This is a genomic window from Colwellia psychrerythraea 34H (assembly GCF_000012325.1).
GTDB classification, from domain to species: domain Bacteria; phylum Pseudomonadota; class Gammaproteobacteria; order Enterobacterales; family Alteromonadaceae; genus Colwellia; species Colwellia psychrerythraea_A.
In genome coordinates this window covers 115,344-173,014 of record NC_003910.7, presented here as the reverse complement: position 1 = coordinate 173,014, position 57,671 = coordinate 115,344, and the positions used below count along the sequence as shown (strand labels likewise).

General features: G+C 38.4%; 51 protein-coding genes (1 of these 51 only partly in view). 23 read left to right on the top strand and 28 right to left on the bottom strand.

Annotated elements, in window-relative coordinates; translation table 11 throughout:
* The 5 genes from CPS_RS00740 to ftsY all read right to left on the bottom strand — a co-directional run.
* A protein-coding gene (locus CPS_RS00740) for a TonB-dependent receptor plug domain-containing protein (protein WP_011041037.1) crosses the window boundary here: on the bottom strand, window positions 1-990 show its start. Its footprint begins 1,464 nt before the window's first position; the window shows 990 of its 2,454 coding nt (coding positions 1-990); its start codon is at window positions 988-990; the stop codon falls past the left edge of the window.
* 261 nt (window positions 991-1,251) lie between these two features.
* The gene (rpoH, locus tag CPS_RS00735) at window positions 1,252-2,109 is read right to left on the bottom strand and encodes an RNA polymerase sigma factor RpoH (RefSeq protein WP_011041036.1); all 858 of its coding nucleotides are present in this window, start codon (window positions 2,107-2,109) and stop codon (window positions 1,252-1,254) included.
* Between the two features lie 334 nt (window positions 2,110-2,443).
* Window positions 2,444-3,418, bottom strand: a complete 975-nt coding sequence (gene ftsX / locus CPS_RS00730) for a permease-like cell division protein FtsX (protein WP_011041035.1) — start codon at window positions 3,416-3,418, stop codon at window positions 2,444-2,446.
* A complete protein-coding gene (ftsE, locus tag CPS_RS00725; RefSeq protein ID WP_011041034.1) occupies window positions 3,402-4,109 on the bottom strand; it encodes a cell division ATP-binding protein FtsE in 708 nt (235 codons plus the stop codon). The genes ftsX and ftsE overlap by 17 nt, the downstream gene beginning before the upstream one ends.
* Window positions 4,110-4,409: 300 nt before the next feature.
* Window positions 4,410-5,855 carry a signal recognition particle-docking protein FtsY gene (ftsY, locus tag CPS_RS00720; RefSeq protein ID WP_011041032.1) on the bottom strand — a complete coding sequence of 482 codons (1,446 nt, stop codon included), beginning with the start codon at window positions 5,853-5,855 and terminating at the stop codon, window positions 4,410-4,412.
* A 137-nt stretch (window positions 5,856-5,992) separates the two neighbouring features.
* Between ftsY and rsmD the strand changes: the two genes are divergently transcribed.
* Window positions 5,993-6,631 (top strand): 16S rRNA (guanine(966)-N(2))-methyltransferase RsmD, encoded by a 639-nt coding sequence (rsmD, locus tag CPS_RS00715; RefSeq protein WP_011041031.1) that lies wholly within the window; start codon window positions 5,993-5,995, stop codon window positions 6,629-6,631.
* A gap of 32 nt (window positions 6,632-6,663) precedes the next feature.
* Window positions 6,664-7,212, top strand: a complete 549-nt coding sequence (locus tag CPS_RS00710) for a methylated-DNA--[protein]-cysteine S-methyltransferase (protein WP_011041030.1) — start codon at window positions 6,664-6,666, stop codon at window positions 7,210-7,212.
* A gap of 88 nt (window positions 7,213-7,300) precedes the next feature.
* Here the strand turns inward: CPS_RS00710 and CPS_RS00705 are convergent, their stop codons facing one another.
* The 4 genes from CPS_RS00705 to CPS_RS00690 all read right to left on the bottom strand — a co-directional run bounded on the left by CPS_RS00705 (window position 7,301) and on the right by CPS_RS00690 (window position 12,729).
* Entirely contained in the window at window positions 7,301-8,881 is a 1,581-nt protein-coding gene (locus CPS_RS00705; RefSeq protein ID WP_011041029.1) for a serine hydrolase, read from the bottom strand.
* Window positions 8,882-8,959: 78 nt separating this feature from the next.
* Window positions 8,960-9,595 (bottom strand): YjaG family protein, encoded by a 636-nt coding sequence (locus CPS_RS00700; protein ID WP_011041028.1) that lies wholly within the window; start codon window positions 9,593-9,595, stop codon window positions 8,960-8,962.
* Window positions 9,596-9,966: 371 nt separating this feature from the next.
* Window positions 9,967-11,787: a hypothetical protein gene (locus CPS_RS00695; RefSeq protein WP_011041027.1), complete on the bottom strand. Its 1,821-nt coding sequence runs from the start codon at window positions 11,785-11,787 to the stop codon at window positions 9,967-9,969.
* Between the two features lie 162 nt (window positions 11,788-11,949).
* Window positions 11,950-12,729 (bottom strand): SapC family protein, encoded by a 780-nt coding sequence (locus CPS_RS00690; protein WP_011041026.1) that lies wholly within the window; start codon window positions 12,727-12,729, stop codon window positions 11,950-11,952.
* Window positions 12,730-12,900: 171 nt separating this feature from the next.
* Here CPS_RS00690 and CPS_RS00685 point away from each other — a divergent pair, with 171 nt between their 5' ends.
* From CPS_RS00685 to CPS_RS00670, 4 genes are all read left to right on the top strand, one after another.
* Window positions 12,901-13,197: a hypothetical protein gene (locus CPS_RS00685; protein ID WP_011041025.1), complete on the top strand. Its 297-nt coding sequence runs from the start codon at window positions 12,901-12,903 to the stop codon at window positions 13,195-13,197.
* A 136-nt stretch (window positions 13,198-13,333) separates the two neighbouring features.
* Window positions 13,334-14,599 carry a leucine-rich repeat-containing protein kinase family protein gene (locus tag CPS_RS00680; RefSeq protein ID WP_041737206.1) on the top strand — a complete coding sequence of 422 codons (1,266 nt, stop codon included), beginning with the start codon at window positions 13,334-13,336 and terminating at the stop codon, window positions 14,597-14,599.
* Between the two features lie 52 nt (window positions 14,600-14,651).
* Entirely contained in the window at window positions 14,652-15,257 is a 606-nt protein-coding gene (locus tag CPS_RS00675; RefSeq protein WP_011041023.1) for a DUF1294 domain-containing protein, read from the top strand.
* Between the two features lie 554 nt (window positions 15,258-15,811).
* Window positions 15,812-17,818, top strand: coding sequence for an alpha/beta fold hydrolase (locus CPS_RS00670; protein WP_011041022.1), 2,007 nt, complete (start codon window positions 15,812-15,814; stop codon window positions 17,816-17,818).
* A gap of 247 nt (window positions 17,819-18,065) precedes the next feature.
* Here CPS_RS00670 and CPS_RS00665 read toward each other — a convergent pair whose 3' ends face one another.
* Together CPS_RS00665 and CPS_RS00660 are read right to left on the bottom strand one after the other, a co-directional pair.
* Complete coding sequence (locus CPS_RS00665; RefSeq protein ID WP_011041021.1) at window positions 18,066-18,914, bottom strand: hypothetical protein; 849 nt, start codon at window positions 18,912-18,914, stop codon at window positions 18,066-18,068.
* A gap of 116 nt (window positions 18,915-19,030) precedes the next feature.
* The gene (locus tag CPS_RS00660; RefSeq protein WP_011041020.1) at window positions 19,031-20,215 is read right to left on the bottom strand and encodes an NAD(P)/FAD-dependent oxidoreductase; all 1,185 of its coding nucleotides are present in this window, start codon (window positions 20,213-20,215) and stop codon (window positions 19,031-19,033) included.
* A 288-nt stretch (window positions 20,216-20,503) separates the two neighbouring features.
* On the opposite strand from CPS_RS00660, the gene CPS_RS00655 reads away from it, so the two are divergent.
* Together CPS_RS00655 and CPS_RS00650 are read left to right on the top strand one after the other, a co-directional pair.
* Window positions 20,504-22,024: a DUF4397 domain-containing protein gene (locus tag CPS_RS00655; RefSeq protein ID WP_011041019.1), complete on the top strand. Its 1,521-nt coding sequence runs from the start codon at window positions 20,504-20,506 to the stop codon at window positions 22,022-22,024.
* Window positions 22,025-22,029: 5 nt separating this feature from the next.
* Window positions 22,030-22,368, top strand: coding sequence for a winged helix-turn-helix domain-containing protein (locus CPS_RS00650; protein ID WP_011041018.1), 339 nt, complete (start codon window positions 22,030-22,032; stop codon window positions 22,366-22,368).
* A gap of 96 nt (window positions 22,369-22,464) precedes the next feature.
* Here CPS_RS00650 and ftnA read toward each other — a convergent pair whose 3' ends face one another.
* The 4 genes from ftnA to CPS_RS00630 form a co-directional block, all read right to left on the bottom strand.
* The gene (gene ftnA / locus CPS_RS00645; protein WP_011041017.1) at window positions 22,465-22,992 is read right to left on the bottom strand and encodes a non-heme ferritin; all 528 of its coding nucleotides are present in this window, start codon (window positions 22,990-22,992) and stop codon (window positions 22,465-22,467) included.
* Between the two features lie 214 nt (window positions 22,993-23,206).
* Window positions 23,207-23,659 (bottom strand): peroxiredoxin, encoded by a 453-nt coding sequence (locus tag CPS_RS00640; RefSeq protein ID WP_420794792.1) that lies wholly within the window; start codon window positions 23,657-23,659, stop codon window positions 23,207-23,209.
* Between the two features lie 119 nt (window positions 23,660-23,778).
* Window positions 23,779-25,731, bottom strand: a complete 1,953-nt coding sequence (locus CPS_RS00635) for a methyl-accepting chemotaxis protein (RefSeq protein ID WP_011041014.1) — start codon at window positions 25,729-25,731, stop codon at window positions 23,779-23,781.
* 103 nt (window positions 25,732-25,834) lie between these two features.
* Window positions 25,835-26,617: a class I SAM-dependent methyltransferase gene (locus tag CPS_RS00630; RefSeq protein ID WP_420794791.1), complete on the bottom strand. Its 783-nt coding sequence runs from the start codon at window positions 26,615-26,617 to the stop codon at window positions 25,835-25,837.
* Between the two features lie 311 nt (window positions 26,618-26,928).
* On the opposite strand from CPS_RS00630, the gene CPS_RS00625 reads away from it, so the two are divergent.
* From CPS_RS00625 to CPS_RS00615, 3 genes are all read left to right on the top strand, one after another.
* Window positions 26,929-27,627, top strand: a complete 699-nt coding sequence (locus tag CPS_RS00625; RefSeq protein ID WP_011041012.1) for a single-stranded DNA-binding protein — start codon at window positions 26,929-26,931, stop codon at window positions 27,625-27,627.
* 54 nt (window positions 27,628-27,681) lie between these two features.
* A complete protein-coding gene (locus CPS_RS00620) occupies window positions 27,682-29,841 on the top strand; it encodes a hypothetical protein (RefSeq protein WP_011041011.1) in 2,160 nt (719 codons plus the stop codon).
* Between the two features lie 159 nt (window positions 29,842-30,000).
* Entirely contained in the window at window positions 30,001-30,753 is a 753-nt protein-coding gene (locus CPS_RS00615) for a TVP38/TMEM64 family protein (RefSeq protein WP_011041010.1), read from the top strand.
* Between the two features lie 41 nt (window positions 30,754-30,794).
* Here CPS_RS00615 and CPS_RS00610 read toward each other — a convergent pair whose 3' ends face one another.
* Window positions 30,795-31,268, bottom strand: a complete 474-nt coding sequence (locus CPS_RS00610) for an NYN domain-containing protein (protein ID WP_011041009.1) — start codon at window positions 31,266-31,268, stop codon at window positions 30,795-30,797.
* 345 nt (window positions 31,269-31,613) lie between these two features.
* On the opposite strand from CPS_RS00610, the gene plsB reads away from it, so the two are divergent.
* Entirely contained in the window at window positions 31,614-34,049 is a 2,436-nt protein-coding gene (plsB, locus tag CPS_RS00605) for a glycerol-3-phosphate 1-O-acyltransferase PlsB (RefSeq protein ID WP_011041008.1), read from the top strand.
* Between the two features lie 373 nt (window positions 34,050-34,422).
* A complete protein-coding gene (locus CPS_RS00600) occupies window positions 34,423-35,199 on the top strand; it encodes a hypothetical protein (RefSeq protein WP_011041007.1) in 777 nt (258 codons plus the stop codon).
* A 58-nt stretch (window positions 35,200-35,257) separates the two neighbouring features.
* Here the strand turns inward: CPS_RS00600 and CPS_RS00595 are convergent, their stop codons facing one another.
* The 3 genes from CPS_RS00595 to CPS_RS00585 all read right to left on the bottom strand — a co-directional run bounded on the left by CPS_RS00595 (window position 35,258) and on the right by CPS_RS00585 (window position 38,276).
* Window positions 35,258-36,538 (bottom strand): TRAP transporter large permease, encoded by a 1,281-nt coding sequence (locus CPS_RS00595; RefSeq protein WP_011041006.1) that lies wholly within the window; start codon window positions 36,536-36,538, stop codon window positions 35,258-35,260.
* On the bottom strand, window positions 36,538-37,059 hold the full coding sequence (locus tag CPS_RS00590; protein WP_011041005.1) for a TRAP transporter small permease subunit: 522 nt from the start codon (window positions 37,057-37,059) through the stop codon (window positions 36,538-36,540). Before CPS_RS00590 ends, CPS_RS00595 begins: the two co-directional genes overlap by 1 nt.
* A gap of 128 nt (window positions 37,060-37,187) precedes the next feature.
* The gene (locus tag CPS_RS00585) at window positions 37,188-38,276 is read right to left on the bottom strand and encodes a TRAP transporter substrate-binding protein (RefSeq protein WP_011041004.1); all 1,089 of its coding nucleotides are present in this window, start codon (window positions 38,274-38,276) and stop codon (window positions 37,188-37,190) included.
* 271 nt (window positions 38,277-38,547) lie between these two features.
* On the opposite strand from CPS_RS00585, the gene CPS_RS00580 reads away from it, so the two are divergent.
* Together CPS_RS00580 and CPS_RS00575 are read left to right on the top strand one after the other, a co-directional pair.
* On the top strand, window positions 38,548-39,687 hold the full coding sequence (locus tag CPS_RS00580) for an FIST signal transduction protein (RefSeq protein WP_011041003.1): 1,140 nt from the start codon (window positions 38,548-38,550) through the stop codon (window positions 39,685-39,687).
* A gap of 13 nt (window positions 39,688-39,700) precedes the next feature.
* Entirely contained in the window at window positions 39,701-41,512 is a 1,812-nt protein-coding gene (locus CPS_RS00575; protein WP_049757702.1) for a putative bifunctional diguanylate cyclase/phosphodiesterase, read from the top strand.
* A gap of 12 nt (window positions 41,513-41,524) precedes the next feature.
* Here CPS_RS00575 and ubiA read toward each other — a convergent pair whose 3' ends face one another.
* On the bottom strand, window positions 41,525-42,388 hold the full coding sequence (ubiA, locus tag CPS_RS00570) for a 4-hydroxybenzoate octaprenyltransferase (protein WP_011041001.1): 864 nt from the start codon (window positions 42,386-42,388) through the stop codon (window positions 41,525-41,527).
* A 37-nt stretch (window positions 42,389-42,425) separates the two neighbouring features.
* Window positions 42,426-43,046, bottom strand: coding sequence for a chorismate--pyruvate lyase family protein (locus CPS_RS00565; RefSeq protein WP_041736524.1), 621 nt, complete (start codon window positions 43,044-43,046; stop codon window positions 42,426-42,428).
* 185 nt (window positions 43,047-43,231) lie between these two features.
* Here CPS_RS00565 and CPS_RS00560 point away from each other — a divergent pair, with 185 nt between their 5' ends.
* Entirely contained in the window at window positions 43,232-43,621 is a 390-nt protein-coding gene (locus CPS_RS00560) for a flagellar basal body-associated protein FliL (RefSeq protein ID WP_011040999.1), read from the top strand.
* Between the two features lie 24 nt (window positions 43,622-43,645).
* Here the strand turns inward: CPS_RS00560 and glpG are convergent, their stop codons facing one another.
* The 4 genes from glpG to CPS_RS00540 all read right to left on the bottom strand — a co-directional run bounded on the left by glpG (window position 43,646) and on the right by CPS_RS00540 (window position 47,313).
* Window positions 43,646-44,557: a rhomboid family intramembrane serine protease GlpG gene (gene glpG, locus CPS_RS00555; RefSeq protein ID WP_138140214.1), complete on the bottom strand. Its 912-nt coding sequence runs from the start codon at window positions 44,555-44,557 to the stop codon at window positions 43,646-43,648.
* Between the two features lie 6 nt (window positions 44,558-44,563).
* Window positions 44,564-44,890, bottom strand: coding sequence for a thiosulfate sulfurtransferase GlpE (gene glpE / locus CPS_RS00550; protein ID WP_011040997.1), 327 nt, complete (start codon window positions 44,888-44,890; stop codon window positions 44,564-44,566).
* A 157-nt stretch (window positions 44,891-45,047) separates the two neighbouring features.
* Window positions 45,048-46,073, bottom strand: coding sequence for an L-threonine 3-dehydrogenase (gene tdh, locus CPS_RS00545; RefSeq protein ID WP_011040996.1), 1,026 nt, complete (start codon window positions 46,071-46,073; stop codon window positions 45,048-45,050).
* A 31-nt stretch (window positions 46,074-46,104) separates the two neighbouring features.
* Entirely contained in the window at window positions 46,105-47,313 is a 1,209-nt protein-coding gene (locus CPS_RS00540) for a glycine C-acetyltransferase (RefSeq protein ID WP_011040995.1), read from the bottom strand.
* 178 nt (window positions 47,314-47,491) lie between these two features.
* Here CPS_RS00540 and CPS_RS00535 point away from each other — a divergent pair, with 178 nt between their 5' ends.
* The 4 genes from CPS_RS00535 (at window position 47,492) to CPS_RS00520 (ending at window position 50,472) form a co-directional block, all read left to right on the top strand.
* Complete coding sequence (locus tag CPS_RS00535; protein WP_011040994.1) at window positions 47,492-47,920, top strand: Lrp/AsnC family transcriptional regulator; 429 nt, start codon at window positions 47,492-47,494, stop codon at window positions 47,918-47,920.
* 85 nt (window positions 47,921-48,005) lie between these two features.
* The gene (gene waaA, locus CPS_RS00530) at window positions 48,006-49,376 is read left to right on the top strand and encodes a lipid IV(A) 3-deoxy-D-manno-octulosonic acid transferase (RefSeq protein ID WP_337998951.1); all 1,371 of its coding nucleotides are present in this window, start codon (window positions 48,006-48,008) and stop codon (window positions 49,374-49,376) included.
* Window positions 49,373-50,149 (top strand): 3-deoxy-D-manno-octulosonic acid kinase, encoded by a 777-nt coding sequence (locus CPS_RS00525; RefSeq protein WP_011040992.1) that lies wholly within the window; start codon window positions 49,373-49,375, stop codon window positions 50,147-50,149. The genes waaA and CPS_RS00525 overlap by 4 nt, the downstream gene beginning before the upstream one ends.
* Before the next feature lie 2 nt (window positions 50,150-50,151).
* Entirely contained in the window at window positions 50,152-50,472 is a 321-nt protein-coding gene (locus tag CPS_RS00520; protein WP_011040991.1) for a hypothetical protein, read from the top strand.
* A 156-nt stretch (window positions 50,473-50,628) separates the two neighbouring features.
* Here the strand turns inward: CPS_RS00520 and CPS_RS00515 are convergent, their stop codons facing one another.
* From CPS_RS00515 to rph, 3 genes are all read right to left on the bottom strand, one after another.
* The gene (locus CPS_RS00515; protein ID WP_238383575.1) at window positions 50,629-51,993 is read right to left on the bottom strand and encodes an alpha/beta hydrolase; all 1,365 of its coding nucleotides are present in this window, start codon (window positions 51,991-51,993) and stop codon (window positions 50,629-50,631) included.
* A gap of 577 nt (window positions 51,994-52,570) precedes the next feature.
* Window positions 52,571-53,236, bottom strand: coding sequence for an orotate phosphoribosyltransferase (pyrE, locus tag CPS_RS00510; RefSeq protein ID WP_011040988.1), 666 nt, complete (start codon window positions 53,234-53,236; stop codon window positions 52,571-52,573).
* A gap of 28 nt (window positions 53,237-53,264) precedes the next feature.
* Complete coding sequence (rph, locus tag CPS_RS00505; RefSeq protein WP_011040987.1) at window positions 53,265-53,978, bottom strand: ribonuclease PH; 714 nt, start codon at window positions 53,976-53,978, stop codon at window positions 53,265-53,267.
* A 389-nt stretch (window positions 53,979-54,367) separates the two neighbouring features.
* Here rph and CPS_RS00500 point away from each other — a divergent pair, with 389 nt between their 5' ends.
* Genes CPS_RS00500 through CPS_RS00490 form a run of 3 tightly spaced genes read left to right on the top strand, consistent with a single transcriptional unit; the run spans window position 54,368 to window position 57,412 of the window.
* On the top strand, window positions 54,368-54,907 hold the full coding sequence (locus tag CPS_RS00500; RefSeq protein WP_011040986.1) for a thioredoxin family protein: 540 nt from the start codon (window positions 54,368-54,370) through the stop codon (window positions 54,905-54,907).
* 52 nt (window positions 54,908-54,959) lie between these two features.
* The gene (locus tag CPS_RS00495) at window positions 54,960-55,694 is read left to right on the top strand and encodes a gluconate 2-dehydrogenase subunit 3 family protein (RefSeq protein WP_011040985.1); all 735 of its coding nucleotides are present in this window, start codon (window positions 54,960-54,962) and stop codon (window positions 55,692-55,694) included.
* Window positions 55,691-57,412, top strand: coding sequence for a GMC family oxidoreductase (locus CPS_RS00490; RefSeq protein WP_011040984.1), 1,722 nt, complete (start codon window positions 55,691-55,693; stop codon window positions 57,410-57,412). The genes CPS_RS00495 and CPS_RS00490 overlap by 4 nt, the downstream gene beginning before the upstream one ends.
* Window positions 57,413-57,671 lie beyond the last annotated feature (259 nt).

Below are 57,671 nucleotides of genomic sequence, written 5' to 3'. Positions count from 1 at the left end.
TTTGAATTGATCGGTATAGTTATCATCTAACAAACTTGTATCTAAGTCGATTGAAGCTGGTTGCGGTGCCATTTGTTGATTTGACTCACGGCGGGTATACATAAATTCAACGCTTAATTCGGTATCATCCGCTATTTCAGAGTTAAAGTTAGTGAATAAGCTTAATAATTCATTGGGTGTTTGTGCATAACTATCGTCGGTATAATCGTAAGACTCTTCACGTGGAACAAAGCCACCTTCACCATCTGGTACCATTCCGCCTAAAGAACCTCCTGGTACAAATGAAGATTCACCTGCAGGGACAAAATCACGGTCCGATTGGATAATTTCACCACGGTTTGAATATTGGGCGCCAACAACTAAGTTACCACCAGCAAAGTCACGACCATGTAAAAGACTAAAACCCCCACTTTCGCCATCACCTTTGTCGGTAATACTGCCATCAGCAGTTATTTCAGTGCCTTGAAAGTCTTTCTTAGTGATGATGTTAACAACACCAGCAATGGCATCTGAGCCATAAACTGCTGAAGCACCGTCTTTCAAGATTTCAATGGTCTGAATCATTGAAACAGGGATAGTATTTAAATCTACTGAAGAGTCAGCACCAGTACCTGATGCAACCATACGTCGACCATTTAATAGCACTAACGTACGTTGCACTCCCATACCACGTAAGTTAACAGTTGCCGAACCACCTGAACCGTTATTAGACGTTGAACCTAAGCTCATACCTGCAGCAGCGGGTTGCATTGATAATATTTCTTGTACTGAGGTGAAACCACTCTTGGTGATAAAGTCTGAAGATATTACCGTTACTGGGCTGGCGCTTTCAATATCGGTTCTGTTAATGCGAGAGCCTGTTACGGCAATACGCTCTACTTCTTCAGCGCCTTCTTCGGCAACTGCTTGTACTGAGGTCACTGATGTTGCGGCAAGGGCAATCATCACTGCTCGATTTACTATATTCTTTCTGGCTGTTCTTAGGCTCATTACTTCTACCTTTTTATCGTTAGTTTGTTGGTAACTGATGTTTATCAATTGCCATCAATACTGCTGGATTTAATAGAAGAAGTTCGTTTTCAAGTGTTGTAACTTAGTTAAACCTGTAACGATGTGGTTACTTTTGCATACAAACATGTGACCAACTGTAAGTGAATTGGCTGTTTTATCGTCAGATGAGGTGAATGATTTTGCAGACATAAAAAAACCGACATAAAGTCGGTTTATTTAAACAATATATATTACTGAACGTTAATCAAAAACCATGGTGTTTTTAAGTTTAGATAAAGCATTTTTTTCTAACTGCCTTACACGTTCGGCTGATATTTGGTATTTATTAGCTAGCTCTTGTAACGTTGTTTTATCTTCGGTTAACCAGCGCGTCTTTATAATATCTTGACTACGTTCATCAAGCGTTACTAATGCTGTTGATAAACGTTTATTCGCATGGTTGTCCCAATTATCATTTTCAACTTCAACCGCTAAATCTGATTGTTTGTCTTGAAGGTATTGAGCAGGTGAAAAGCTACTGGATCCAAGATTATCATCATCATCTTTTGATAATTCAAATGCTTGATCATGGCTACTCATACGAGATTCCATTTCCATAACATCTTTCGTTGTTACACCAAGGTTTTCCGCTACCGTATTTACTTCTTCAGTGCTGAACCAGCCTAAACGTTTTTTATTTTTACGTAGATTAAAAAATAACTTACGCTGCGCTTTGGTGGTAGCAACTTTTACAATGCGCCAATTTTTAAGCACAAATTCATGAATTTCTGCTTTGATCCAATGCACAGCAAAAGAAACTAAACGTACGCCTACTTCAGGATTAAAACGTTTAACGGCTTTCATTAAACCCACGTTGCCTTCTTGCACTAAATCGGCATGTGGTAAACCATAACCAGAATAGCCTTTAGCAACATGAATAACAAAACGTAAGTGCGACATAATTAGCTCTTGCGCCGCTTGTAAATCATTTTCATTGTAGAGGCGAGTAGCCAAATCATGCTCTTTCTCCGCAGTTAGCATAGGAATGCTGTACGCAGATTGCATGTATGCTTCGATACTACCACTCTTTGGTAAGGTAAGTTGCATTGCTTCACTCATAAAAAACCCTCTCCTTCTCTCTTTAATTCGCCCGCGATAATAACATATATCGACACTATTTGCGATAGCGGGGACATGAACATTAGCTTAATAGATAGGGTGGCACAAGGCGATCTTTCAAATTTATTGTGAATTAAATGTGACGATTTGTAAGCTTAAGGAATTATCAAGAATAAACAGTTGGTTATACATGTTAAATTTCGAGAAGAAAGTTCAGGAATATTGTGTAATTTCACAGTTAAGTACACCAATAAAGCTAACTATTCCCTTAAAAATGGTTGTAAAACCAAGTGATATTATTCTGTACTCTCTTTTAGATGAGTCTTAAATGGCTTTAATCTGCATTAGGTTCTATCGCTTTAATATGCTGGCTTACCGAGATATAACTTCCAACTAAGGCAAGCACAATGGCAAAGCCAATCAACATTAGTGCTTCACTGCCGGATAATCCCTGCAATTGAAAGTTACTTTGATAAAGCTCACTTAAGTCACTAATAGCATAACCTAAATACCAAGCCAGAAGAGTCACAGCGATACAAGAAAGTATGCCGCCAAAAATACCGTACCAAATACCTGAATACAAAAACGGTCTCTGGATAAAGCTATCTGTCGCGCCAACCAATTTCATAATAGCGATAGCATCTTTTTCATTTAAAATAGCTAATCGAATGGTATTGCCCACAATAAGTACCACAGATAAACATAATAACAAGGCTACACCGAGTACAATATCTTCAAGTAAACGGGCCATCGCTTCTAATCGCGTTAACCATTCTAAATCAAGTTTTCCTTGTTCAACTTCTCGTTCTTTGCTCAATTTTGCCAACAAAGCATTAGCCGCTTGTGCTTGGCTAGCTCTTTGCGTTGGTGTTACCAATAACGTTGCTGGCAATGGGTTTTTATCAAGATATTCAAGTGACTGACCAAAACCAGATAAAATTTTAAATTCTTTCAATGCTTGTTTAGCTGAGATGTAGCGCACCTCTGCTACATCGTTATAAAGACTAATGCGCTTTATTAAATTTTGTGCACTCTTCTCACTGGTTGATAATTTTAAAAATAAAGTGATTTGCGAGGCACTATCCCACTGCTCACTTACTTGTTCGGCGTTTTTAACAAAAAGATGCAAGGTTGCCGGCAATGCTAGACTGATGCCTAAAACAAAAATTGTCATCGCTGTGGTAAAAGGCGTTCGCCATAGATTACCTAAACTACCTACCGCTTGCTGAAAATGTCGAATAGGTAGCGTTAAAAGCCGAGCCAATAAACTTGAACGCGCTTTTAAACCGCTACTATGAATATTGCTCATCAGACGTCCCCTGTGCTTGTAGGCCATCAACAATACCATCATTAATCATGGTGCCCTCTTTCAACGTCAGTGTTCGGTATTTCATACGCGCAATTAAACCTAGATCATGAGTAGCAATAAGTACGGTTACACCAGCGGCATTAAATTCTTCAAATAAACGAATAATATCTAACGATAATTTGGGATCTAAATTTCCTGTAGGCTCATCGGCAAGGAGAATAGGCGGCTTATTAACAATCGCACGAGCAATACCAACACGTTGTTGTTCACCACCAGAGAGCATATGAGGATAACACTTCAACTTAGCGCTTAAATGCACTTTGTCTAATGCAGTCGCCACACGCTTTTTAATTTCACTGTGACTAACACCCTCAATAATTAGCGGTAAGGCAACATTATCAAAAACAGTACGATCTTTAAGTAAGTTATGACTTTGAAAGATCATCCCGATACCACGGCGTACATAAGGCACTTGCTTATATTGAATATCGGAAAGTTCGGTGTGATTTACTTGGATACTACCAGAGCTGGGTTTTTCCATTAATGAGATTAATTTTAATAAGGTACTTTTACCTGCTCCTGAATGGCCAGTTAAAAATGCCATTTCACCGCTTTCTAGGCTAAAACTCACTTGTTTTAATGCTAGAAAACCGCCTGGATAGGTTTTATTTACCTTATTGAAATTAATCATATTACTTTAATACTTTGTACGAATAAGTGGGCTAACTTAGCACAATTAGCCTGTGATACCAATCGGACTAATTGATTGTCCACTTAGTAGGGGGTTAAAAGGCTAGAGGCAAGACATTGGTTGAAGAAAATGGTTATTTAGAAGAATACTGTCCTGTGCTCAGAACGACTGAGTTATTAATGATTACGGCGCATCTTTTATTAAGGCAAAACCATTAATAAAAAGATGCTGCAACAAGTAGGGCTTACAAAAAACGTCCCAAACGAGACGCTTAGAAGCGGAGTAAAAATTTATTCATAGCTACTTACTAAAAAGCGCGTCAATGAAATCATCACTATTAAAAGGTCTTAAATCATCGATACCTTCACCGACACCTAAATATCGAATAGGAATACTATGCTTATCTGCAACAGCAAAAATAACACCACCTTTAGCGGTACCATCTAATTTAGTAATAGTTAAACCTGTTAAACCAACCGCTTCGTCGAACAATTTGGTCTGACTTAAAGCATTTTGACCTGTCCCAGCATCAAGCGTTAGCATCACCTCATGAGGCGCATTAACATCTAACTTTTTCATTACCCGCACAACTTTTTTCAATTCTTCCATCAAGTGAGCTTTGTTTTGCAAACGTCCAGCAGTATCCGCAATGATAATATCAACTTTACGTGCTTTTGCCGCACTGATTGCATCAAAAATAACCGAAGCACTATCAGCACCGGTATGCTGAGCAATAACAGGAATATTATTGCGCTCACCCCACACTTGTAATTGCTCTACAGCCGCGGCTCTAAAAGTATCGCCCGCCGCTAGCATTACTGATTTACCTTGCGCTTGAAATTGCTTAGCTAGTTTACCAATAGTTGTGGTTTTACCGACACCGTTAACACCGACCATCAAGATAACAAAAGGTCCATCGTCTTCAGGGATAACTAACGGCTGACTAACATCTTCAATAACTTTCTTTAATTCTATTTTAAGCAAGTCATACAAAGCAGACGCGTCTTTTAACTGCTTGCGATTAGCACTTTGTGTTAATGACTCTATAATTTTCATTGTAGTTTCAACACCAACATCCGCTAAGAGCAAATGAGTTTCTAACTCTTCAAATAAGTCATCGTCAATTTGTTTGCCGCGAAACAAATCAATTAAGCCGCCACCTAAATTTTGTCTGGTTTTACTTAAGCCTTGTTTTAAGCGGGCAAAGAAACCAAGCTTACTTTCAGCTTTTTCATCAACAATTTCTTCAACTTTAGGTTCAGAGTCTGCAGCTGTATCGGCTTGTGTTTTCGATACATCTTCAAGGGTTTCCTCTACAGCCTCAACATCATCAATTGATTCAACCTGCTGCTCAACAGCTTCCATTTCAGCTAATAATTTAGCTTCAGGTAGCTCTTCACTAGTCAATTCTGTTTCAACAACCTGAGCATTTTCTTCGCTTACTGAATCTTCCGTTACGGAGTCAACAGTTACCGCTGCAATCGCTACTGCTTCTGTAGTCTCAGCTGCAGAGTCCTCGAGCACATTAACATCATCGTTAACAACGTCGGCAGTAGCTTCTTGCTCTACTGCGTGTTCTGTTATTGATTTTTCTGCTTCATTGACAACTGACTCAACCATTTTCTCATCAAGTTGTTCAACCGATTCAGCGACAGAGAGAGCTTCATTGTTATTTTCTTCAGTGCTCGGTTGCTTTTCTTTTTTGCCAAAGCCTAACCAAGACAACATACCTTTTTTCTTCGACACGTTTTGCTACCTAAATATATTTCAGTATGAATTTGTTTGGTCGTTATACCAAACAAAGATAAATATGTTTGGTATAACGACCAAACAAGGATAAAATTGGCGCTATATTAGCACTTAATAGCAAAATTGTCAGTGATATGAATCAAGCAAAAAAACAACTAAGTAAAAAGCTCCTTTCTGGGAGAGGACAGGGTAAGTCTGCCGGTAAAATCCGTATTATTGCCGGTAAATACAAAGGTAGAAAATTACCGGTATTAATGGCAGAGGGATTACGCCCAACAACCGATAGAGTTAAAGAGACTGTCTTTAATTGGCTCATGCCCTATATTGCTCAAGCCAATTGCTTAGACTGTTTTGCTGGCTCTGGTAGTTTAGGTTTTGAAGCGTTATCTCGTGGTGCCGATGAAGTAACCTTGGTGGAATTAAATAGAGCCGCAGCGAACCAATTACTTGAGAATAAAGACTTACTCAAGGCTGATAACATTAATGTTATTAATGATAATGCGCTTGTTTTTCTTAAAAAAGATCCTCTTAAAGTAGGGTTAACCGCAAAGTCAGACAAACCCTTTGATTTAGTTTTTCTCGATCCTCCTTTTAGAAAACAATTGGTCGAACAAACCGCACAATTACTAAATCACTTTGGTTTGGCCGATCAGGCACTCATTTATGTAGAGATGGAAGCAGATAGCACACAAGTTATCCCAGCTAACTGGCAATTAATTAAAGAGAAAATTTCTGGCCAAGTTGTTTATCAACTGTATCAATATCAGGGATAATTTCATGCTGTGCATTTTAGGAGACCATTAATATGTTTATTGATTATCTCGACACGCCATTGGGCTTGTTTGAATTTATGGCAACCGAGCAAGGTATTTGCCAAGCCATATTTTGTGGTGACCAAAGTTATGATGATAAAAAAGGTGAACGCAAAGCCAATGACATCACTGCTCTTTGTAAACAGCAATTAATAGAATACTTTGCCGGCCAGCGTCAGACTTTTACCGTACCATTAGACCCTCAAGGTACTGAATTTCAACAATCCGTATGGGGTTGTTTAGCAAAGATTCCATTTGGTACTGTGAAATCCTACGGCGAAATAGCCAAGATGCTCGATAAACCAAAAGCCTCACAGGCTGTTGGTGGCGCTAATGGTAGAAATCCCATTACGTTGATTGTACCTTGTCATCGCGTTATTGGTGGTGATGGTTCATTAACAGGTTATGCTGGTGGTATTGAGCGTAAATTATGGTTATTAAATCATGAAGGAGTTGAGGTAAAGCAAACCAATAACAATGCCAATTTAGATATCAAGAATGTTATTAATAAGCGACAAGAAAAAACACAATTCCTACGCTAAGGCTTTGCGAATTATCTACACAACGCCAACATTGAAAACAAAAAAGGAGTACCTATAGGTACTCCTTTTTATCTATCAAAATTAGCAATTAGTTTTTCGGCACTAATTTTAAGTCATGAAAATCAAAACTAAAGTCAGTCGCCCGTGATACTGCTTTCATGGTGGCGTAATTAATTCCACCATCTTCATTTAAATTAAAGTTAACAAATGCATCAGCCTTAAGCGTTTTATCATGCCAGCGAACAATAAAGGTATTATGTTGGTAGTGCTCTAAGGTGCCCTTTAATTCTGGGGTGTTACCAAATTGCATATGTAGCTTATTATTTTTAAATGTTATATGAATTTCGCCATACCAATCATCAACATAAGTCTGCGCATATTCACGTAATACTAATGAATGTGCTGAGTTTTTATGAACTGAATCTGCCGCTTTTGCTAGGCGCTTTTGTTCTTTAGCAGTCTTCGTTGTCTGTTTTGTATGATAATAAGCAATCCAATCTTTTTTAGGTAATTCAAGGTACTCATTTAAAATTTGATGATAAATTGCATTAACAGCGAAGCTCGACTGTTGATTAGTTAGAATCACCATAGCAAGCTCTTCTTCTGGCACCAATACCACTTTAGAGACCATACCTAAAATACCACCACCGTGATGAAGTAGCTTCACCCCATGATAATCTTTCATAAACCAGCCTAAGCCATAAGCAGCAAAGTGCGTTTTATCTTGTTGAGTTGCTTCTGCTGTAACGGGCAATATAGTACGCGCTTGCCACATAAAGCGACTTTGTTCAGCTGAAAATAGACGAGGTGACTTTTCATCCTGTTTGATAGCATAAGCACCTTTATTTAACTGAGTCTGTAACCACAAGCTCATATCATTAGCGCTAGATGCTACTGAAGCTGCTGCACCAAATCTTTCTATAAAGTTGCCACCTACAACATTTAATTTTCCTTTAAGTGGCACATGCGCTCTGGCAACATTTTTATTACTTTCATCAATCAGTGAAAAAGCTGCACGAGTATTTTTCATACCAAGCGGAGTAAAAATACTCGCTTGCACCACCTCATTCCAAGTTTGTCCCGTAATACGAGCAATCACCTCTCCACCAACAATATAGAGCAAATTATCGTAAGAAAATTCACTACGAAAGCTTGAGGCTTCAGGTAAATATTTTATCCCTTTAATAACATCAGCATTAGTTAACGTAGTATGTGGCCAAATCATTAGATCACCTGCACCTTTACCTAAGCCAGAATTATGAGCTAATAAGTCGGTAATGGTAAATTCACGGGTAACATAGGCATCAGGCATTTGAAATTCAGGAATAATATCAATAACCTTCGTTTGCCAAGTCAACTTGCCTTCATCCACTAGGTTGGCCAACAAAGCAGCGGTCATTGCTTTAGTATTTGAAGCAATACCAAATAGTGTGTCAGAGGTAACTTGAGCTGATTTACCATGCTCAACAACACCAAAACCTTTACTCATTACCACTTTATTATCTTTGATGATGGCTACCGCTACGCCGGGCACTTGAAACGTACTCATGGCTTTAGTGATAGCCTGTTCAATCTTAATGTTTTTATCAACAACATTGCTTGCATGCACTGGAGTAACTACAGACAAGATCAAGGTGACGGCAAACAATGCACAACTGAATAACTTCATATTCGCTTCCTGTATTAAGGGGATTATTTTATTTGAGCGTTAGGCTAGGCTTTGGATTCATTTAGCGACTATCAACGACTAAATAATCTCTATGCCTAAATTAGATAAACCTTCAGATAGGCTCATCTGCTTAGCTAGCTTACAAGTACGCTTATCGGCCGCAGCAAATTTAAGGAAATCGAACAGCTCATTTTGCGTGTCCTTTTCCCATTGCATGAGTGGATGTTCATCCATTTGCTCGGTAGTGATCGTGAGTTCTTCATCGGCGGACTCTTCAACTTCTTCAAGTAAAAGCAGCTCGACATAATAACTGACACTGTTATGGGATAGGCGACTGATGCTTTGGATATCGTCAATATCAATTTCCGATGTTTTTTGTTTCTTCGATGGCTTAACTTGCATTAATTGCCACAAAGCCGAAAACGCCATACACGCATCAAGAGCAGGAAATACACCAAAGGAATCAAAGGCTTCAGGATCTGGGGTTTCAGCTTCTAATTTGAGTAATTGCGCCTCGCTATTAATTTTTACCGTACTACTGTTATCAAGCCATTGCCAAATAATATCGAGTTGATTACGTAATACTTTAGCATTACCGAAATCAGCGGCTTCACTAAACATTTGGTAATTGGGTAACATACGCTCAAGTAACGCTGCAGAGAAAGCAATTTGATGCCAATGACTTAACTTGGCAAAAGGAAGATGAATAGTCACTTAGATATATACTCAGTTGAGATAATTAGCTGGATTATACCCAAGCCTATTCAAAATGCGAATAAGCTTGGTTTTATCAAGGCTGTATTGTATACCCAAACTACCTGAAGATGTAGGTTTCAGCTGGAATTAGAAATGCCTTTAGGCAAGGCATTGATTGAAGAGAATAGTTATTCTATTGTCGAAATCAATAACGCAGCATAAAGCGTTTCTAAACCAGCCCTGCGGGGACGTGTGAGCAACCATGCTCTTCGTTGCCTCCTTTTTTAAGAGAATAACCCTTAATAAAAAGAGGCGCCTTGATCATGAATCGCTCAAGCATCCTGAAACACTCATCTTCAAGTGGTTTGGGTATATAGATATCGAAACAACTAACTGGTTAATTGCTTTTGAGCATACTCAAATTTCAATCGATATTCGGTCAACTTATGCTCCAACTCACTTGTTTGATCGTTAAACTGAGCCTTTTGCTCACCGTTATCACTGATTAACTGATGATTCTCATCGCGTAAGAATTTAATAGTTTCTCGCACCTTATTATTTTCTATTTCTTGTTTATCACGATTCTTATTAAAGCGTTGCAAGATATTTTCTTGCCCTTCTTGAGCAACCTTCACTTGCTCATTAAGTACTGTCACTTCTTGCTGATATAATTTTATATCATTTTGTTCAGTTGCTAATTTATGACTAAGTTGCTCGTTAGTTTTTTCTAATTCTATAATGTTTTGCTGCGCTGATGCTTGTAATTGTTTCGTTTGTTCAGCGCCCTCATGAATTGCTTTTATCTCATCAAGGTGTTGCTGTTTCACTTGTTCAGCGCCCTCATTAATTACTTTTATCTCATCAAGGTGTTGCTGTTTTACTTGGTCAGCGCCCTCATGAATTACTTTTATCTCATCAAGATGTTGCTGTTTTACTTGCTCAGCGCCCTCATGAATTGCTTTTATCTCATCAAGGTGGCGCTGTTTTACTTGTTCCGCACCTTCATTAACTGCTTCTTTCTCATCAAGGTGTTGTTGTTTAATTTTTTCTGAACCTTCATTGATAGACTTTATTTCATCAAGAAGTTTTTGTTTATCAATGGCTGCTTGCTTAGTTAGCTTAATAATTTGTGCTTGAAAGTCTTGGCTTTTTTGTTCAGTTTGTTTATTTTTATCTTGCTCTGTATCAATTGATTTTTGTTGTGCTGATAACTGTTGTTGTAATTCAGCTTTACCGTTTTGTTCCTGTTGAGCTTGTTCTGCTAACTGAGATATCTTCTGCTCTAAGTCTTTTACTTTACTGTCACTACTTTGCATTGCTTCCGCTTGCATACGAGAACTATCATCCTCGAGTTTCCGAAGTTTCTCTGTTAACACATCAATTTGTTGTTTGGCCGTCGCTTCAGTTTGGCTTTTAATCGTTATTACCGCTTCGCTTTGCTGCTTTTCATTTAACTGTAGTTTTTCAGTTAACGCATCAATTTTTTGTTTGGCTGTCGCTTCGGTTTGGTTTTTAATTGTTGTTAGTGCCTCACTGTGCTGCTTTTCATTTAACTGTAGTTTTTCAGTTAACGCATCAATTTTTTGTTTGGCTGTCGCTTCGGCTTGGTTTTTAACTGTTGTTAGTGCTTCGTTGTGTTGCTTTTCGTTCAGCTGAATTTTTTCTTTAGCAACAGTAAGCTGTGACATTAAACTTTGCTCTTGCTCAGTTAATACCATAATGCGACCATTTAAACCGTCAATTTCTTGATTTTTATCATTAAGTGTTTGTTCTGTTTCCAGTAACTTTTCATCTAACTTATTATTACTGCTTTGTTTTTTATCTTGTTGCTGTGTTTTTTGCTGTTTTAAGTTAACAATTTCTTTTTCCAAAGATTCTATGGTCTCACTGTAATTAATAGTATTTTGAGTGAGTTCTACCTGGAAATTTTGCTTATTAGTTGCCTCATCAGCCTCTTTTTCAGCTAATGCTTGTTTAAGCTGGGTAACTTCTTTGAGTTGTGACTGTTGTTTTTCAGTAAAGTTTTTTTGTAATGATTGTTCTTTTTCTGATAGATATTGGTTTTGTTGATCAGTATTTTTACTCGTTTCCGTCTTAATTGCAGATGCTATTAAGTGAGTTAATTTATCTTCCACTTGAATGTAAATGTCACTAGCCAAACTTTGAATTTGTTCTTCGACATCCTTAGAAAATTTACTTTTATCGACCATATTATTCTCATTATTATAAATCGCTACTGCTTCTAAATTATCACAGCTGCATCTGCACAGGAATATGAAAAGTAATTTTTTTTAACAAAAAAGCAACAAAAAAGGGGCAAAAGCCCCTTTTAATATCATTTATAATTTTTTACGGTCAAAACGACAGGTGAATTAACTCTCTGCAACGCCTTCTTTTACTTCTTCTTTAGCTAGTGGTGCAATTTGGATGTTTGAAATTTGAGCCTTACCCGTTAGGTTTCGCAATTGAACTAAACGATTCATTTGCCCTAAAGAACCTAACATCGCATAAATTGGCACAAATAAGCCACGTTTATGAAAATCTAAAACCTTATCATCAGCTAATGCTTTCACTTTATCTTCATTAACAGTGAAAATACCGGTAAGTTTTTTCTTTTCGCCACTACTCAAATCAATGTTCAATTCAAGCTCTTGTAATAAATCATTTTCTTCAAGTTCTTTAATAAAGTTTTCAGTCATTTTTTCATTTTCATATAAACGACCTAGTGAGTTTTGCACATTAGCTAATAACTCTGATTCTTTGCCGTCTGCTTCAAATAATGCAAGCTCTTTATCTTCAGCCACTAAAGCGCTATCAATATCAACACAAGCAGTTAAGGTATTTTCTTTGTCAGGATCTAAACCTAAAGCAAATGGTGCCATACCAATACTTTGTGGTAATGATAAACCACTCCATTTATCATCTTTATAATATAAGTTCTCACCTGCTTCTAAACCTAACATCGCAACACTTCGGTAACGTGGTGATTCAGGATTTTTAACTAATAACACAGGAAAACTTGCTGATGCTTGCGCATATTCAGCAGCGGTTAATGAAACAATGTGCTGACCAGCAGCATGTGCAAGATCGCGCTTGCTAGCAAGTTTAAGATTTTGGTGTTGTTCTTTTCTAACAGGGACGAAATTAGCCATGACTTTATCTCTTGTAAATGCTTTTATGGAGCATATTTTTTAATATTATAATTGAATTGCAATAACTAGAATGAATTACTGCGTTGTTATAAGTTATGGAGACACTTCATTAGCTTTCAATGCTAAACTGCACATTATTTTCTAAATGATACAAAAAATACGAAGATGGCTATGAAGGTATTTGCTTTAATCACTGCATTATTATTCTCTGTTAGTGCGTTAGCTATGCCTAAAATAACAGTAAAACATCAACGTAATGCCCTAGGTTTTGCGCAAGTTCAAGTAAGCAACGACACGATGGAAAATTTAATTTGTCATGTTGCCATTGATGGTAATAAAGTCTTGTTTCGTCTCCAAGCAATGGGATATTCAAGATGGTTTACCGCGACAGATATCCGTTATAACCATACTAACTTCAGTGTTTGGTGTGATTATTTGAGATTACATCCTAAATACCAAAAAAAGTAAAATTCTAAACATCAGTGTTAAAAGAAGCTATTTCCATCGGTAAAGTGATGAAAGTCATTGTTCAATAGCCCAAGCTTTAACGAAAAATTTCTTGTACACTAGCGCCGTTTTTAATCATATCTACGGACGCTTTATGTTGCATACGCTTTCTCAACTTCGCTCTGGCGAACTCGCCGGCATTAGCCAATTAAAATTATCTGAAAATCTAAACACATTCCCATTAGAAATTTTAACGTTAGCAGACAGCTTAGAAATCCTAGATTTATCTAATAATGCCTTATCATCACTACCTGATGAGTTAGCACAATTGACAAAATTAAAGATTATTTTCGCTTCACAGAATCAATTTGAACACTTGCCAGAAGTCTTAGGACAGTTACCAAACCTTGAGATGGTTGGCTTTAAATCGAACCAAATAAAACAAGTGGCGGAGCATTCATTACCTGCTCAATTACGTTGGTTAATTTTAACGGATAACTTAATTGAAACATTACCAAATAGTTTAGGTGAGCGACCAAGGTTACAAAAATTAGCCTTGGCGGGTAACCAATTAACGCATTTACCGCAAACATTAGCGCAAGCCCATAATTTGGAACTCGTACGTATTTCTGCAAATAAACTAACAGAATGCCCTGAACAATTATTGAACCTGCCGAATTTGGCCTGGTTTGCCTTTGCTGGTAACCCTTTTACCGCAGTTGAGCCTACAACTCACAGTGAGTCTTACACCAAAGTTAAGTCCGTTCCTGAACTATCATCAACAAGCTACACCTTAGAAAATGTATTAGGTCAGGGTGCCTCGGGTGTTATTTCAAAGGCACACTGGAATAGCCCGCAATCACAATTTCCTGAAGATATTGCAGTAAAAGTATTTAAAGGTGAAATTACCAGTGATGGTTACCCACAAGATGAATTACAAGCTTGTTTGCAAGTAGGCTATCACCCAAATTTAGTAGAATCATTAGCGCAAGTGAATGAAGACAACTATCTTGCGTTAATCATGACGCTGATCCCTGAAAATTATCAAAACCTAGGTTTACCTCCTTGCTTTAACAGCTGCACCCGAGATACCTTTTCACAGGGTTTCAGGTTACCTATTACGCTTATTAGTAACATTGTTAGTCAGATGCAAGATGTATTCGCACACTTGCATAAAAATCAAGTATGTCATGGTGATTTATACGCGCATAACACTTTATTTGATAGCCAAGGTAATATCATTTTCGGCGATTTTGGTGCTGCCACTAGCTATCAAATGCTAACGCCTGCACAACAAGAGAAAGTTAAAAATATTGAGAGCAAGGCGTTAAACCATTTTATCGATGACTTACTGAGTATTTGTGCTGAGCAAGATAAAACAACTAAAGCATTCGACACGCTAAAAGCGCATATAAGTGCTTAATAGCTGATTTACTTCATAACTAATTGCTGCAAGCTGAAACAAGGAAGTTACTATGCGTTTAACAGGAAAACTCATTAGATGGAACACCGATAAAGCCTTTGGTTTTATAACACCAAATGGCAGTGGTGATACTATTTTTATACACAAAACGGCTTTGAAAAACCGAAATAGAACACCCAAAATCAACGATATTATTAGCTTCTCAGTAATACAAGATAACCAAGGGAGATATTGCGCAGATCAGGCAACATTTGCTGGTGAAAAATCACATAAAAAGCAAACCAAAAATATAAGTACATTCTCAATTTATCTGTCCCTGATATTCATTACTTTAGTCGCTATTGCTTATCTTCTTGATTACCTGCCCCAGAAAATATTACTGGTTTACTTAGGCGTTAGTCTTATGACTTTTCTCGTCTATGCCTTTGATAAATCAAAAGCACAGCGGGGAAAGTGGCGCACACAAGAAAGCACTTTGCACTTATTAGCACTACTTGGCGGGTGGCCTGGTGCTGCTCTTGCACAACAATTGCTTAGACATAAATCTAAAAAGAAGGAGTTTAGGGTAACATTTTGGTTTACCGTAGTTATTAATACCGCAACGCTAGTTTGGTTGATGACGGCTCACGGGAGGCCATTTTTAAGTTATTTTTCTTAGCCCTGTCAGTGACCTAATAATCACCAATCATTATTTATTTAAAGTTATACCAATTCGATTAAATTTATTCCCACCTCCGAGCTATGTCAGAAGAGCTATAACAAATAAAATTTGTGCTGGTATAGTCATTCTATATCTAATAAATTTGTGCAGTTATTGCTTTTCTGACAAGCTCCCAAGGGCGAGTACCTAATAAAAAGTAAAGGCTTACATACAGTGTTATTGATTTTGATAAGGACGCTGCATGGATGCAGCTTATTAGAGAATGCAGGAGCATATTCTCCTGAATAACCATTCTCTTCAATCAATGCCTAGTCTCTAAGCCTTTTAATTCTCGCTGAGTGGGAAATAACTTAATGGACTTGGTATTAGATCTATCAACTTCATTTGCACTTTGAAAGATCTCCTCCCACATAGCATCACGCTTACAAAATCTGACATTTTTCAACACAAACATGACATTTTTTAAAAACTAATGCCATAGATAGAAGGTCAGTCCATCAATAGAATAATTCCAAGTTTATTAAAAAACCAAAAAATGAAGGAAATATTCAATGGTACCAACCAATAGAACACTTATTGCCTCTGCAATAATAGCGACAAGTCTATTAGCTGCATGTGGCGACTCTAGCTCAAAGAGTAATGTAACAACAGATAAAGCTGTTACCACGCCAGTTAACTCATTCAAGACTGTAGCATGTAAGAGTATGCTGCCTTCCGCTAAAGTAGCCCTTTTGACTGAGGGTTCGAGTTGTGGCTATCTGACCGTGCCAGAAAAACATGCTCTATATGGTCAGACCGCTTCAGATAAAAAGATTGAAATAGCAGTACTCAAGCTAGCTTCTACTTCAACAAATAAACAAGCCGACCCTGTTGTTTATCTTCAAGGTGGCCCTGGAGGCAGTGCCAGTTCAAGTATTGCTCAAGTGATAAAGACAGCTACTTTTATCAATGACAGAGACGTATATTTAGTCGACCAACGCGGTACTGGTTATTCAAAGCCCGCACTACTTTGCACTGAGTTTGATGAAGCAGGTACACCTGACCAAGTACAGGCGTGTAAAGCAAGATTAGAAAATTCTGGAGTGGATTTAAATGCTTATCATAGCGTACATAATGCCATGGACATTATTCAGCTCAGAACCGCATTAAAAATATCACAATGGAATTTGTACGGTATTTCTTATGGCACACGATTAGCCACAACTATCATGCGAGAAAATAGCGAAGGCATTCGCAGTGTCATCTTAGATGGTATGTTTCCGATAGAAGTTAACGGTATCTCTGATACGCCATGGGCGAACTATGAATCACTGAATCAAATAATTAAAAACTGTGAGAATACCGACGATTGCCCTCCTGAAGAAGTAAAAGCGGTTATCGAAGATATTATTGCCCGTATGCATAATGAAGGCATGGTAAAAGAGAGTCGAGAATTTATCCAAACCTTGCTTAACATGTCCTCTGAATCAGTTATCCTTGACTACTTGTTAGCGGTTAATAAAGATATCAGTAAGTATGCATCTGCCTTAGATACAATCACTGAAGAGCAGAATGAAGGTGATGAACAAGGCGAGGAAGAGCTTTTTTATAATGCGATGGGATTATCTACTGTTTGTGCAGAAGAATATCCATTTCTTAATATAACCGCTTTAGTTGATGATAATAGTCAAGGTTGGTCGGCAAGTACCCAACTAGCGGTGAATGGCATGTTTCATATGGGCTTTGATGCCGCATCTTGTAAAGCTTGGGATGTAGCCTCAGCAAATGATATTGAGACACAAGCCGTTACCAGTGATCTTCCTGTATTAATTCTCAATGGTCTGCAGGATCCGCAGACACCTGCTGCTTGGGGAACGTTAGTCGCGAAAAACATGCCTAATGCACAAAGTGTGACTAACCCACAAGGCGGTCATGGGCAATTGTTTTCAGGCTTAAGTTGTTTTGACACTATGGCCGCTAATTTTTTAGCTAATCCAAATAAAACGCTTGAGACTAGTTGTGTTTCAGATATTGCGGAACTAAGTTACGAAGCCAGTGATCAAGAAGAATCTGCGAACTTTACTTTTAAAGGTGATGATAGCAGTGCAGATACCGTTTACATGAATGGAGTTATCGGCTCAGACACCTTAAAAGTCATGCAAAAACTGTTTAGCGATTATCCTCAGGTCAAAACTATTGTCATGCAAAATGTACCTGGTTCTATGGATGATGAGATTAATTTGTTAGCATCAACGGAACTAAGAAATCACGGTATTAACACACATATTCCTGCTGACGGCATGGTAGCCTCAGGCGGTACCGATATGTTTTTAGCTGGTGTTAAACGTACCGTTGAAGCTGGAGCTAGATTAGGGGTTCATTCGTGGAGTGACGGCAGTGGTACGGCTGCTCTTGATTACCCAAGAGATCATCAAGAGCATGTTAAATACCTAGATTATTATAGAGTCATGGGAATTCCTGCTGACTTTTATTGGTATACCCTTGAGGCTGCATCTGCTGAAAATATACATTGGATGACAACACAAGAAATTACTCAATACGGCATATTAGCAGAGTAAGTATTATCTCTTATCGGGCTATTTTATCGCACTTATATAGCAATAAAATAGCCGTTTAAGTTGACTCTATAACCCTGGATGAGGCGAGTAGTAAGGAAAGCCAAAGTGATTTAGTCTGTTTTTTGAAATCGTGAGTATCAATTACTCAATGTATTTTCAATCTGAAGAGCAACGAAAAGGTCAACAAGCACATTGAGATAAAGAGAGAAATGGCTAACTGTCCTTGCAACTTACACAATGGACACTTCTAGTATACTAGCGCCTGCTTCGTTTCAATATTTTTAAACCATGAATACATAGGTTTTGTTCCGGCGTTATCTAGATTAGGAGCTTGGCGCATGGTATTTAAATCTTCTACGCTGATAGTTCGCATTTCTACACTAAAGCGTGTCTCACTAGACGTATTTGGTACACTGGCATGTAACTGTGCACTAGCAAAATTTAAAACGTCACCTGGCTGTATTATCAACTTTACGACTCCATCCTCGTTAACTTTTTCAATTGGTGATGGGGCACTGGGATAGTCGAAAATACGCTCCCTTTGCGCTTCATTTCGTTTTTCTAACAAGGTATCAAAACACCACGTTGCGGTTGTATTAGCTAGTGGTTTTCCCCAATAATCCGGATAGATAGCAATAGTACGTTCAGTTGTTAAATCAAAAATAGGGGCCCACCAGTTTTGTTGGCAATTAATATTGCTACCCCAAGTATCTCTATGATGACCAATCGCAGCACGGTCTGCCCCTTTGTGTTGTTCTGCGAACGGTACAACTCTCAACGGGAAATGGTCGTAATAGCAAACCTTTGGGTCTATACCGCATTCATTGAGTACGTGAAAAAATAACTGCCGTGCTTTTTCACTGCATCGAAATTGGGTCTGTGCAGCACCCGTTGCTTTTAAAAAATCTTGCTTATTCAGTTGATGCTGGGCATGAGTTGGATCTAATTCGCCCAAGTGTTCCTTTAATAAAGCTTTTGTGAATTCAATTAGCTCAATCATGGATTCACGTTGGGTATAAACTAATAAATGGCCAGAAAATAGCAATTCAGCTCTTTCTTGATCATCGATTGGATGATTTAGGTGTATAACTTTCATACGATCTTTCCCAAAATTTTTTTGACTAAACCAGCCCATTTTCAATTTTTTATAAAATATCTACAAATGTTAACTCATGAAAAAGATATTCCAATAAATTCATCTACTAAAGCCAATTAAACCGCTTGACCGCAAGCATATCCACTAGCCCAGCAAAATTGGAAATTATAGCCTCCCAACCAACCAGTGACATCAATCACTTCACCAATAAAGAACAGCCCTTGCTGTTTTTTACTTTCAAAGGTTTTACTTGATAGCTCATCAGTGTCAACACCACCTAACGTAACTTCGGCTGTTCGGTAACCTTCAGTACCATTCGGCTTAATCTGCCACGCATGTAAATATTCACTTAGTGCAGTAATTTCAGGGTGATTAAGTTGTTTGATTGGTTTATCTGCAATAATTCCGTCTTTAACTAGTACTTCAACAAAGCGTTTCGGTAATAAGGTCGCCAGTAAGTTTTTCACTGACTTTTGTCCTTGTTCGTTTTGCCATTGAATTAAGGTTTCGCTCAGGTTACATTCTGGCAATAAATTTATAGTTACCGCCTGCCCTGCGCGCCAAAAAGACGATATTTGTAAAATTGCTGGCCCTGATAAACCCCGATGGGTAAACAAAATATTTTCTTTAAAGCTTGTACCATCTTCACTGGTGACTTCAGTCAATAAGCTAATACCAGATAAACCATCAAAACGTTGTTTGTCGTGCTCGTGCAAGGTGAACGGCACTAATGCTGCTAGGGTTTCCAGTACGTTTAAATCAAATTGCTCAGCAATCTTATAACCTATGGGTGTTGCGCCCAATTTAGGCATGGTTAAACCGCCAGAGGCGACAACTAAGGATTTGCATTGATAGCTTTTGTCATTGGTTGTTACGCTATAACCGTCGTCAATTTTGGTGACCGACAGCACTTCACTGCGCAGATTAACTTCAACACCTGCCCACTCACATTCGGTCATCAATATATCAACCAGATCTTGCGCGCTATCATCACAGAACAGCTGGCCAAGTGTTTTATGGTGATACTTCAAACCATGACGATCCACCAAATCAATGAAATCTTGCGCGCTATAACGACTTAAAGCAGATTTGGCAAAGTGTGGGTTTTGACAAAGATAATTTTCAGGCGTGGTATTTTCATTGGTGAAATTACAACGACCACCACCACTGATCAACACTTTACGAGCAGGTTTTTTACCCATATCAACCACAACAACGCTTTTACCACGATAGCCTGCTTGTGCTGCACACATTAAGCCTGCGGCACCGGCACCAATTATTAATACGTCTGTTGTGATCACTGTTACACCTTAAGAATAAAAGCCTTATGAGTACGCTTATGGACGTTCTTACGCAGAGGGCTTTGAAAATTTCGCCGCTATTATAATCTTTATGCAAATAGGGCGTATACAAAAAGGTTGATGAAAAGGCTTTATTCCCAATAAAGCGCGTAAATACCTCGTATTACTATTTCTAAAATAAAGAAAAGTAAAGATTGTGTAAAGGTAGGAACTCTTCCCTAAAGTGGCTATCTATTGCTGCATAACATTCGCCAACAAATTGTTGCAACTTTACATTATGGAAAACAGATGATGACACTTAAAACCCTACAAGCCTTAAAGAGCTGCCTTGCTGCTGGCATCTTACTATTTATCTTACTGGGCTGTGATTCTAGTGACGATGGTAGCGGAGAGGGCTACGTTAAACTCTATAATTTATCAAAAGATTCACCCAGCATTTATTTAACCCTAGATGAAGATCTTACTGAAGATAACGACGATGATGATCATTTTGAACAAACATTTTCGGCTATTTCCTATGGCAATGCCCATAGTAATATCAGCTTAACAAGCCAAGATTATTACTATCAATTAGCTTGGCAAGATGATGACAGCTCTGCGACCGATGATCTGTCAGTTATTTATGAAAATAGCATAGCGTTAACTGAAGATACTATTCATATGATAGTACTGAGCGATAGCATTTTATCTCCACAAGTTATGGTGCACAGTATTCCTGTCATTGATGATGACGATGATACGATCGACGATCTATTTAATCTTAGGGTGCTAAATATGCACTCAAACCAGCAAGCCGTTGATTTTTATCTTTCTAAGGATGATGGAAGTTTTAATGAAGCAGTGTTAGTTGGTCAATATACTTACCAGCAGTTATCAGATAATCAAAAACTTGATCAAGATGATTATATTTTTTATATCACTAAAGCAGGTAACGAAGAGGTGTTGTTCACTTCAAGTAGCATCCCTTTTGCCTATAGCTCTCAAAATATTATGATTGTCAGAGAAAACAACGGCGCGGGCACATCACCTTATGTGTTAGATATCATGTCGGACTCTACGGTAATTAACTATGTTGACGATAAATCTGAGGCACAATTTAGCGCTTATAATGCCGTTGCTAATCATGAGCTGTTAAGTAATTACCAAGAAGCTTTTGCGCTGCATATCAACGGTGTTGACGATACCCCCGTAATCGCTTTTTTACCCTACGGTGAAATGAGTAATGCACTAATCTTAGCAAGTGGTGACTACAGCGTAGATCTCACCACTACTGAGAACAATACCCCGTTACTAAGTAATCATTTATTATCTTTAGTTGAAAACACCAATAAAACCCTGTTTTTCTATGCTGAGCAAGAGTATATCGATACCGATAACGACGGTAACATTGATGAAAATGGTGATGGCATCATTGATGAAATTGAAGTTAACCTATTCTCTTTGATGGTTGAAAATAGTTCACTGACCAGTATTTACGAACATGAAATTGAAATAATTAACTTAATTCAATCTGATGATTTTTCTCAAGTAACAGTATTCTTTGTCAGACAAGATGAAACCATCAACTCTGCTACTTATTACCGTGAGACAAATTACAAAAATACCAGTTCAATCCTCTTAAAAAATAACAGCTATCAAGTTTTTGTTGTTGCTAAGGATAATGGTAGTTCAATTATATTGAATTCATTTGAATTGATACTCAATGAACAATCCATAGAGCAATTTTTAATACTCGAGAGCAGTGACAGTTCAGCTACCGGTTATAAAACAACAATGTTTACGCAAACCTCTGCTCAAGAATCAGAATAAGCAGCATGTTAACAGCAGAAGAGCATCTAACCCCTAACAAACTGGTTATTGCTCAAGTCGAATTAAATTTTTTAAATCGTTCTGTGCGGTTTCTAGGAGAGTCGGTTACGACAACGGGATTAGAGTTTAATTTACTGGCTGTACTTATGATCGATGCAGGTTCGTTGATTTCAAGAGAGATTATTGCTCAGCGCATTTTTCAACGTAAGCTGGACAGTTGTGATAAAAGTATTAATAGTCATATAGCCAATTTAAGAAAGAAGCTGCTGGTGATTTCTTCGCGTCCAGTGATTAAAACAGTTAAGGGACAGGGCTATATATTCTTAACGTCTTCTTGTGTTTAAAATATTAACACCAAAAAAAATGTCCCTTCAAAGGTGTTTTGCACTATTGAGGGGACATTTAATTAGATAATAATTTAAAGCGGGGTAGTTAAACGCTTATGCGCTTGCTTCTGTCATTATACTGCTACTGCCAGTTTTGGCTAGTTCTGCTAAATCTTTATCCACGAAGAATAAAGCGTGACCATCATTACCTACTAAATTGATTTTATCTAAAATACCTTTGAATAACGTCTCTTCTTCATGTTGCTCAGCAACATACCATTGTAGGAAGTTAAACGTAGAGTAGTCTTGATTAGTAAATGCTTCATGAGCCAATGAGTTAATGCGCTCAGTGATTAAACACTCATGCTCATAAGTTAGTTCAAATAACTGACCTAAGCTTTCAAATTCATGTGGTGGCGCATCTATAGCACCAATGATAGGTAAAGCACCAGTTTCACTCACGTAAGTAAACAAACGATTCATATGCTGAATTTCTTCATTAGCATGTTTACGTAGAAACTCTGCACCACCGGCAAAACCTTTTTCTTCACACCATGCACTCATTTGTAAGTACAAGTTTGAAGAGTAAAATTCTAAATTAAGTTGTTGATTTAACTTTTCTACCATTTCAGCTTTTAACATGATTTTGCCTTAAAGATTTTAATTGGGTGAATTCTGCCTTTTTATCAGTATTGATTCAAGTAATAAATCGTATCACTCCAATTTTACAAACATAAAAAAACCTTATTAACCAAGTGGTTAATAAGGTGCATTATTCTTATTCGTGTTCTTAAACTGATTGCTTTTAGTATCAGCTTTAATGAACGATTTTAATACGTTAACCGTTCTTTAGAAGTTAAAGCTGATCGAGAATAACTTCAGCTTTACTGACTTCAAACGATTTAGGCTCCTCTACATGCAAGCTAATGACTTCACCATTATCTATAATCATGGCGTAACGTTGAGAGCGCACACCACCAAAAGTGGCCGTGTCCATACTTAAACCTAATGCTTTGGTATAGCTACCATCACCATCGGCTAACATCATAATATTTTCAGCGTTTTGCGACTCTCCCCAAGCATTCATAACAAAAGCGTCGTTTACTGATAAACAAATTATCGCGTCTACACCTTTAGCTTTTAATTCATCTGCCGAAACTACATATCCAGGTAAGTGTGCCGCAGAGCACGTTGGTGTGAAAGCACCAGGAACAGCAAATAATACTACCTTTTTAGCCGCAAAAAGTTCCGCGGTATTATGCGTGGTCATCTCACCGTTTTTTAATTCTTGCAGTTCGCCTACTGGCATTAGTTGGTTCAATTCGATCATGAAAACACCTCTGTGAGTTTGTGAGAAATTTGTATAAATCGTTGAGTGATTTACGCAGGTAAAAATTAATTAGACCTAGCTTAACAAACTTGGACTTATTAAGACGCTTTTTTAAGTGTAAGACCGATATCATTTACCTGATTACTGACATCAACAGAAATCACATTCGATAATTGCTGCGAGTCGCTGACTTCTTTGTCGACATTGGCCATGGCTTGCTCAAAGGCGATAAAGTGTGTGCGTTGCAAGGTGATTTGCTCCAGAGTATCTTGAGCAACCGTTGCAGAAACTTGCGCCTGCCCTGTTACCGCTAACGCGGTTTCTTGCAATTCATCAGCAATAATACGTTGATTATTCGATGCTTTTTCTATGTCGTTAATAATACCTTCAATAGAATTACTCGCACTTTGTAATTGAGTTAAGCGTGCTGAAATTTGTTTGAGCGATTGCTGCGTTTTACCCGCAAGTTGGCGGACTTCATCGGCAACGACAGAGAAGCCGCGGCCATGTTCACCTGCCCTTGCCGCTTCAATGGCAGCATTAAGCGCCAACAAATTAGTTTGATCCGCAATAGCGCTAATCACATCAACGATAGAGGTAACCGATTCAACCGAATGAAATAGTGAAGTAATGGCACCTTTGCTTTCCTTTGCTGCCAAATTAGTAGATTCGCTTGCTGCCAGCACTTGTGACACATGATGCTGACTTACTTCCATTGCTTGTTTGGTTGCCTGAGCATTGTTAACGACTTGCCCTGATAGGGTATTCACTGTTTCGGTTGCCTCACCTAAGGCCTCCATAATTTTTCTCGCTCCTTGAACATGCTCGCTGGTGGTATGCGATGACTGATAAATGCTTTTGACTTGGCTTTCCATGGTGGTTAAGGCTTTGGCGACTAAGTCCAATTGCTGTGCTTTGTCTTTATCATCTTGCGCTAGCTTATTAACCATGTGATTGAAACTAGTAGATATTTCACCAAATTCTGTTCTGTTATCAATATTAATAATGTTGTCTACTTTGCCCTGCTCCACCAATTGTACAAAGCTATCACGTAAGTTACGTAACGGTTGCAGAATAACACTGCGCTGCAACCAGTAATTTGCTAATAAAAATACCACCAAAAAGATAAGTAGTCCGATGACAATAATATAAAGCTGCTCATTTATTTTTTCTTGCTGTTGTGAAATTTCTGCTTCACCTTGCATGATGGCTTTTTCAATATTGCCCACTTGTTTAGCCAACAGCGCAAAACCCATTTTTCGTTGTTGCTGCTGAGCTAAAGTATTTTCTAATTCTCGTTGATAACGATTAAATAATGACTGTAATTCATTAATAGCTTCAAGGCTTAGATCTTGCTTTTCCTCATCATCACCGAGTAAATTTTCACTGTCATCAAACAAGTCGTCATCACTCTCTTCATAAATAGCTAACGCTTTTTGCAGTGACAAAAAACTACCTAGGCCTTTTAACTCTTTTAAAAGAGGATTTACCGATTGAATATTTGGCTGTGCCTGGGTAAAAATAGCTTCTCTAGCACTGACTAAATCGGCAAGTAACTTCCCTATGGTCTGTATTGTCACGAGGTAGTTAAACTGCTCTTTTACTGACAGTACTTGAGTATTTTGTACATGGTTTGATAAATCATTATTAAGCGCGATCATTTCTTGTTCGCCGTTACGTAACAGCACTAAAGGGTCACCACTGAGTTTACCCATGGCGCGAAATTTGGTATCAATATTATTGGCGAGTGCCTGTGCTTGCGAGTCTATTTGCTTAGAGAGTTTATCGATATTTAAGCTATACGTTTTTTTAACAATACCCGTAAGTTGTTTTTGCGCCTTGTTTAGCAAAGCCGCATCACCAGTTTGTAAATACTCAACAATAGTTCGATTAAACTCAACCGTTGTTAAGGAAATAAGTGCTTGATAGCCCTTATATTGTGCCCTACTTTCACTTAACGACTCACCCACGTGATACATGGTTGCCATAAAAATAGCGGTAAAAATACTGATTGCCGTTACAGACAAACGAGAAAAGCTAGAAACGCGCATAGCATGAATGCCTTTGAAGTAAATAAAGGCAATAATCACTCATCTTTATGACAGTAAGGTTACATAATTGTGACGTATTTATGTAAGGTTTTAAATGACTATGCTAAGTAATAGGTTTTGGGATTGCCTGTTTAACATAAACATCAAAGCGATTTTTTTTCATATTGATGCTCATCGATGGTTTTTTATTTGCCAGTGGCGGCGCATAACTTGGACGTTTTACCACAACACGGTATTTTGCTAACGCTAATGCAGGTTCAAGTAAATCATCTGCATCAAGGTCTTCACCTACCAGCGATTGGAATATTCGCATTTCTTTTTTAACCGCAGCTGATTTTTCACGGTGCGGATACATAGGGTCTAAATACACAACATCGGGTTCAATAGCTAAGTCGACTTCCTCTAGCGATGAACCGTGAATTAATTGCATGTTATTGGCAATATCGGCAACTTCATGATTTAGTTTTGCACGCTCAATCCCATCATCTAACAGTGCAGCTACCACAGGCATGCGCTCTAATAATGTGAGCTTACAGCCAAGGCTTGCTAATACAAATGCGTCTCTGCCAAGTCCTGCGGTAGCATCTAAAACATGTGGTTTAAAGCCATGTTTTAAGCCAACGGCTTTGGCAATATCTTGACCTCGACCGCCACCAAATTTACGTCGATGTGCGACTGCACCTTCAACGAAGTCTACCTTGATAGCACCCAGTTTAGGTTCATCTAACTTGCAAAGCTCTAAGGCGTGATGATGCATTTGTAACATAAATTCAAGTTTTGGCTGTTTACTGGCAGCGGCAACATGACCTAAGTAGTTAAACTGCCATTTTTTGGCAAGGCGTTTAGCGTATTCACTATCAACACTATCTACGTAACCAAGGGCGATGTTGCTTAAGTGTTCGCTGGCAATAATCGGGCTCATTAGTTTCCTATATCTTTGTCTAAGACAGACAAGTTTTTTTAGTTTAATTCTACAATATTGTCTTCATTATAAAGCTTTGTCTTTCACTAACCACTCAAATGGCTACTTAATTGCTTATTAAGTAGCTTTTAATGCAATTTATCATCAATTTTTCCTTGCCGCCTATTAACAATGCCACTGAATTTATATTAAAATAAAACAACTTGCTCTTTATTCACACAAATAGATAATAAGTGACTGAATAATTGGTTTACTTTAATATCGCAGGAAAGCTTTTGTCATTATCGGATGCTGTAAATAAACACCCAAAAAGCCCAAACCCACAGCTTTGTGCCGTGACCTTATTAGGTAATTTAGTCGCAACTCCTGATATTCGTTATCGTGCTAATCCTGCAACCGCAGTGACTGAAATTGTGTTAGCTACATCCAGTAAATGGCTAGATAAAATAACTAATAAGTATAAAGAGTGGACTAGCTACCATCATGTAAAAGTAGAAGGTGAGTTGGTCGAATTGGCATTACTAAATGCCAACAAAGGTGACATAATTTTACTGCATGGATATTTAAGTAATATTAAGCCAAAATCGACAGATAAAAGCACTAATCACTTAGGTATTGTACACGCAAACTTTGTACAAAAATTTGAAAAAGGTTATACACAAGCAATCAACCAAATTCATTGTAGTGCTCAATTAACGTCAAAGCCAAAACTGATGTTAACCGAACAAAATAAGAATATTACCCAAGCAAATATTGTCATTAACCAGCATATCTATAATACCGATAAACAAGCGTGGCAGACAATTTCAGTAGAACGCGCCATTCATGTTTGGGGAAAACAAGCGCAATATCTAGCAGAACATGGTGATATTGGTGATGAACTGATGTTAGAAGGTAAATTAAGTTACACCAGCGGCGTTAGCAAAGATCAATTTATTGAAGTAAAAAATGTGCATTTATTTAAAGGCACTTAAAGAAAAAGATAAAAATTCGTTAACAAAATACTGAACTATGGATGACTCAATTTAATGCTTATCGCAAAGCGCGCGACCTTTTTTATTTTTTCCCTATGTCTGTTTTTCGTCAGTGGTGCTAATGGTGCCGGTAAAGAAAAGCAATATTTATTACAAAAAATAGCGCAAGCCCCGCAATTAGAAACAGCGGATGACCAGTGGTTATTACTACTGGAACAGCCAGGAAACAGTCAGTTCTATTACCTTGCAAATAAGCGAGGTAAAATTTATCAGTTGGAACAAGATAGTCCTGATAACACGACTTTATTATTAGATTTACAGCATTTTTCGACTAAAGAGTCCGCGCTTCAACTAACCGCTTTTACCTTACATCCTAACTTCTCATTACGTGATCAAGCAGGTTATGGCACTTTCTATACTGCCCATGTTGAAAAAGTTATTAACAACAGAAAAAGAAAGCGTCTAAAAGATCCTGCTGTTACCACGCCACTTTCTTATGATGCCATCGTGACCGAGTGGCAATTAAATGTAACCAAGCAAGTCGATGAATCAAGCCAACGTGAAGTTTTAAGAATAGCCGTTCCCACTTTAGAAAGCGGCATTAGGCAATTAAACTTTAATTCTTACAGTAAATCATGGCATGAGGACTTTGCTCAGCTTTATATTTCACTGTCACACAACTTAGAACTACAGCAACATCCACTTTATTCAGGTGCCATCTTACGCATTCATCCACAACGAAAAGGTATCAAAAGTTATAGCGTACCTCACGACAACCCATATTACGCGAATGAAAAATTTGAAAAGGCACTGTATTTATTCGGTGCAGGCAATATAAATCAATTTATTTGGCCAGATAGGTATGCCACTAAATTGCTGATATCACATCAATACAGCGTTAATGGCATAGTAAGACATTGGATATCTTATAGTGATGGTGGGGAAGACTGGCGCAAAAAAGCACCTAGAAATTTTTTATATCAAAATCAAAATACGTTAGCTGCCAATAGTTTATTAGTATACCGAGGTCAAAATGCACCAACCTTGCGCAACAAACTATTATTGTTAACTAAAAATAAAAAAGAATGGCAACTCAACTCATTATCCCATGAAATTTCACCCGAGATAGCACTTGAGAACAATCAATCCAGTAATCAGCAAAAAGCACTTTCCGCTCCCACAATAGAGTGGCTTTTGAAACAACAAGCCTTGCAAGCAAATCACTTAACTCTCTACCGTGATAATCGCGGAGAACTGCTGTTTTTCAATGAAGATACTGGTGCTATATACCAATTATTCCAGCAAGACATAAGTTTAGCCATAAAAGAAAGCCAACAAAGTGGTTCCAACGGTCTGACTTTCTTGTTTATTCTCATGCTATTTTTGCTTCTCGGCTATATTTTGTATCAGATGAAGACACAACAGAAATCGGCTAAGGCCTTCGTTCGTAGAGAGTTTTCTAACCTAGTTCTAACTGAAGATAAGTTATCAATAAAACTATTTAAACGTCATGAGAAGAAAGCAGAAAAGGTAATAGCATTAGCTGATATTAATCAGTGCCAAGTATTACTTGGAGATTTGGTTATTGCGACCATTAATACCACCATGGGACACGGCTTTGACGAAGAACATGAACAGGCATTACGCGATATATTCCATATTGAGCAAATTGCAAAAATGACCGACGGCAAAGTTCGTCGTATTAACTTAGCGCTTCATACCGAATCAAAAAAGAGACACATCATTTGTTTATATTTACGCAAAGGCAGCGATAGAATAACCAAAAAAGGTTACTTTACCGTGGTTGATGAGGCCATTGATTGGTGCTGGCTCATTGCCAAGAATATCAATAGTGAGCAAACAGGTACACGTTCTTTCAAACCAAAATTCACTGCTGATATAGCGCGCACTGAGCATAAGACTCATGATGATACTCCGCTACACACTCAAGCATCGATTATCCGTCCTGCAACTCGTCTTCATTCAGTTGTAGATGATATAGAACCTGAAAAAGTGGCGGAAGTAACTATCTCAGAAAAAAGTAATGATGAAATCACTTTAGTTGATAAACATGATGCTACCGCAATAGAGTTAGCCAGAGTAGAAACCGACTTGGTTAACGCCTTAGAAAAGTTAGTAAAACTGCAACAACAGGGGTTTTTAACTATTGATGAATTTGAGCAAGCGAAAGCCAAGTTATATCATTTTAAATAAGTTTTTATCTTGAAAGTGAGCTGAAAAAATCAAAGCTAATAATCAGAGTAAGTCATTGAGCCATTCGCTATAATACCAATCAAGCGCCTTGCTCTTAACAATTAACTCTCATTACTTATGTTGTACTGAAGTTGAACCATTAATTTAATTAGTATAACCATGCTTTCCAAGTTTCTCTTATTTTCCGCCCGTTTATCGACCACTAAAATACTGGCGAGCCTCATCATCATAATGATTCTCGCGACCGGTTTATATCAATGGCTGATACATACGCCCGCATTTTCGCCGCAGGTAAGCGCAGTATCGACCACAACAGAAAATGATTTCAGTTTAACTGACTGGACAATAAACTTAGTTGACAAACTAAACTGGCAACAAGGCGGCAGTTCTACGTTTTTCAATGCAGGGTTACTGTTTGTTTTTTTATCGTTGGCAACCAGTGTTGGTTTACCCAGACAAATTGCTGCATTAGTTGCGGGCATTAACTTAGGTGCTTTCATCGGCATCATTGTTGCCACTTTGGCCGCTACACTCGGTTGCTTCATCACTTTTAGTGTCGCTCGTTATTTGTTAAGCGACTGCATTACTCGTAAATATCCCAGTAAACTTGCTCAATTATCGGCGTTTCTTGGTGAGCAAACCTTTTTGAAAGCAATTGTGATTCGTATATTACCTTTAGGCAGTAATTTTATAACCAATATTATTGCAGGCGTTAGCAAGGTATCAATGCCCGCTTATGTTAGTGGCTCTTTTGTCGGCTTTATCCCGCAAATGGTTATATTCTCACTTGCCGGCAGCGGTATACGTTTAGGGGCACAAAATGAATTAATTGCTAGCGCAACATTATTTGTTATTGCCCTTATATTAACGACTTATCTCGTGAAAAAGCATAAAGCAAAAACTAAAAACTAAAAAAGATACTCTGACATGATTTAGTGCTTCAATTACTTAGCCTACAACAGAAGGCTGTGTTCAATTTTATGATGAATATCCGCTGCTTCAACTAGCGATTTTGCGGTTAACTTCTCCACACTGTAAACTTCAGTAGATACGCCATATTTTTCGCGTACTTTTCGTAGTAACAAATCAAAGTCGCCATCTCCTGAGAGTAAAATCACAGTATCTACCTCAGCTGCAGCTTCCATAATATCGATAGTAATACCGACATCCCAATCGCCTTTAGCCGAACCGTCACTGCGTTGAATATAAGGTTTTAGCTTAACGTCAAAACCAATATGTTTAAGCGCTTTTTGGAATTTGTGCTGTTGATCATCACTACGTTGAATAGCATAAGCATTAGCGATAGTAATCTCGCCTTGTGCCATTAATTCTTGCCATAATAAGCGGTAGTTGAATTGTTTCGCATAGGTATCTCGGGTGGTGTAATAAATATTCTGTACATCGACAAACACGGCAATTTTTTTCAATATGAACTCCTGAAATTGAAGGCATTTATACCCAAGTAATTTGAAGATACAGGATTCAGCTGGAATTAAAAACGTATTTAGGCAAGGCTTTGATTTAAGAGAATGGTCATTCAGGAGAATATGCCCCTGCATTCTCTAATAAGCTGCATCCATGCAGCGTCCTTGTCGAAATCAATAACGCGGTATAAAGAAGTACACACTTAGAGAGGTATGAGCAACATTAGACCAAGAAAAATAAACACTTTCTGATACGGGTTGCTATTCTCCACAAACCAAGACAATTTTGACTAATGATGTTAAAATCCAATTTTTATAGCTGTTAATGACTAAACCGAGCGATACAACATGTTGGCCTTACGTTCTTTTTTCTACTTATTATTAAAATTTCCTCTTAAGTTACTGGTTCGTTGTAAAATTATCACGGACAGTCAAAATATTACAGATCAGCCAAACCAACCCATTTTTTACATTGTTCGTCATCAATCGGCATCCGACCTTTTAGCGTTGCAAAGTGCCTGTAAAAAACAAAATCTTCCGGATCCCCTTGGCAAAGTAACAATAAACGGCGAAAGCTTTAATCGCACTTTATGCTTGGCAAAATCGACACCTCTTTGCTCATGGCGTAAAAGCAGTAAGACAACGGCAACAGCACAAGGTTTAGCGTTATTAAATCAACATGTTATTGATGAAAATATCGATGCGAAATTAATTCCAGCCAATTTAATTTGGGGAAGAACGCCGACTAAAGAACGAAAAAATCTCAATATAGGTACTTTGCTAGCCGATCAAGAATCACCTAATTGGTTACGAAAATTCTTCATCGTGCTATTTTTAGGTCGTGATACCTTAGTCCGATTTAGCGAAGCTTTTTCTTTACGTAATATCTCTGATAATCATGGTAGTGATGAAGCCGCTGCTCATAAGTTTTTGCGTGTAGCTCGCTTCCATTTCCATCGTCAAACCATTGCTGCTAAAGGCCCTAGGTTAATGCATCGTAAGCAAATGTTCACCGCGTTATTTGCTAACCCATCAGTCAAACGTATTATTAGCGATGAAGCAAAAAACAAAAAAGTTTCTGAAGCTGAGATTAAGAAAAAAGCGTTAGTCATGATGAATGAAATCGCTGGTGACTATAGTGTTTCATGGTTACGTTTTGGTGAAATCATTTTGCATTGGTTATGGAAACGCCTATACAGCGCTATTAAGGTAAGCAACGCCAAAGTATTGCGTAAATTGGCTCAAGATGGCCATGAAATTATTTATGTCCCTTGTCATCGCAGCCACATGGATTATTTATTACTTTCTTATGTCATTTTACAAGAAGGTCTAGTCATGCCAAGGATTGCCGCGGGTATTAACTTAAACTTCTGGCCTGCTGGTACCATTTTTAGAAAGGGTGGTGCATTTTTCATCCGCCGTAGTTTTGGTGGTAACCGTTTATATTCCACTATTTTTCGTGAATATTTAGGCCTTTTATTTGAACGTGGCTATGGTGTTAAATATTATACTGAAGGTGGCCGTAGCCGAACGGGTAGAGTACTAGCACCTAAAACAGGCATGTTAGCCATGACCATTCAAAGCTTACTACGAGGTATTGATAGACCACTGACCTTAGTACCTGTCTATTTAGGTTATGAGCATGTTATGGAAGTAGGCACTTACCATAAAGAATTAAGTGGTAGCGAGAAAAAGGGTGAGTCGATGTTTGGTGTATTAAAAGCCATTAAGAGTTTACGCAACTATGGAAATGGTTATGTAAATTTTGGTGAACCAATGAACATTAACGAATTTTTAAATAAACAAGTGCCTGATTGGAAAGACTCTATCGACCCAATTGACCCGCAGAAACCTTCTTGGTTGACACCTACGGTCAATGTACTTGCTGACCAAGTAATGGAGAACATCAATAAGAGTGCTGCTTTAAATGGTGTTGCTTTAATTGCCTTGATCTTACATGCCAGCAAAAATAAAGCACTGTCAAAATTGGAATTAGAAACACAGCTTGATTTTTTCTTAAATATACAGCGCCAAGCCCCTTTTAGTGAACAACTTACTATTCCAGAAGAAACCGGTGCAGAGTTACTCACTCACGTTATTTCTCTTAATAAAGTAACGATTACTGAAGATAGTTTTGGCAGCTTGGTTTCACTCTCTGAAACTGCTAATACCGAGATGCGCTATTACCGTAATAATATTTTGCATACTTACGTAGTACCAGCCTTGGTTTGTCGTTTGCTTGATAAGCACAGCAAGATCAATCAAGACGAATTAGTCATAAAAGTACAGAACGTAACTGCGTTACTCAAAGAAGACTTATACCTTTATCAAGACAGCACGCACGTTGAACAGCAAACCTTGCGGGTTCTTACGGTACTAAAAGAGATGGAAATAGCTAAGCAAACTAAAGCTGGTTTTTGGTCACTTAGCGATGACGTTGGGCTACTTAGTCAAGTACATGCTATGGCTGAGTGCATCGATGAGAGTTTACAACGCCTCGCGATAATTACTTCACTTACAAGTCGTTTAGCACCGTTAAGTAAACGTGATTTAGAAACTAAGGTTGTGGCGATTGCTAAACGTTTATCGGTATTAAACAATATCAATGCACCTGAATTTATCGACAAACGTGCTCAATCTACCTTAATTGCCACTATTCGTGAGCAAGGCTATATTGACCTCGATGACGACGGTTTACTCATTGCTAGTTCAACCATGGCTGAGATCAAAGCAACGGTTATCAACTTGGTTGATATTGAAGTATTACAAAGTATTGCTCGTTAAACGCTTTATACCAAGTTGATTAAGTTATTTCCCACTCAGCGAGAGTTAAAAGGCTTAAAGGTAAGGCATTGATTGAAGAGAATAGTTATTCTATTGTCAAAATCAATAACGCAGCATGTGAGCCTTTTAAACTCGCCCTTTGGGAGCTCATTAGCAAACTAATAACATCACAGAATTAATGAAATATAGAATAACTATGTTCAAGGAATTTTGCTTGTTCAAAGCTCGCTAATGTAGCTCTGAGTAGGGAATAAATTTAATCAAATTGGTATTACTACATTTACTGCCCAAAAAGCACCACAGTGTATTGAACCAGTGGTGTTTTTTTTGGTCTATAATATTATTCATTATAATTATAAGAACTGAATAGACTGTGTTAAAAGGACCTTACACTGCCATTACTATATCGGTACTACTGCATTTATTACTCTTGCTTGCCTTAATCTACGGTGCGACACAACAACCTAAGATTATCAAACAAGATAAACCAAAGATCACCTCAATCAAAAGTTTTTTATACTCGGCACCTAAAAAAACAGTTAGTGAGCCGGCTATTACACCAAAAAGTGTAGAGGAAAGAAAAACGCCACAAAAGGTTGAGCAAAAACAAGCCGCCCCTAAAAAAACTATCCGTACAGAACCATCAAAAACAGCCGTAAAAACACCTCCGAATACACCAGTAAATAAGCCAGTAACGAAGACACCTTCTACACAGGTTACGAATGCGGTTAAAAGTGAAACGGTGACAACTAAAAATAAGGTTTTAGGAGCAAGCAGGGGCAGTTTTTCTAGTTATGATCGTTTATCACGCTTAAGACAAAAACTAGATGACCAACAACGTGAACAAGCGTTTTCTGAACTCACTCAACCACGATCTACTTCAGAGATGGATGGAGAGCCCTTTCCAGTGCCAAAAACTATAGTGCCACTTACGGTCGAACAGCGACAGAAACTTAATACTAGCAGCTCTCATGTTGGCTCTATTACCAAAAATGACAACGGCACTTGTACCATTTATCGTGAACAAGTATTAGGTAGCCCTGTGCATGCAACAACAGCATATTTTGCTTGTGGTGAAAGTAAGTTTGATAAAAGCTTTAGAGAGCATATGGAGAAGGTACAGGCTAAATTTAAAGTGCCAAATAAATAAATGTTTTATACCGACACAGTGTCGGCATAAAACATTATTGTATTAGTAAGTGTCTTAGCTAAGTAATAATTAAGTGTTCCGGAAAAAACACCACTAAGAGCAACACGGCTATTTGCATTAAAATAAAGGGGATCACGCCTTTATATATCGTGGTAGTTTTAAGGTATTTCGGCGCCACGCCTTTGAGATAAAATAAACTAAAACCAAAGGGTGGTGTTAAAAACGACGTTTGTAAGTTCATAGAAATTAAAATAGCAAACCACACTAAATTAATATCTAACGCTATGGCAACAGGCAGTAAAATGGGTACCACTAAAAAAGCAATTTCAATGAAATCGATAAAGAAGCCTAGTATTAAAATAGCGAGCATAGCCAAGGCAATAAATGTCCACTTGCCACCAGGAAGCTCCATAAAAAACTCTTCAATTAGATACTCACTGCCCGAATAACTAAACACCATAGAAAATGCTGTGGCGCCAATTAATACCGCAAAAACCATTGAGGTAACTTTTACTGTTTCTTTGGATATTTCATGCATTTTGCCGAATGAAAAGCTGCCATATAATATCGATAAGATAACTGCACCAACTGCACCAATGGCTGCAGATTCGGTTGGTGTGGCTATACCAGCAAAAATAGAACCTAGTACAGTTAAAATAAGTACTAAGGGCGGTACAATATCTTTAAGTGCCTGTACTAGTAGTTCACGTTTGTTTTCAGTGACAACTAACGGTGGTACAAATTCAGGCTTAAATTTGCCTAAAATTAAAATATAAATGACATAAGTAACAACCAGTAGCATTCCTGGCAGAATGGCCGCTCGGAATAAATCGCCAACGGGCACCCCCATAACATCGCCTAAAATAATTAAGATAATCGAAGGCGGAATAATTTGTCCTAAGGTACCAGACGCGCAAATAACACCCGTTGCCGTAGGTTGATGATAATTGTTTTTCAACATTACGGGTAAGGAAATAACCCCCATAGCAACAACGCTAGCCCCAACTACTCCTGTTGATGCCGCTAATAAAGCACCAACAATGATAGTAGAAATTGCAACGCCTCCGGCAATACCGCCAAAGAGTTTAGCCGCAGACTCCAGTAACCGCTCCGCTAGTCCTGTTTTTTGTAATACTATCCCCATAAAAATAAACATGGGCACAGCCATTAAAATAGTGTTTTCCATAATGCTCATAATGCGATAAGGCATAAACGCGAATAAGTCCGCCCCTAAAACAATAGCGCCAACAATGAGTGAAACACCTGCAAAGGTGAATGCGACCGAATAGCCAAGAAATAAACACACTAGAGCAATAGCAAAAAGTACAATACCTGTCATTATTGCTCCCCTGTTTCAGGTTGAGTAGGTGCTGTGAAAGTTTTTAACTGAGTCACCACCACATGGAAAATAGCTAGAATCAAAAATAGTGAAGAAAGAGGAATAACGCTTCGTACTATCCAACGATGTGGCAACCCACCAGGGTCCCCACTACCCTCGCCCATTTGATAGGCTTCAAAGGTATAGTCCCAGCTGTAATAAAGCGTAAGTATAGTGATAGGTAATGCTAAAACCAACGAGCCAAAAATATTGATTAAGGCTTGGTTTTTCGCTGTCATGGTCTCATAAAAAATATCGACTCGCACATGACCATCTTCTTTTAGGGTGTATGCAATACCAAACATAAACATAGCAGCGAATAGGTGCCATTCCAGCTCTTGCATACCAATACTGACATCATTAAAAAAGTAGCGCATGATCACGTCATAAAAAACGTTTATGATCATTAAAATCATAAGCAAACTACAAAAATTACCTAGAACATCGATAATTTTTCCTGAAATTTTTAACACTTTATCCATTTAATTTCTCAGTTAGTAATACTACTTTAGCAATGCAATGCAGATACACCAATTAGTAACAAAAATAAGTGGGTTAAACTAACCCACTTATTTTGTTATTTAGACAATTTTTATCCTAACAACAAAAATTACTTGCCATCAAAATTATCCAGATAAGCTCTATCTGATAAATTAGTCCAAGCACGTATTTGGTGCTTATAATCATTTAGTGACTTAAGAATTTCTGCTGTCATAGGATCTTTAGCAGCAAACTCTTCTAATAACTCATCATTTGCTTGCACAATCGCTTCCATTACCGGTTTAGGGAATGAGCGCATTTGCACATTTGGGTAATCTTTTTTCAGTGATGCTAAGTTCACACCACTAGCGTGCATCGATTGCGAATACATATCATAAGCTGCAGCTTTCATAGCAACCGTTAATATTTTTTGTAAATCTTTTGGTAGGGAATTGTAGGCTTTTTGATTGACCATAAATTGCAACTCAGTACCTGGCTCATGCCAACCTGTGTAGTAATAAGGCGCTATTTTATGAAAACCCATACGTAAATCTAAAGAAGGACCTACCCACTCTAATGCATCAATAGTGTTACGTTCCAATGCCGTATAAAGCTCACCTGATGGAATGTTTGTCGGCTTCGCACCTAGTTTTGCTAATACTTCACCAGCAAAACCTGGTATGCGCATTTTCAAACCTTTCAGATCTTCAACGCTATTAATTTCTTTTTTGAACCAACCGCCCATTTGGTTACCCGTATTACCACCAGGGAATGACATGATGCCATATTGATCATAAACCTTTTTCATTAACTCCATGCCACCACCGTAGTAAAACCAAGCATGTTGTTCAGAGGCTATCATGCCAAAAGGTACGGTAGTAAAAAACATGGTGTTGAAGTTTTTACCTTTCCAATAATAAGACGCAGAATGACCCATTTGATATTGGCCACTTTTTACAAAGTCAAAAATACCTAATGCAGATTTATGCTTATTCGAAGAATCAATGCGTATGGTCAACCGACCATTCGACATTTCTTTTACCATTTTGGCCATATTTTTAGTGGCATCACCAAAAATAGGAAAATTAGGTCCCCAAGTTTCAGCTAATTTCCAACGATATTTTTTATCATCGTCAGCATGGGCTAAAGCTGAAAGCCCCAGCGAGGATAATCCAAGCGACACGACCAGTGCAGCTTTTACGAAAATTGATTTTTTCATCTGTGCTTCCCTTTAACTTATTGTCATTAATTATTTTTATATGAAAACGTCTTTTTATCTTAGAACTTAAGCTTGTACCGTACTTTGATTAAACAACGTAACTAAATATATAGTAGTTACATCATCCATTGTCTAGCCTAACGACTATTAACGAATAAACAAGCACCTAGAGATAATTACACTAATTAACACTAGTTTTCTATAAATAACTTAGGCATTATGCCAAGGGTAGTAAAACAATAATAATAAAAAAACCAAGAGATACAATAAGATGGCAACTGAGTTATTCACTTGGCATACACTAAGCGATACTTTAAGTGATTTCAAAAGCGGTTTAAGTCTCGCCCAAAATAGTGGCGCGGAAAGCTTATTGGTACTTACGTGCAGCCAAAACAATTACCCTGAAGAAGAACTCAACGCTCTATTTCATGCGTGCCCACTAAAGCTCTTTGGTGGTATTTACCCAATGCTGACTCTAAAAGGTGACTTAATTAAACAAGGCGCGTTGATCATTGGCTTTAAAGAAGCCGTTGATGTAACTCTGTTCGCTCAACTTAATCAGGTCACGAATGAAAGTTGCTTAGAGGAACTCATTACCTCAACACTAAAAGAAAAGAATAACTTCTGTGGTCAGGATGATTTTCTGATGTTCTATGATGCGCTAATCAGCAACATTGAAGGTTTTATTGATTGTCTTTTTGAGCATTTAGACCACGGGATCAATATCGCTGGTGGTGGTGCCGGCAATTTAGACTTTATCCAACGCCATTGCATATTTACCAACTCAGGTGTTCATAGCGATGCTATTCTATTAGTCGCACTACCAAGAACACTTAACACCAGTGTGGCGCATGGTTGGGAGACATTTGATGAGCCCTTTTTGGTATCAGAAGCACAAGGGCAAACGGTTCAAAGCTTAAATTACCAACCTGCTTATGAAGTTTATTGCCAAACGATTGAAAGTGCCACCGAATACACCTTCAATAATACTGACTTTTTTGATATTGCTAAGAATTTTCCATTAGGTATTAAGGATATCAATAATAATATAATTGTTCGGGACCCTATTTTAGCGAAAAATAATCACTTACAATGTTTTGGCAATATCCCGATTAATTCAATGGTGTATTTACTTGAAAGCAATATAGATAGCTTAGTGGCCTCGACAGAAAAAGCAGCGATCGCCCTACTGTCTAAACTGAACAAGACAACAATTACAACAACTATGGTCTTCGATTGCATTAGCAGGGCCTTATTTATGGAAGATGAGTTTGAAAAGGAACTCAATGTCATCGCTGAACATTGCCATTTAGGTGCATTATTCGGGGTACTTTCATTAGGGGAAATAGCCAATAGTCAAAGTGGTGCTATTCGTCTTCTCAACAAATCAATTGTAATAAGCTCTTGGTAGCAACTAGGCAGGTATGAATAAAGCACTGTTTCTTATTTCACTACAACATGAGCTTGCCATGGCTATTGGCAATAAGCTTGACTTAAAGGCCATGTTGAAAATTTTTTTAAAAGTCTGTTTTAACCGCCTCGATTTAACAAGTGCACATATCTATGTCTATTGTGACCAGTCTGGTATGCCTAGCAAGTTGCTTCCACTTAAAGGCACGAGTTATCAATATTTTTTAAGCATTCCAAAAAATAAGCGCGGTCAATCATGGTCGAAAAGCTCCATACTTACAAACTTTGCACGTCAGCTTAATAGCAGCCAAAAAACCCTTTCTTTTCAATGTGAAAATGGACAATATTTATTTGGCTTTATTATTCCAGACTATGGCTTACTCACTTTTGAAACTCACTATGCTATAGCTGATGAAGTGCAAAAAGCACTACAGCCAATTTTACAAAAGCTAGCAACGAGTTGTTACACCTCGATAGTACATGACTCCCTCGTTAAAGAAGTTCTCTCTAGGCAACTTATTGAAGAAAAGGTTGCCTTCCAAGCACAGCACGATGGATTAACCCATTTATTTAATCGCCAGCATATAAATCATCTACTGGGCAATGCTATAGAAGATGCTCGTATTAACAACAAAATTGGTAGTGTTCTTTTTATCGATCTAAACCGCTTCAAACCAATAAATGATGCTATGGGTCATACTGTCGGCGATAAAATATTACTGACGTTAGCCCATAGGCTACATTCATTAAGCAGTGAACATATAGATATTGGCCGCTTTGGCGGGGATCAATTTACTATTCTATTAAAGAATCTCAAAGATGATTACCAAGAAACAATTAACCTACTCATAGCTCAAATTAATCAATTACTTACGGCACCTTTTGTTATCGACACTAATTCGTACAAACTCACTTGCAGTATCGGCTATTCGCTTTTTCCTCTGCAAAGCAGTACCGTCAATAATCTTATTAAATTTGCCGATATTGCTATGTACGAAGCCAAACGAGCCAAAACTCAGCAAGGTAAGCAATATCAAAGAGTCATGTCTGAAAAAATAAAAAGACGCTTAGCTTATGTTGATGATATGAAGCAAGGGTTAGAACAAGGCGATTTTAAATTATACTATCAGGCGCAATATAACCATCATGGTGACATTATTGGCGCTGAAGCATTATTGCGCTGGCAACACCCTGTTCATGGTAAGGAGTCGCCTGCGGTCTATATCCCTATCGCAGAAGAAAGCGATCTCATTCTCGCTATTGGTCAATGGGTCTTAGAGCAAGCCTGTCGTGACATCAAAAAACTAGAACAATTATCACTACCAGAAAGTTTTAATAAAATAGCGATTAATATCAGCGCTAAGCAATTAATTCAGCATGATTTTCAAGAAATTGTCCTGAACGCTGTGAAGCAGAATGATATCCCTGCTAAACGGTTAGCGTTAGAGTTAACCGAAAATCTTCTGGTAGAAAATATTGAAGATTCAATCAAGTTAATTGCCTCATTAAAAGAAAACGCTATTGATTGCGCTATTGATGATTTTGGTACGGGTTATTCTTCTCTAACCTACTTAAAACGCATTCCTGCGAGCGTATTAAAAATAGATCGTTCTTTTGTGACTAACATAGCGCAAAGTAGTGAGAGTGCAGCCATTGCCAGCATGATAATCAGTTTAGGAAAAACCCTGAATATGGACATACTGGCAGAAGGTGTTGAAACACAGGAAGAATTAAACTGTTTGAAAGAACTTGGTTGTTTCCATTACCAAGGTTTCTATTTTAGTGGTCCCCTTCCCTTTGATGAGTTTGCTAAACTATTAAACTAATGTAATTGAACGTTATAGATACTCAATTGCAATACCAACAAAGACAACTAAACCAACCCAGTGATTATGCAAAAAGGCTTGAAAACAAGCGTCTCGTTCTCTATTAACAATCAATAACTGTTGATAGCTAAACAAACCTGCAGCCGCAATGATGCATAGTTGATACGGCCAACCAAAGGCTAAAATATCACCGACTGTCCATAATAAGGCCAAAGTCATCAACTGTAAAAAGCCGATAACACGCTTATCATTTTCAGCAAATAAAATAGCGGTAGATTTCACCCCAATTTTAACATCGTCATCTCTATCAACCATGGCGTACATTGTATCGTAAGCAATGGTCCAGCATAGGTTAGCCGTAAACAGCAACCAAGCCACCAAAGGTATTTCACCTTGAGCTTCTGAGAATGCCATTATCATGCCCCAACTAAAAGCAGCACCTAAAAATAGTTGTGGCAGTTGGGTATGACGTTTCATAAAGGGGTAAATTGCCGCTAGTAATACCGCAACAACAGAGAGGTAAATAGTGGACCAGCTGAGCATTAGCACCAAACCAAATGCCATGCCAATTAACACGCCAAACAAGTTAATGGCTTCGCCAGAGGTCATCATGCCATTAACAAGTGGTCTGTTTTTTGTGCGTTCAACTTCACCATCTATTTTTCTATCCGCGTAATCATTTATTACACAACCAGCACTACGCATGATGAAAACACCTAAACTAAAAACCAACAATAGTTGCAGGTTAGGCCAACCATCGCTCGCAATCCATAACGCCCAATACGTTGGCCATAACAAGAGGTAAGTACCAATAGGTTTATCCATACGAGTAATTAACTTAATCGCTAACCATTTTTGTTGAATTCTTTTCAGCATTTATATGTTTCTTTTAAGTATTTATTTATTGCATTGATTATTGATAGGCAAAGGCATCAGGTAAAAAAACCTCAGCCACCATCAAGGGTTTATTCTCCAACATGAATATAGAGCGACGGCCCCAAAGTTCTTGTTTGGGTATTACTGATGCTTTTACGAGTGGGCTATTACTTGCGTGTTGAGCCGTTAATTTAGCAGCTAACGCTACAACACTAGAATCATTTACAAAAGGAGATAACTCTAACCGTAAACGTTGCAATGACGGGTTATTAAACAATACCTGCCCAAGTGGTTGCTCCCCTAAATTAGCAAGAATTTGTTCTTCACCCGTTAAGCTAGCTATGGGTAATAAGCTTCTGGCAAAGACTTGAGGTACATCATCACAATATAAAATGACTTCACGCACCAAAACGGGTTCACCAACTTTAATCAGATCACAAGACTCCGCAGCTGAGCAGGGCTGTTGTTGCTCTCCAATGACTTTAACTTGAAAGTTATCACAATGCTTTTTTAAGCGAGCCGTAAGTGAGCCTTCATCAAGCAACCAATCTTTAAGTGGCGTAGATAATGATGAGAAACTCACTGCACTAGGTGACTGCCATTGGCCCGACAAGGTTATTGGAAAGGTAATAGGAAAGTTCACTATTTGCTGCTTCATAAAACTACTTCAAAGAATAATAGGGTGTAAAATCGTCGCTATAATAGCAGACCTAAACAGTAAACTCATTTATCTCAATCAGGCGAATAGAAAAATTTTAATTTTATAAAAAATAATCAAGCAAATGCTTTAAATCGGGTTATGATAAGGATAAGTTTAATCATCCCCTATCGACTATTATTTTTATGTTTAAAAACCTATTTCTCTTTTCCCTTTTACTTACGTTAAGTGCAAGTGTTGCTCAAGCAAAAGCGAGTGATTATGCTTACTTTGGCTTTGAGCCTGATATTGTCACCAATTATGTCGCAGTAAAAAAGAAGATGGGTTATGTGCGTTTAACTGTTGAATTGATGGTTGAAGGCGACAATTTAACCATAGTTGAGCATCACTCGCCTTTATTACGTGACGCCATTATTAATATCATTGGCCAGCAATCGGAAGCCAAAGTAAAATCGATCAAAGGGCGTGCGGAAATTCAGTTAGCGTGTGAAGAGCAAGTAAAAGAGCTATTAATCAAAGAAACGGGCGAACCTCTCATCAAAAAGCTACTTTTTACTCAGTGGTTAGATAACTAACAAGCAACTGATATTAAAGACCTGTTATTTACTGTCTTTCTTAATGTTATTTTTACTATTTACGCCAATCACCTTTACAGTGAACACTGCAAGAAAACATCCCGAGAGCAAGCCGAGTAAATGTGCGGTATTGGCTACATTGACTGGCAGTAAATCAGCAAAACCCAGTACTAGCCAAAACAGTAAAAACCCAACTAATGGTTTAGCAAGGAATAAACCTCTGTCTGGGGCTAAGTAACCAAACCACCAAACAAAACCAACCAACGCATATACCACACCGGATAAACCACCAAAATTTGAACCTGACACTAAATATTGCCCTACGTTGGAAACAATAGCAGAGAGTAAAAGTAGGTTAATGAGTGTTGATTTACCTAATATTTTTTCAATACTACCTCCCAATTGCCACCACCACATGGTGTTAAAGACAATATGCAGCCAAGAGAAGTGAAAAAATGCAGGGCCAATCAAACGTACTGGATCTGCTAATAAAGCATCAATAGATAATTGTGGATAGAACTGTAAGGCATAAAAAATCTGTTGTGCCCAACCCAATTCACTGAAGATAAAAACTAACCAGCAAAGGGCAAACACCAGTAAAGTAACAATGCCTGCATGAGCTATAAAGCTATCTTTAAAACTGCTCAATAAGCTGAAATCACCTGAATTTAAGGTGACTGTTTCGCCTCTATCCCATGCCGCTTGTTGATATTTATCGTCATAGGGTTTTAAAATAAACGCATCAAACTCTACTTTTGCTTGTGCTATTTTATCTTCAGGGCATAAAATTACATGGCCGTCTTCTTGGCTTGATTTGAGTTGTGCTTGAATACCTAAAGATTGTAAATAGTTACTGAATAATAAAGCAATATTATGATCTTTAAGTTGAACCAGTGGCTGTAGCGTATCCATATTCTCAGCAGACTCACTTGTCATCAGTAATTATCGCTCTATATTGTCAGGGAATTGTGTTTGCCATTGGGTAAAGCCACCGTCAAGAGAGTAGACCTCGGTAAAATCTTGGCTTATTAAAAATTCCGCCGCTTGTTGGCTAGAAATTCCGTGATAACAACAAACAACTACGGGTGCATCCAGATCGGCTTCACGTAAAAAATCAGGTAATGACTCATTAGTTAAATGAATTGATTCTGCAATTCGACCATTTGCAAAAGAATTAGCATCGCGAATATCTACCACAACATGTGATTTATTTGCCATCACTTCTTGTAAGTCACTTACTGACATATGCTTAAAACTATTCTCTGACACTATGTATTCCTCATTTGATTACTACCTTACTGGCAGTAAATTCGTTATATTTCAGGCTTTAATGAACACGTAATCTATCAACTATTACCTACATGGGTATATAACGTTAGTAGGTAGCCTCAATAGATCACGTTTCTCAACCGCTAGTATAACGAATTTAAGTCCAATCTAAAATGACCTTGCCAGATTGACCAGAACGCATCATATCAAAGCCTTGCTGAAAGTCATCGATATTGTAGTGATGGGTAATAATCGGGGTGAGATCTAAACCAGATTGAATCAAACTTGCCATCTTATACCAAGTTTCGAACATTTCACGACCATAAATACCTTTAATGGTAAGCCCTTTAAAAATAACTTGGCTCCAATCAATAGCCATATCGCTACCAGGAATACCCAGCATGGCAATTTTACCACCATTATTCATGCTTTCTAACATGCTAGTGAATGCCATTGGAACACCTGACATTTCCATACCAACATCAAAACCCTCGGTCATCCCCAAATCGGTCATGACATCTTTTAAGCTTTCTTTACTCACATCAACAGCACGAGTAGCGCCCATTTTTCTTGCAAGGTCAAGACGATATTCGTTAATATCGGTAATAACGACATGACGAGCACCTACATGTTTAGCAACGGCTGCAGCCATAATACCAATAGGGCCAGCACCGGTGATTAATACATCCTCACCCACTAAATCAAATGACAATGCGGTATGAACTGCATTACCAAAGGGGTCAAAAATTGACGCTAAATCATCAGAAATTTCGTCAGGTAATTTAAAGGCATTGTATGCAGGTATCACTAGATACTCTGCAAATGACCCCGCACGATTGACCCCAACACCAACGGTATTACGACATAAATGAGTTCTGCCACCACGACAATTACGGCAATGACCACAAGTAATATGGCCTTCACCAGAAACCCGGTCACCTAAAGTAAAGCCTTTAACTTCTTGGCCGATACCAACCACTTCACCTGCGTACTCATGTCCAACAACCATAGGCGTAGGCACTGTTTTTTGTGCCCATTCATCCCAATTATAAATGTGGATATCTGTACCACAAATGGCCGTTTTTTTAATTTTGATTAGCAGATCATTATGACCTAGTTTTGGTTTTTCGGTTCGCGTTAACCAAATGCCCGGTTCTGCTTTTAATTTAGCTAAAGATTTCATTATCGCTCTCTGTCTTATTAATTTTCAACGGTTAGATCACAGCCATTTCTTTACCAATACGGATAAAGGCTGCAATTGCGTGGTCTAACTGCGCTTTAGTATGCGCCGCAGAAATTTGTGTACGTATACGTGCTTGACCTTTAGGTACAACAGGGAAAGAGAAACCAATAACATAAATACCTTCCGCTAATAAACGGTCAGCCATAGCACTAGCAACTTTAGCGTCACCTAGCATTACTGGCACAATCGCGTGATCTGCGCCCGCACAAGTAAAACCTGCGGCTTCCATACTGTTACGGAAATAAGCGGCATTATCTTTTAAGGTTTTACGTAAAGCATCGCCTTGAGCTAATAACTCAAGCACTTTCAAAGACGCATTAACGATAGCTGGTGCTAATGAATTAGAAAATAAGTAAGGACGTGAACGTTGACGTAACCATTCAACCACTTCTTTTTTCGCTGAGGTAAAACCACCTGAAGCGCCGCCCATTGCTTTACCTAAGGTGCCAGTGATAATGTCGACACGGCCCATAACTTCACAGTATTCATGGCTACCACGGCCTTGCTCACCAACAAACCCTACCGCATGAGAATCATCAACCATTACCATAGCATCGTATTTATCAGCTAAATCACAAACACCTTTTAAGTTAGCGATAACGCCGTCCATTGAGAAAACACCATCAGTAGCAATTAACTTGAAACGTGCGCCAGCAGCATCAGCTTCAATTAAACTTTGCTCTAACGCAGCCATATCATTATTGGCATAACGGAAACGTTTAGCTTTACATAAACGTACACCATCAATAATAGACGCATGATTTAGTGCATCACTAATAATAGCGTCATCTGGTCCTAATAAGGTTTCAAATAAACCAGCATTAGCATCAAAACAAGAAGAGTACAAAATGGTATCTTCCATGCCTAAAAACTTACTGATGCCCTGCTCTAACGTCTTATGGATGTCTTGCGTACCGCAAATGAAGCGTACCGATGCCATACCAAAACCATGCTCATCTAAGCCAGTTTTTGCCGCAGCAATTAGTTCAGGATGATTTGCTAAACCTAAGTAATTGTTGGCACAAAAATTTACCACTTCTTCACCAGTATTAACGGCTATTTGAGGCTGTTGAGCAGTCGTAATAATACGCTCAGCTTTGTACAAGCCATCTTCTTTTACTTGCTCTATTTGTGCAGTTAAATGCGTGTAAAAACCTTTGGTAGATACAGAACCAGTCATGTGAATTCCTTAAATAATTAGTGTTCTTCAATAGTCATATTATCAACTCAGACCGCACTGCAATAAAAGTGACACTACTTGGTGATATGACCTTTTTTATAGTCAAATTGACATATAAAGCTGTCAAAATGAAAGTTAGTAGCTATAATTTGAATACATGCAGTAAAGGGAGTGTAGTTTGTTAACTGAAAAAGATGAAGAATTGCTGTCAATATTACGGCTAAATGCCAGAGCAAGTGTTTCAGATATCGCCAGAGCGACTGGCGTTTCTAGAACAGCAATACAAAACCGACTCAATAAACTTGAAAATAATAATGTCATTAAGGCATACAGCGTTGTACTCGACAGCGCTTATACCAGTGGCTTAATCTCTTCTAATGTCTCGTTAAAAGTAAAACCCAACTTACGACAAACTATTTGTATCGCCTTAAGAAAAGTTCACCAAATCAGTCATATCCATTCGATAAGTGGCGAATATGATTTATTGGTTACCATACAAGCCAGCACATTAGAAAAACTCAGTGAGGTACTCAATATGGTCTGTTCTACTGAAGGCGTGGAGAGAACCAACTCTGCCATTATTCTTGATACCATCTTTGAGCGTTAGTTATACTCGTCCCCTAATTAATTTATAGCAACTTGATTCGCAAGAATTAATTCGTTTGGTATACTAGTCAGCATAGATAGTTGATGTGGAGTCAATTTTAGTGCGATATGTTTTAGCTTTATTTTTTTACCGTGTATTCCTTTTATTGCTCACCCCAATAGTTTTACTTGTGCTATTAATCCGCTCATTTAATCACCCTGAATACCGCCAACGTTTATTTGAACGCTTAGGCTTTTTTCCTAAGCCCTATAAGCAAGGTGGTATTGTTGTGCATGCTGCCAGTGTCGGTGAAGTCATCGCACTAAAAAGTTTTATCGAAAAATTATTAGTAAACTATCCAGATTTACCCATCACCATCACTTCATTTACCCCGACTGGCTCTGCGCAAATAACCAAACTCTTTGGTCGACGTGTTCAGCATGGTTATTTACCGTTAGATATATTTCCCTGCACAACATTATTTCTACATCGGCTTAAACCTAAAATGATAATTTTCATGGAAACCGAGTTATGGCCTAACTTAATTGCTCAATGCGACCAACACCAGATTAAATTATTGCTAATTAACGGCCGCTTATCTAAAAAATCCTTAACCAGTTATCAAAAACTTAGTGCGCTTATGGCGCCCTGCTTAAATCGCTTTGATATGATCCTCACGCAAAGCCAAGAAAATTTAACTCACTTTTTGCAGCTCGGTGCGCATCAAAGCCGTTGTGTGAATAGTGGCAATTTAAAATTCGATATCAGTGTCAATGAACAAGTTATCAATAAAAAGGCCGAGTTAGCCAAGTTACTTTTTGCTGATGATAGTCAGGCCAAAAGAACAGTCTGGTTAGTTGCCAGTACACACGAGGGCGATGAAGCCATTACCTTAACCGCCTTTAAAGAATTGTTATCTCAATATCCATCATTGTTATTAGTGCTAGTACCGCGCCATCCAGAACGTTTTGAGCAAGTCGCCAATCTTTGCCTTACAAAACAATTATCACTGGCTAAACGCAGTGAAAATACGATAATTAATAATGAGCAAGTGTGGTTGCTGGATAGCCTTGGCGAGTTAATGGCTGCCTTTGCTTTAAGTGATATTGTCACTATGGGTGGTAGTTTCAGTGAAGTGGGTGGTCATAACCCGTTAGAACCAGCATTATTTAATAAGCCTGTTATTGTTGGTCACAACATGAGCAACTTCAACGAAATAATGCAGCAGCTAAGACAAGAAAATGCCATTATTGAACTTACTAACAATACACCGACTAATGAATCTAGCGCACAACTTGTCAATGAAGTTAGCGCATTATTGCAACAACCAACTCGGCAGAAAACGCTTGGCGAAAATGCGCTTAAAGTGGTACTAAAAAACCAAGGAGCCAGTGAAAAAACGTTGGCTCAAGTAGTAAACCTTCTGCCCACTAGGGTTAATATTACCAGCACTACACCATTAGGAGATAACTCGTGAGTCAAACAATAACCAGCGCACAATTTTCTAAGTTCGAACAAGGTAACGTTACTTGTGTTTACAACCAAACACTGATCACTAATTTCAATGCAGCAATGCTTAGTCCGAGTTATTGGCAACAAAGTAACGCCGTAACGGGCTCAGCACAAGGGCGTGGCACCACTTGGTTTGTCGAATACAATGATAACAGCAATACTCCGCATGATTGGGTATTACGCCATTATTACCGCGGTGGGTTGATCGGTAAAATTATTAAAGATTCCTATTGGTTTAGCGGCGTAGAAAAAACTCGCGCTGCATGTGAGTTTGCTTTATTACGTCATATGAATACGCTACAACTTCCTACTCCTGAGCCAATCGCTTATCGCGTTATGCAACATGGCTTTCACTATCAAGCAGACTTGCTTTCCAGTCGAATTGAACATGCTCAAGACTTAGTGGCAATATTAAGTGAAAAGGCGTTAACTGATGATATTTGGCACAACATAGGTGCCACAATTAAACGCTTTCACCAGCACGGTATTTATCACCATGATTTGAATAGCCATAATATTTTGCTGAATGACAAGAAACAGGTGTTTTTGATCGACTTTGACCGTGGTGAATTACGCACTAACCCTGTTGAGACTAACTGGAAGCAAGCCAACATGGCGCGTTTACAACGTTCTTTTTTAAAGGAATTAAATAAACTGGAGCAGTTCAATTTTACCGAACAAAACTGGCAAGCGTTGAAGGATGGCTATCAGGATGCCGATGTTGAAAGGCAGAACTAATAATGAATTATATCATCGCGATATTAACTCTTACCCTCACATTAGTTTCATTTAGCTCGGACGCAAAAAATAGAGCCTCGGGGGATATTAGCCATTTAATTTCTCAAGAAGTATTTGCCAGCTATCACGATGTCGCGGACTTTATTGAACAATCCCCAAAAGTAACCATTACCGTCTTGCCATCAAAAGCAGATATCGATGAATATGGTCAACAAGTTGCTAAATCATTGACCGGCTCTGATTGTGATAGAGATGGTGTTATGGATGATAATAAAACCTGCAATGCTGTTTTTTATAAACTTTGGTTAAAGTATGCGCGTTAATATTACTTAAAATAAAATCGATGCCCATCCAGTAAATGACATTATCAACCATTAGATCGTCATCCTCGAAGTCTCTGGTCGAGGATCCAGTTTCTAATCATTGAGCTTTAAACAGCGTGGATTCCCGACAAGTAAACTCTGGCATGACGTTATAAACTATTTAGTCGCTTTTAAAAACGTTGTCATCGCTTCCAGCATTTCTTGATAATACGGATTGTAAGTCAATCGTTGCATTGGCAAATCACGCGTAAGGTTCATTGCGGTAACTTCTCCCTTAATAACCTGTTTATTATGTTTACATGCTTTATAACGCGGAGCATCTGTAACATAGTGACCACAGTTTCTATATTGGCCATTAACACCATAATGTGGGTTATCTGGAGAATTCGTTGTTGCAATGTGAGCAACATCAAAAATTTCATTACATAAGCTCTCAGCTGAACATTCAGGCACAATCACTTCCATCACATCAACTAATTTTTTCGGCAGCTTGTTGTTATCACCATAATAAATCAACACACTTTTTTTCATCTGCTCTTGCGGTGATGCTAACTGCCACTGCTGAACTAGCTGTAAGGTATGTGCAGTATCTATGGTTTGGTCATGTTCACTCGCCACAACAAACAGTGGGATATCATGCATTTGTCGACTTGCGTTTGCCCCCTCTCCCACAACAAGATTCATTAAGGCGTGAACCTGTGCCCCCGCGTTATAGGGGAATGACTCATATTTGGCAAAATCAATATCAGCATCTAAATCAATCCAATCAACAAAAGGGATACCATCAATATATTGAGCTAACCAAGCTAAGTCACTTTTTGCCTTTGTGGCAGGCGACCACATAAAGAGGCCTTTAATTTTTTCATCAACCTGTTTTTGCTGCATCAAGTAATTAAAAATAAGTGCTCCGCCAGTAGACAAGCCGCCAAGGTACACTTGTTGATAATCATTTAACGTTTGATCAATGGCGAATGTTGCCGCTTGCTGCCACGCTTGGTAATCAGTATTAAGTAATTCTGAAGGTGCGACGCCATGGCCAGGCAATAACAAGGTACGTACCGTAAAACCCTGTTGATAGAAAAACTGGCTAAGGTCATGAAAAGAAAAGGGTGAATCAGTTAAGCCATGAATAAGTAAAATGGCTTTATCGTTATTATTTTGAGTTAATTCAAATGGAGCAACCAACTGGCTTATCTTTGGTGTTTTTGACCATAGATTTTTTTTCGCTAATTGTTGGTAGGTCTCAGTAACAATCGGACAAGGCATATTTGCTCGAGGATTTTTATTAACGACAACCTGGTAAGCATTCGTCAGATACTCTTGATAACTAGATAGCTTTTTAAAATCAATGTGTGCTAAAAGCTCACCTTCCACCTCATTTGCGAAGCGATACTTGCCTGATTCAATGAGAGAAACATAATCACCTTGAATACTCAGGCAATCTTGCTGTCCTTGGGCAAATGACAAGGTACTTACCAACCACAGTAGTAATATCGTGTACTTATTGGCAATTTTCATCATGATTTCCTGTTTATGGTTTCTGTTTTACGTATCTATTTATTATTAGTACTTTGAAATAATACCAATGAGATTAATTAAGACTACAGAATTCAATGAGAATAAATTTTCAAAAACAAGGCGCTTGATTGAGCAATAGCTGGCTATTTCGATTGAAAGCAACGATGTTATTGGATATTTAGGCCATTTGAAAATGAAAACTTAGTTATACCAATTTGATTAAATTTCTTCCCAACTCAGAGGTATGTTAGATGTTCAATAACAAGGCGAATTTGTTTAGGTCTAGTCATTCTAAATCAAATGAATTTAACGATGTTAATGGACATAGAACAAGCTCCCAAGGGCGAGTTTAAAAGGCTTACATGCAGCGTTATTGATTTTGACAAGGGAATAACCATTCTCTTCAATCAATGTCTTGCCTCTAAGCCTTTTAATTCTCGCTGAGTGGGAAAGAACTTAATCAACTTGGTATTAGTCTTATTGGTATAATATACTACGCAAAAAAATAACGCCTTTGAAACTTTATGCTTCAAAGGCGTTATTTTTTAAAGGTAAGTAACTAAACACTACTCACTAACTATTAGATACCATAATTTAAACGATATTTTTTAATGCTTGCTAAGTTTTCTGCTAATTCAGGTTGGTTTGCTACTTTTCCTTCTAGCTTTTCTTCTAGATAGGTCACTACATCACCTAAGGTAACAATTGCCGCCACTTGTGTACCAAAATCGCGTTCAACTTCTTGAATTGCTGAAAGTTGACCTTGGCCTTTTTCTTGACGATCTAGGGCAATTAATACACCCGAAAGCTGGGCACCATGTGCTTTAATAATTTCCATTGATTCACGAATGGCTGTGCCTGCGGTAATAACATCATCAACTAACATGATTTTACCTTCAAGCTCTGCGCCCACCAATGAACCACCTTCACCATGAGTTTTTGCTTCTTTACGGTTAAAGCAATAAGGCACATCTACATTGTGGTGATCGTACAGCGCAACCGTCGTCGTAGTCGCAATTGGAATGCCTTTATAAGCAGGACCAAATACTAAATCAAAATCAATTTTTGCATCCATTAACGTAGCCGCATAAAAACGACCTAAACGCGCTAAATCACCGCCGGTTTTGAACATACCCGCATTAAAAAAGTAAGGACTCACTCGGCCAGACTTTAAGGTGAACTCACCAAAGCGTAATACCTGTTTTTCTATCGCAAATTCAATAAACTCGCGTTGATAATCTTTCATAGTTATTTTCCTGTTTACTGAGCGTAGTTTAGCTTAATGCTGCTTTTTGTAGGTCGAATAATTCGTTGATACCATTTTTAGCCAACTCAAGCATCGCTTGCATTTCTTCAAAGCTAAACGGTTCTTCTTCAGCCGTACCTTGTACTTCAATAAGCTTACCGGTATCTGTCATAACAACATTCATATCGGTATCAGCAGCTGAATCTTCTGGGTAATCTAAATCTGCTACGGGTTCGCCTTTATAAATACCAACAGATACTGCAGCAATCATATGCTTAAGTGGATTAGTTTTAATAATATCTTTAGCACGCATATAGTTAAGTGCATCAACTAGCGCAACACAAGCACCGGTAATAGCAGCGGTACGTGTACCACCATCAGCTTGAATAACATCACAATCAACTGAAATGGTATTTTCGCCTAAGGCTTTTAAATCAACTGCTGCACGTAATGCACGAGCAATTAAGCGAGAAATCTCTAACGTACGACCACTTTGCTTGCCGGAAGCAGCTTCGCGACGCATACGTGTATGTGTAGAGCGAGGTAACATACCGTATTCAGCAGTAACCCAACCTTTACCTTGGCCTTTTAAGAAACGTGGTACGCCAACTTCAACGGTCGCAGTACAAATTACTTTAGTATCGCCAAACTCAATAAGTACTGAGCCTTCTGCATGAGTAGTAAATTGACGAGTAATAGTTACGGGGCGAATTTGCCCTAATGTTCTGCCGCTTGGACGCATGGAGTGTTCCTTTATAGTAAATATAAGAGTTAAGACTGATAAATTAATTCCGGCTATTATAATGCTTATACCCAAGGCACTTCAAGATGTGAGTTTCAGGACACCTGAATGAATCATGATCAAGGCGCATCTTTTTATTAAGGGTTGGTCCCTTAAAAACAGATGTAACGATGGGCATGGTTTGATCTGGCGTCCCCCAAATGGCTAGTTTATAAACGTTCTAGCCACACCATTGATTTTGACAAGGACACTGCATGGATGCAGGTTTAAGAGTACACTCAAATCCTATATTTTGAAGTAATATGGGCATATCAGACATTTTTGAAATATAGTTCAACAAAGCAAGGTCATGTTAATTGTCCGAGCAATAAATATTATCAGAGAGCTTCATGAGAATTTTCACCACATTTGTTATCAGTTTAAGTCTACTATTGAGTAGTATTGCCACGGCAAATACTTCTGCTCCTGTTATAACGCCAAACTTACCCGCTTACAGCAAAATATATGATGATCAACGTGACCCCTTTAAGGATGCAGCCGCGGCACTTACTTTAGCGCAAGAAACCAATCGCCAAGTATTGATTGAAATAGGCGGTAACTGGTGTAGCTGGTGCCATAAAATGGATGCCTTTCTTGCTAAAAACCCTGATGTCTATGAAGCATTACATAGCCAATATGTTTTACTCAAAATAAGTGTCAGTGACAGTAATGAAAATAATGATTTTATGAAATCACTGCCGCCAGTACTGGGTTACCCACATATGTATGTATCAACGGCACAAGGAAAAATGATTTTATCTAAAGATACCGCAGAGTTGTTGACTGGAAATAACTATTCAAAATCACAATGGTTAAGTTTTTTAAGTGACTGGTCTGTTAGTACAACCAAAGCGCAAGCACAGTTAGCAACAACAGCGTCTGTAGAATAATTGATCATTAAGATTCTAAGATTAAACCTACCCAGGTTATAGGAGCATATTCGTGACTAATGATGATAAATGTACATCTTTTTTTGACAAAAATTACCAAACGCCTGAGTTCATCGAAAACAAAAAGCGACAAGCGCAGCAAGGTCGACGTCGTTTCCTTAAGTCGGCCGCAGGTATGGGCGCATTAGCCAGCTTGCCAGCATTAAGTGTTAGTGCTAAAGCGCAAACATCTCTGAATGAGTTACTTAAGACCCTAGTTAAAACTGATCCTTGGTTAACACTTGATGCAACTTTGAATCAATTATTACCAAGCTCACCAACAGGTCCTAGCGCGAGTGAAATCAGAGCAACTGCTTATTTGTACCAAGTAATGACGGTACAACCAACAGAACAAGACGAAAAAGACTTTATCCTAAAAGGTGTAGGTTGGTTAAATGGGTATGCTAACAGTGAAAAGTCAGCCAATTTTGCACAGTTAAGCTTTGCCGACAAAGAGCAGTTACTTCGAGGGATAAGCAATTCTACAGCGGGACAAAACTGGTTAAACACCTTACTCGGCTATATTTTTCAAGCCATGCTTTCGCCTGCAAGTTACGGCGGTAATCCTGATGGTATTGGTTGGGCATGGTTAGAACATCAAGCGGGCTTCCCAATGCCTGAAAAAGGCCAACGTTATTTTGAATTGCCTACCAGAGCCCGTATTGATCTGATCAGCCGAGTAAACTACGACGCAAAACGCTTAGCATCGAGCCGTAATAAATCGCACCAAGGAACTAAAAAATCATGAGTTATGACATTTGCATCATTGGTAGCGGCGCTGGTGCCTCCCCTATTGCCCATCAGTTATCAAAAGCGGGAGCTAAAGTATTAGTCCTTGAAAAAGGCCCTTGGTTAACTGAAAAAGAGTTCTTCAAAGATGAACTGACCATTAGTATTCATGACGCTTACAACCCAAAGCTAACTGATGAGCAACATGTCATTGAAGAAGAATATTTCGATGAAAATGATAAACCTTTCTGGCAAGGTGAAAAAACCAGTGATTCTGGCTGGAGTTGGTGGAATGGCAACGTTGTCGGTGGTTCTTCAAACTTCATGAGTGGTTACTTTCATCGCTTAAAACCCATTGATTTTCGCTTAAAATCTGAGTTTGGTGCTATTAGTGGTGCCAACGTCGAAGATTGGCCGATTAGTTACGACGAACTCGAACCTTATTATGCCAAAGTAGAGCGTGAAGTGGGTGTCTCGGGTCGTGTGGTGGAACATCCACATCAAGAGCCACGCTCAACAGACTTCCCCTACCCGCCTATTGCCGAATTACCGATGTCTTCTTGGATAGATAAAGCAGCTCAAAAAATTGGCTATCATGCCATTCCTGTACCCAGAGCCATTTTGTCAAAACCCGCCATGGGCAGACGCAGTTGTGAATATTCTGGTTACTGCAGCAGTTATGGCTGTGCTTCAGGTGCTAAAGGTAGTGGTCGAGCAGCATTATTAAATAACGCAGTGGCATCAGGTAATTGCACCATTCAAGCCAATGCAAAAGTCTATAAAATTGCCACTGATAAACAAGGTGAAATTACCGGCGTGCACTATTACGATAAAATAGGCCGTAAAAAATCAGTAACCGCCAAAATATATGTGGTGGCTTGCCAAGCAGTAGAGACTTCTCGTTTATTACTGGCCTCAACAGGTGAGAAATTTCCACAAGGTCTCGCCAACAATAACGGCCAAGTTGGTAAAAACTTGCTCTTTAGTGGCGGTGGCACCGGACAAGGTGACTTTAATTATGCAGATTTATCAGACAAACAAGTCGGTGAATTAAAACAAGTAGGTCCTTTTATTAATCGCGCCTTGCAAGATTGGTATCAAATAGCGGATAAAAGCTTTACTGGTGCCAATGCTAAAGGACAAGCTAAAGGCGGCACTATCGACTTTTTGTTCCACCAAAATCCCATCGCTAGAGCACGCGGAACGCAGTGGGGCTCAGATCAAAATGGTGATGATAAACTGCTGTGGGGCGAAGATTTAAAACAAAGTTTGAAAACAGAGTTTACCAGTTATAAAACGCTGCGCTTTGAAGTGTTTAATGATTGGCTGCCAACTGACGATTGTTTTGTCAGCTTAGATAACGAAGTAACAGATCAATGGGGCGATCCGGTAGCCAAAGTCCGCATTGGCTATCATGATCATGACCTTGAGGTGGGCGAATACTTATCTAAAAAAGCAGAAAAGCTACTCGAAGCCTTAGGTGCAAAAAATGTCTCTTCTTCAGTGAGTGGCTATCCTTCAACAAACTTAATGGCTGGTGGTTGTCGCTTCGGCAATGATCCTAAAACCTCAGTGCTTAATAAAACCTGCCAAGCCCATGAAGTTGATAATTTATATGTTACTGATGGCTCCTTTATGCCAACTGGTGGCAGCGTACCCTACACTTTTACTATTTATGCTAACGCCTTTCGGGTTGCTGATAAAATAAAAGCACATTGGTTAACCCTGAAAAGCTAATAAAAAACATGGCTGTGATACTTTTGTGAATATATGTTGTCACTATAAGGTCATCGTAAATACCAAAACCACTTGAAGATGCGTGTTTCAGGACGCTTGAGCGATTCATGATCAAGGCACCTCTTTTTATTAAGGGTTATTCCCTTAAAAAAGGAGGCAACGAAGAGCATGGTTTGCTCATACGTCCCCGCAGGGCTGGTTTAGAAACACTTTATGCAGCGTTATTGATTTCGACAATAGAATAACTATTCTCTTCAAT

What these genes read in the sequence shown, in the direction of transcription:
- tdh (WP_011040996.1), bottom strand. Translation starts at nt 46,073, where the DNA reads ATGAAATCTTTAGCTAAATTAAAAGCAGAACCGGGCATTTGGTTAACG.
- plsB (WP_011041008.1), top strand. Translation starts at nt 31,614, where the DNA reads ATGTTGGCCTTACGTTCTTTTTTCTACTTATTATTAAAATTTCCTCTT.
- CPS_RS00520 (WP_011040991.1), top strand. Translation starts at nt 50,152, where the DNA reads ATGAATTATATCATCGCGATATTAACTCTTACCCTCACATTAGTTTCA.
- CPS_RS00500 (WP_011040986.1), top strand. Translation starts at nt 54,368, where the DNA reads ATGAGAATTTTCACCACATTTGTTATCAGTTTAAGTCTACTATTGAGT.
- glpG (WP_138140214.1), bottom strand. Translation starts at nt 44,557, where the DNA reads ATGACAAGTGAGTCTGCTGAGAATATGGATACGCTACAGCCACTGGTT.
- CPS_RS00490 (WP_011040984.1), top strand. Translation starts at nt 55,691, where the DNA reads ATGAGTTATGACATTTGCATCATTGGTAGCGGCGCTGGTGCCTCCCCT.
- ftsE (WP_011041034.1), bottom strand. Translation starts at nt 4,109, where the DNA reads ATGATTAATTTCAATAAGGTAAATAAAACCTATCCAGGCGGTTTTCTA.
- CPS_RS00620 (WP_011041011.1), top strand. Translation starts at nt 27,682, where the DNA reads ATGCTTATCGCAAAGCGCGCGACCTTTTTTATTTTTTCCCTATGTCTG.
- CPS_RS00575 (WP_049757702.1), top strand. Translation starts at nt 39,701, where the DNA reads ATGAATAAAGCACTGTTTCTTATTTCACTACAACATGAGCTTGCCATG.
- CPS_RS00655 (WP_011041019.1), top strand. Translation starts at nt 20,504, where the DNA reads ATGATGACACTTAAAACCCTACAAGCCTTAAAGAGCTGCCTTGCTGCT.
- CPS_RS00650 (WP_011041018.1), top strand. Translation starts at nt 22,030, where the DNA reads ATGTTAACAGCAGAAGAGCATCTAACCCCTAACAAACTGGTTATTGCT.
- CPS_RS00580 (WP_011041003.1), top strand. Translation starts at nt 38,548, where the DNA reads ATGGCAACTGAGTTATTCACTTGGCATACACTAAGCGATACTTTAAGT.
- CPS_RS00640 (WP_420794792.1), bottom strand. Translation starts at nt 23,659, where the DNA reads ATGCCAGTAGGCGAACTGCAAGAATTAAAAAACGGTGAGATGACCACG.
- CPS_RS00590 (WP_011041005.1), bottom strand. Translation starts at nt 37,059, where the DNA reads ATGGATAAAGTGTTAAAAATTTCAGGAAAAATTATCGATGTTCTAGGT.
- CPS_RS00685 (WP_011041025.1), top strand. Translation starts at nt 12,901, where the DNA reads ATGAAGGTATTTGCTTTAATCACTGCATTATTATTCTCTGTTAGTGCG.
- CPS_RS00705 (WP_011041029.1), bottom strand. Translation starts at nt 8,881, where the DNA reads ATGAAGTTATTCAGTTGTGCATTGTTTGCCGTCACCTTGATCTTGTCT.
- rph (WP_011040987.1), bottom strand. Translation starts at nt 53,978, where the DNA reads ATGCGTCCAAGCGGCAGAACATTAGGGCAAATTCGCCCCGTAACTATT.
- ftsX (WP_011041035.1), bottom strand. Translation starts at nt 3,418, where the DNA reads ATGAGCAATATTCATAGTAGCGGTTTAAAAGCGCGTTCAAGTTTATTG.
- rsmD (WP_011041031.1), top strand. Translation starts at nt 5,993, where the DNA reads ATGAATCAAGCAAAAAAACAACTAAGTAAAAAGCTCCTTTCTGGGAGA.
- CPS_RS00695 (WP_011041027.1), bottom strand. Translation starts at nt 11,787, where the DNA reads ATGGTCGATAAAAGTAAATTTTCTAAGGATGTCGAAGAACAAATTCAA.
- CPS_RS00670 (WP_011041022.1), top strand. Translation starts at nt 15,812, where the DNA reads ATGGTACCAACCAATAGAACACTTATTGCCTCTGCAATAATAGCGACA.
- pyrE (WP_011040988.1), bottom strand. Translation starts at nt 53,236, where the DNA reads ATGAAAGATTATCAACGCGAGTTTATTGAATTTGCGATAGAAAAACAG.
- CPS_RS00665 (WP_011041021.1), bottom strand. Translation starts at nt 18,914, where the DNA reads ATGAAAGTTATACACCTAAATCATCCAATCGATGATCAAGAAAGAGCT.
- CPS_RS00690 (WP_011041026.1), bottom strand. Translation starts at nt 12,729, where the DNA reads ATGGCTAATTTCGTCCCTGTTAGAAAAGAACAACACCAAAATCTTAAA.
- CPS_RS00560 (WP_011040999.1), top strand. Translation starts at nt 43,232, where the DNA reads ATGTTTAAAAACCTATTTCTCTTTTCCCTTTTACTTACGTTAAGTGCA.
- ftnA (WP_011041017.1), bottom strand. Translation starts at nt 22,992, where the DNA reads ATGTTAAAAGCTGAAATGGTAGAAAAGTTAAATCAACAACTTAATTTA.
- CPS_RS00710 (WP_011041030.1), top strand. Translation starts at nt 6,664, where the DNA reads ATGTTTATTGATTATCTCGACACGCCATTGGGCTTGTTTGAATTTATG.
- CPS_RS00595 (WP_011041006.1), bottom strand. Translation starts at nt 36,538, where the DNA reads ATGACAGGTATTGTACTTTTTGCTATTGCTCTAGTGTGTTTATTTCTT.
- CPS_RS00635 (WP_011041014.1), bottom strand. Translation starts at nt 25,731, where the DNA reads ATGCGCGTTTCTAGCTTTTCTCGTTTGTCTGTAACGGCAATCAGTATT.
- CPS_RS00515 (WP_238383575.1), bottom strand. Translation starts at nt 51,993, where the DNA reads ATGATGAAAATTGCCAATAAGTACACGATATTACTACTGTGGTTGGTA.
- CPS_RS00540 (WP_011040995.1), bottom strand. Translation starts at nt 47,313, where the DNA reads ATGACTGGTTCTGTATCTACCAAAGGTTTTTACACGCATTTAACTGCA.
- ubiA (WP_011041001.1), bottom strand. Translation starts at nt 42,388, where the DNA reads ATGCTGAAAAGAATTCAACAAAAATGGTTAGCGATTAAGTTAATTACT.
- CPS_RS00675 (WP_011041023.1), top strand. Translation starts at nt 14,652, where the DNA reads ATGCGTTTAACAGGAAAACTCATTAGATGGAACACCGATAAAGCCTTT.
- CPS_RS00565 (WP_041736524.1), bottom strand. Translation starts at nt 43,046, where the DNA reads ATGAAGCAGCAAATAGTGAACTTTCCTATTACCTTTCCAATAACCTTG.
- rpoH (WP_011041036.1), bottom strand. Translation starts at nt 2,109, where the DNA reads ATGAGTGAAGCAATGCAACTTACCTTACCAAAGAGTGGTAGTATCGAA.
- CPS_RS00585 (WP_011041004.1), bottom strand. Translation starts at nt 38,276, where the DNA reads ATGAAAAAATCAATTTTCGTAAAAGCTGCACTGGTCGTGTCGCTTGGA.
- CPS_RS00615 (WP_011041010.1), top strand. Translation starts at nt 30,001, where the DNA reads ATGCTTTCCAAGTTTCTCTTATTTTCCGCCCGTTTATCGACCACTAAA.